Here is a 57,671-nt window from a genome sequence, read left to right on the forward strand (position 1 = left end):
AGTTGGTTAGAATACCGGCCTGTCACGCCGGGGGTCGCGGGTTCGAGTCCCGTCCACTCCGCCACTTATATTAAGCCTCAGTCGAAAGACTGAGGCTTTTTCGTTTTGGTTCCCCCGACTTACCTTAAATCCACTTTCATATTAAAACCTTGCATCTAGAGTTACACTACCCTCTTCACATGGTTTTAATATCGTCGTGAACGAGCTAGCATGTAACTCTGTGCCTTAGTCTTAGCCTTATTCCGATACCAAGCTCTAACCAAAGCTCCTTTTTATTCGATATTAGAAAATCTAGTTATGTGACAGAGTTTAATTGTTTGAGGTGTCGCTTGTTTCTAATTTGAAAACAGGACGACTTTGAATACAAGTTTAGTCTCACTGAGTTCAAGAGGGAGGGATTTAAACTTCCGTTAAGGCTTTGCTACCTGGGTGCCAGCTCAGTTTTATCTCGGTGAGGTTGCTAACCCGTTTGGGTTCTGAACGCAATCACCCTAAATGTCTCTTTCTCATAAAAATACAAACTCGCTCATTGCTAAGTATTGTGGAAGTTTAGCTTTGATGTTTGCGAGGAGCCTATATTGCCAAGGGAAGAGAAGTGATACAGATGAAAATGGGTAAATTAAAAGACTCGTCTATGAATACTATCTATCGGCAATAGTTAGTATCTATGAAAATGTAGCGTAGCGATTCTTCGTATATTTGATGGTATATCAAAGAATAAGGAGCCTTCGTCCTTGAAGGGGAGTCTGAAAATTAGTTATGAAAAAAGCAGCTAGGTAGCTGCTTTTTATTTATTAAGTTACGTGTCTTTAAGAGTCCACTGTCTCCGTATGTTCCGGAGTGGTTATTGCTTGGTTGTTCTCTTCCATCTTCTTCTCTTCTGCTTTTGCTTTTTCAATCATTGGAGTGATTGTTGAGCCTTGAATGAGGATAGAGAAAACAACGACGGAGTAGGTCATTACAAGAATAATCTCTTTTACATCGATTAACTTATCTTGAATCACCCAAATACCAGATGGAATGGAAAGTGCCATTGCCAATGCAAGGCCCCCGCGTAAGCCGCCCCACGTCAAAATACGTACTGACCACGGGTTATATTTTCTGTAACGCTTAAAGCCAATGTACGAGAGAAATACGCTTAAATAGCGAGCTGCTAGTACAAGAGGGACTGAAATAGCCATCATGATCCAGTCTTCTTTGTGGAATTCAAACAGCAGCATCGACATGCCGATCAGTAGGAATAACACGCCATTCAAGAACTCATCAACAAGCTCCCAAAAATGGTCAAGGTGATCTTCACTCTCTTTTGAAAAGCCAATAAAGCGTGTCCAGTTGCCAATCATAATACCGGATACAACCATTGCGAGTGGGCCTGATACATGGATGTATTCAGCAAATGCGTAACCTGCTGTTGGGACACCAATGGTAAGTAACAATTCCATTGAGTGATCATCGGTGGCACTGATCAAGTAGTGGAATAGCAAACCGAGGACGAAACCATATGTGATACCACCGATAGCTTCTTGGATGAAGAGTAAGGTGACACTACCTACAGTTGGTGCCTCAGTGCCAAATGCAATCGTAAATAGAGTGACGAAGATAACCAAACCGAAGCCATCATTGAAGAGCGATTCTCCTTCAATCTGAGTGGAGATACGTTTAGGAGCATCGAGTTTTTTCACAATAGCCAATACAGCGATTGGGTCAGTTGGCGATATTAGAGCACCAAATAGTAAGCAGTAGACCAAATCAAATTGGATGCCAATTAACTGACAAAACCCATACAGCGCAAATCCAATAAAGAACGTAGAAAACAGTGTAGCTCCAAGGGCTAAAACAGTGATCTCCCACTTTTGATCTTTAAGGTTCGGGAGTTTGATGCCTAGTCCACCAGCAAATAGTAAGAAGCCAAGAATGCCTTTGAGCAAGAAATCTTCGAAGTTAATCCTTGTGACCGTCTCCGTTGCAATTTCGGTGAGATGGAACCAGTTGTTTTGACCCGCAATTAAGATTAGAAGTGAAAGCACCATTGAACCTGCGGTAATCGCAATGGTGGTTTGCATCTTTCCTATCTTGCTGTTTACAAAAGCAATTAGCATCGCAGCTGCGGATAGAAAACATAAAGTATGATAGACCGACATAGAGCTCTCTATTTGTAACATTTTATGAATGGAATTCTCGGCTGATGCTGCTTAAATAGCAAACATTTTTTCGTGATTATTTTGCAAGTTAAGAAGGATATAAAATAATCATTAATTCTACGTTTAGACGTCTAGACTCCTGAAGTTTGTGTGATAGGATGGAAAGATAACTAAAGGAATGAGGCTGTACTGTGGGAAGTAACGTAATACAACAGATTGAAGCTCAATTGAAGCAACGTATTCTTTTGATTGATGGTGGTATGGGAACCATGATTCAAGGGTACAAACTTGAAGAGCAAGACTATCGAGGAACGCGCTTTGCGGATTGGCATTGTGATCTAAAAGGTAACAACGACCTGTTGGTTCTAAGTCAGCCTCAACTTATCAAGGAAATTCACGCTGCATATTTAGAAGCGGGTGCAGATATTCTCGAAACCAACACGTTTAACGCAACAACCATTGCGATGGCTGACTACGAGATGGAAAGCCTAAGTGAAGAAATTAACTTTGCTGCTGCCAAGCTTGCACGTGAAGTTGCAGACGAATGGACCGCAAAAACACCCGATAAACCGCGTTATGTCGCAGGGGTTTTAGGGCCGACGAACCGCACTTGTTCTATCTCTCCTGATGTAAACGACCCTGGATATCGAAATGTTTCTTTCGACGAGTTAGTTGAGGCTTACTCTGAATCGACTCGAGCGCTGATTAAAGGTGGTTCTGATCTTATTCTTATCGAGACCATCTTCGATACTCTTAACGCTAAGGCTTGTTCATTTGCTGTTGAAAGTGTGTTTGAAGAGATGGGTATTGAGTTACCTGTGATGATCTCGGGGACTATTACTGATGCTTCCGGTAGAACATTATCCGGTCAAACCACAGAAGCGTTTTACAACTCATTACGTCATGTTAAACCGATTTCGTTTGGTTTGAACTGTGCACTTGGCCCGGATGAACTGCGTCCTTATGTTGAAGAGCTCTCGCGTATATCAGAATCTTTTGTTTCCGCTCACCCAAATGCTGGGCTTCCGAATGCATTCGGCGAATACGATTTGTCGCCAGAAGATATGGCTAAGCATGTTAAAGAGTGGGCTCAAAGTGGCTTTTTAAACTTGATTGGTGGGTGTTGTGGTACAACTCCTGAGCACATTCGCCAAATGGCACTCGCGGTTGAAAATATCGCCCCTCGTCAATTACCTGAACTTCCCGTTGCTTGTCGCTTGTCTGGCCTAGAGCCACTCGCTATTGATAAAGACTCTTTATTTATCAATGTCGGTGAGCGTACGAATGTAACCGGTTCTGCGCGTTTTAAGCGCTTGATTAAAGAAGAGCTGTACGATGAAGCGCTCGATGTGGCTCGTCAACAAGTTGAAAATGGCGCTCAAATTATCGATATCAACATGGATGAAGGCATGTTGGATGCACAAGCTTGTATGGTTCGCTTTTTAAACCTTTGTGCGTCAGAACCTGAAATCTCAAAAGTACCAATCATGGTTGACTCTTCCAAGTGGGAGGTTATTGAAGCCGGTCTTAAGTGCATCCAAGGCAAAGGCATTGTTAACTCGATCTCTCTCAAAGAAGGCAAAGAGAAATTCGTTGAACAAGCTAAGTTGATCCGCCGTTACGGTGCGGCTGTGATTGTGATGGCGTTTGATGAGATTGGGCAAGCAGATACACGTGAGCGCAAAGTAGAAATTTGTACCAACGCTTACCGAATTCTTGTTGATGAAGTGGGCTTTCCACCAGAAGACATCATTTTTGACCCAAACATTTTTGCCATTGCTACGGGGATCGAGGAGCATAATAACTACGCGGTGGATTTCATTGAAGCCGTTGGCGATATCAAACGTGATTTACCACATGCGATGATCTCGGGTGGTGTTTCTAACGTCTCATTCTCTTTCCGTGGCAATAACTATGTACGTGAAGCGATTCACGCGGTGTTCCTCTACCACTGTTTTAAAAATGGTATGGATATGGGGATTGTGAATGCGGGTCAGTTAGAAATCTACGATAACGTGCCTGAAAAATTGCGTGAGGCTGTGGAAGATGTCGTTCTTAACCGTCGTGATGACGCCACTGAGAGATTGTTAGATATCGCGGCGGAATATGCAGGCAAAGGGGTAGGTAAAGAGGAGGATGCCTCTGCACTTGAGTGGAGAACTTGGCCTGTTGAAAAGCGCTTAGAGCACGCGTTAGTGAAAGGAATAACTGAGTTCATCGTTGATGATACCGAAGAGGCTCGTGTCAACGCTTCAAAGCCATTAGAGGTGATTGAAGGCCCATTAATGGATGGGATGAACGTCGTCGGAGACTTGTTTGGTGAAGGTAAAATGTTCCTTCCTCAGGTCGTAAAATCTGCACGAGTGATGAAGCAAGCAGTCGCGCATCTGGAGCCCTACATCAATGCAGAAAAGCAGGTGGGACAAACAAACGGTAAGATTTTGCTAGCGACGGTCAAAGGTGATGTACATGATATCGGGAAAAATATCGTTGGCGTTGTATTGCAGTGCAATAACTACGAAATTATCGATCTTGGTGTCATGGTTCCTTGCGAAAAGATCTTAAAAGTAGCGCAAGAAGAGAACGTCGATATTATTGGTTTATCAGGGTTGATCACACCTTCATTAGACGAAATGGTGCATGTTGCAAAAGAGATGGAGCGTCTCGACTTTAACTTACCTCTTCTCATCGGTGGCGCAACAACGTCAAAAGCCCATACAGCAGTTAAGATTGAGAAAAATTACAAGCATCCAGTGGTTTACGTGAACAACGCCTCACGTGCAGTGGGCGTATGTACTTCTCTTCTGTCTGATGAACGTCGCCCTGAATTTGTTGAAAAACTTGAAGCTGATTACGAACGAGTACGTGATCAACATAATCGAAAGAAACCGAGAACCAAACCAGTGACATTAGAAGCTGCTCGAGCGAATAAAGTTGCTATCGATTGGGAAGCTTATACTCCTCCAGTGCCTGTTAAGCCTGGCATTCATATCTTCGATGATTTTGATGTGGCTATATTACGTCAATACATCGATTGGACACCATTCTTTATGACTTGGTCACTTGTGGGTAAGTATCCAACAATTTTCCAACATGAAGAAGTTGGTGAAGAAGCAAAACGTTTATTCGAAGATGCCCACGAGATACTTGATCGAGTTGAGCGAGAAGGCCTGTTAAAAGCGCGTGGAATGTGTGGCTTATTCCCTGCTGCGAGCGTGGGGGACGACATTGAAGTTTATGCTGATGAAACTCGTACCGACGTTGTGAAAGTATTACGTAACTTGCGACAACAGACCGAGAAACCAAAAGGATTCAACTATTGTTTATCCGACTACATCGCACCTAAAGAGTCGGGTAAGCATGATTGGATAGGGGCATTTGCTGTCACTGGTGGTATTGGTGAACGAGAGCTTGCTGATGAATACAAAGCACAGGGAGATGATTACAACGCAATTATGATTCAAGCGGTGGCGGATCGCCTAGCCGAAGCGTTTGCTGAGTATTTGCATGAGCGTGTCCGTAAAGAAATTTGGGGTTATGCAGCTGATGAAGATTTATCTAACGATGATCTCATTCGTGAAAAATACCAAGGTATTCGCCCTGCGCCGGGTTATCCCGCGTGTCCTGAACATACTGAAAAAGGACCGCTTTGGGAGTTACTTAATGTGGAAGAGAACATTGGTATGACTCTAACCTCCAGCTATGCAATGTATCCGGGCGCGTCAGTCTCTGGTTGGTATTTCTCTCATCCTGACTCACGTTACTTTGCGATCGCACAGATCCAAGAAGATCAGTTAGAGAGTTACGCCGATCGTAAGGGGTGGGATAGGATCGAGGCTGAAAAATGGTTAGGGCCAAACATTAACGGTTAAATTGATGTTTACCTCGTCCAAATGTAACAACTAATGAAACGACAAAGGGCTGCAAATACGCAGCCCTTTGTTTTATTGAGTTGAACTTACTTCTCAAACAACTCAGTGTGGAGTTTTTGTATGGCTTGTTTCGATACCGATTCATGGAGCAAGAAGCATAAGTTGTGAGGGCTAGCGCCATAACAAATCATGCGTAGGTTAAAATCTTCTAGCGTGCCAAAAACCTGTTTCGCGTAGCCTTTACTCTCACTCATGTTGTTTCCAATGAGAGCAACGAGGCATAGGTCATGTTCAACTTCTACCTTACATAACTCTTCTAACTCTTCTCGTGCAGCTTGCGGCAGCTGTGGTGCTCCGCCAGAGGTATCAGTTTGATCAAGTGTTAACGATACACTGATTTCAGATGTCGTGATCAAATCGACAGAGATCTTATGCTTTGCAAGGATCTCAAAGACCTTTGCTAAAAAACCGTATGCGTGGAACATATTGGCGCTGCGTAGCGTTACCATGGTTTGGTTACAACGCAAAGCTAGCGCACGGAATAACGGTGAGCTTTCGACTTGGTGGCGAATCCAAGTTCCCCCTTTTTCTGGCTCTTTCGATGACCCTACAAATACCGGAATGTCGTGGCGCAATGCAGGTACTAGCGTAGAAGGGTGAAGGATTTTAGCGCCAAAGTTAGCCATTTCTGAAGCTTCACTAAAGCTGATCTCAGGAATTGGTGAGGCTTTTGGTGCAATTCGCGGGTCTGTTGTGTAGATTCCCGGAACATCAGTCCAGATTTCTAGCCCTGCCGCTTTAACGCTCTCAGCAATTAAGGCGGCGCTGTAATCGCTGCCCCCTCGACCTAATGTTGTTGTATTACCGGCTTCGTCAGATCCTATGAAGCCTTGAGTAACAACAACGGATTGTTGGCAAAGTGGTACGAGTTTATCTTGCGCAAGCGTCGAAATTGCTTCAATGTTTGGCTCCGCGCGACCAAAGTTGTCATCAGTACGCAACACATCGCGGATATCAAAGCGCACTGCTTGAATGCCTCGCTCACACATTAACTGAGTTAGAATGTGCGTCGACATGAGTTCACCACATGCGACTAAATGATCGGTTAACTTCGCACTAGCTTGGATAGATGCAGCCTCGGCCAGGCTGGTTACGGTATCTAATATGCCATACACCTCGGCAGCAGTTTTCGTGCTGTCTTCGAGCTGAGTTAAAATGGCGTCATGAATGTTGGCCAAATTTTGTAGCAGCTCAGTACGGTGCGTTTGATCCTGAACACCGTTGGCGAGTTCTACCAATAGGTTGGTGACGCCAGAGCAAGCGCTGCTCACGACCAGGCGAGTATTTGGATTGTTTTCGATAATGGTGGCGCAACGACTCATTGCCTCAAAGTTGGCAACACTGGTTCCACCGAATTTAGCTACGTTAAATGCGCTCACTGCGTTCTCCCACGGCTTCCTAAAAAATTGTACATCCAATGTTTAGTGAGAAAAGGAACAGAGCAAAAAGAGAGGTATTTAGAATGCTATTTGAAAAATTTACCCTCAGAAGCCCTTCATCAGACTGCGCTGATGACAGTTGATGGGATTCAGCCCAATTCAACCGACAAGTCAAATCCTGCAACTTTGACTTACCTCGGCACTACTCCCCCTCAATGATTGGTGTTGGAATTGCGGTTCCACAAATCATCTACCTGGGTAGCGCTCCTCTTCTACATAAAGCTCAAACATTGAACGGTTTTGAGGCCTTAATGTCAATCAATATTTCAACCTTTATGGTGTTTTTTATTAACGATTTTGTGACACTGGTTTGACCTCCATACTTACGGCTAATTGCTGATAGAGGAAAAATCTATTAGGGTGAAGAACCCTACACCTGAGCCATGTTATTGAATAGAACTTTTAGAATGCTCAGGATAAAAGATAATCAAGGAGCTGACATGTCGATCCAAAGCTTTATTCCGCCTCACCGTATTTTAATGGGACCTGGTCCTTCTGATATTTATCCTCAAGTGTTACAAGCACTAAGCCGTCCTACGGTAGGTCACCTTGATCCTCTGTTTATCGGTATGATGGATGAGCTCAAGCAGCTATTGAAGTATGCCTTTCAAACTGACAATGAGTTCACTATTGCGGTTTCAGCGCCAGGTAGTGCAGGGATGGAAACCTGCTTTGTAAACTTGATCGAGAAAGGCGATAAAGTGATCGTTTGCCGTAATGGTGTATTTGGTGAACGCATGCGCGAAAATGTCGTCCGTGCTGGTGGTGAAGTTGTTATCGTCGATGATGAATGGGGGACGCCTGTTTCCATTGATAAAGTCGAGCAAGCACTCGAACAGCACCCAGATACAAAAATTCTTGCTTTTGTGCATGCGGAAACCTCAACTGGTGCAGTCAGTGATGCTCAAGCATTGGGTAAGCTCGCGAAACAGCATAATGCATTATCTATTGTTGATGCGGTGACATCGCTTGGTGGTGTGCCGTTAAAAGTGGATGAATGGCAACTGGATGCGGTTTACTCTGGTAGTCAAAAATGTTTGTCATGTGTACCTGGACTCTCACCAGTGACGTTTTCTCCTGCCGCGATTGAAAAGATTCAAGCAAGAACAACACCAGTACAGAGTTGGTTCCTCGATCAGAGTTTAGTTTTGGGGTATTGGAGTGGAGAAGGCAAGCGTAGTTACCATCATACGGCGCCAGTTAATAGCTTGTATGCGCTTCATGAAGCTTTATTGATACTGAAAAATGAAGGATTAGAAAACGCTTGGGCTCGTCACCAACTGATGCATGAAAAACTCAAAAATGGCTTACAAAAGTTAGGATTTGAATTTGTTGTGGACGAAGCCCATCGGTTGCCACAATTAAATGCGATTTACGTGCCTGAAGGAATTGATGAAGCAAAAGTTCGTGCTCACTTGCTAGAAACCTATAACCTAGAAATTGGTGCAGGCCTTGGGGCATTAGCTGGTAAAGCGTGGCGTATTGGCTTAATGGGTTACGGCGCTCGATCTGAAAACGTTGCGCTGTGCTTAAAAGCGTTAGAAGAGTCACTCACTGAATAAAATCATACAGCAATGAGATAAAGAAAAGCGAAGGTCATCCCTTCGCTTTTTGGTACTTATTACTCTGCACCTGAAGTGGGGGCTGGTGAGGCAGAGATTGCTTGAGAAGGTGGTTGGTAATTGACGTCACTGAAATCAATCTTCGGGAACAAAAACTGCGCTTCAGCTCTAATTTGCTCCGCTTTACTTGAGTCATCTAAGCCTTGGTAGGCCAAAATCAAATTATTATAAAATGCAGGGCGAGGCTTATCTTTGATGATTTTTAGCGACCAATCGATATAAGGCTGAATCAAGGTTGCGTCTTGTTGGTACAGCCCAAGGTTTAAAAACGTGCTATAGACATCCCAATCAAACCTGTCTTTCCAAACCACAGGGTTACTGACTTGATTCAGAATATCAGGGTTAGTTGGTCTAGTGGTCTCAAACTTCGTCAATACATAGTTCGTATGTAATGCGCTTACCATGTAAAACGTAAACGCAACGGGAAGTACCAAACTAAAAACACGCAGCAAGCTTTTGGTCACATTACTAAAGCCGACTTGTCGATAACGAGAGACGCGCTGATCGACCCAGTACAGTAGGATAACGAAGATCAACCAATGCACGAGAGAGTGGTAGAAAGGGTATTCCAGTTGTGAGTGCAATACGATAGGTATAAACAAGGCCAGCAACGCAAGACGAGTTCCGCGTTTGGCTTGATAGATTCGATACAGTACCAGTGCCATCGCTAAGAAGATGCCGATTATTGGCAGCAAGCCACCTTCTACTCCCCAGTAAAGTAGCTCATTATGCGGATGATCCATGGCTGGCAAACCTGCTGGGTAATTCTCATTTAGGGCATGTTGACGAGCCGTATACAGCATGTACTCAGATTCAAACTTGCCATATCCATAACCAGTAAAAGGCTTTTCAATCACCATGTCTAATGTTTGCGGAAAAGTATACGCTCGAGGAGACTCCATATTTACTTTTTCTGCGGCTAACCTACCTCCATCAGGAAAGGCAAGATGCATGACAACGACAGAGAGTAAGAGCCCACTTACAAGTGACACAACCCAGCGGATAAAGCGCCCTTTGGTTGCAAAGCGGTACATGTATGGAATGACCAACAACACGGCGATGACCGAGGCTAACCAACCAGTGCGTGAAGCCAACGCCACAATTAGTGGTAAAGTTAAAACTGGTACGGCATAGAGAAGGTAAACATCGCTTAACTTACGATCGTATTTGTAGGGCTGACGTGCAAGTAAATAGCTGGCAATCACCAACCCTGTCGCAAGAAAACTGGCCATTACATTGGGCTGTTGGAAAATACCATAAGGACGATTGGCCACCGTGTCGTAACCAAACGGATTGCCTGGTTTGAGATACAGATATTGTGTCAGACCAAAAATGGCTTCGATAACAACCGCAAGGACAATGAACCATAATAGGCGTTGGCGATGTTTATTACTGAAATGAAATTGTTGTAAAACAATAAAGAACAGGACACCACACCACAGGCCTATGAGCTTATTGGCTGCCAAGCTGCTATTCGCATTTGGGTACAGAATGGGCACTGTCATGATAAGAGCACTAATGAACAAGCCGATGGTTAGTTTTGAGTAACGTAGCACTCGATTATTCGCTAGTTGGTAACACCCAATGCCTAATGCAAAGCTAAAAGCAATCCAAGTTGTCGCATTGAACGAAAGCGAAAGCCCCGAACCGCCGGGGTTGGGCATGAAAAAGTGCATTGCCAACACAAATAGTGTTGCCAAGGCAATGAGAAACTTGCGATTGAGGGGAACCTGTACTTTTTCGGGAGAAAGCTTTGTTCCACTTACATGTATAGTAGCCATAGTTATTGCGTTGTTTTGAATGAAAAAAGACCAGCACTTGCTGGTCTCGATACTTTACCTGTTTTTTCTACTTCAACATAGGCTTGAGGAAGTGAGCTGTGTGCGAACCCTCGATTTGCGACACATCTTCCGGAGTGCCTTGAGCGATTATCTCGCCGCCACCTTGACCCCCTTCAGGACCAAGATCGATAATCCAGTCCGCAGTCTTAATGACGTCCAGGTTATGCTCGATCACCACGACAGTGTTTCCGTGGTCGCGAAGTCTGTGCAGTACAGTGAGCAACTGCTGGATATCATGGAAGTGCAAGCCGGTTGTTGGTTCATCCAAAATGTACAAGGTTTTTCCTGTATCACGTTTGGATAGCTCTCGCGCCAGTTTCACACGCTGTGCTTCACCACCGGAGAGTGTTGTTGCCGCTTGACCCAATCGTATGTACGACAAACCCACATCCATCAGTGTTTGTAGTTTGCGAGCGATGGCAGGAACTGGATCGAAGAAGGTGCGTGCATCTTCGACCGTCATTTCTAGCACTTCATCAATAGTTTTACCTTTGTAACGTACTTCGAGCGTTTCACGGTTGTAGCGTTTACCTTTACACACATCACATGGCACATAAACATCTGGTAGGAAGTGCATTTCTACTTTGATAACACCGTCACCCTGACAGGCCTCACAACGACCACCGCGCACGTTAAAACTAAAACGGCCCGGTTTGTAACCGCGAGAACGCGACTCCTGTGTGCCTGCAAACAGTTCACGGATTGGTGTAAAGATCCCCGTATAGGTTGCAGGGTTAGAGCGAGGTGTACGGCCAATTGGGCTTTGATCGATATCGATGACTTTATCGAAGTGCTCTAGACCTTTAATCGATTTATAAGGTGAAGGCTGAGCCGTTGTCGCTCCGTTAAGTTGGGTATGCGCAATTTTAAAGAAAGTATCATTAATCAGCGTTGATTTACCTGAGCCAGATACTCCTGTAATACAGCTGAATAACCCAACAGGAATTGAAAGGTTAACGTTTTTAAGGTTATTACCTGTAGCGCCTAATAGCTCAACCGTTTTTTTCGGATCTCGCGGCGTGCGATCTTTCGGTACTGCGATTTCTTTAACACCACTTAAGTACTGACCTGTCAGAGAATTCGGATTCGCGACTATCTCTTCCATGGTGCCTTCCGCAACAACATTACCACCATGTACGCCAGCACCAGGACCAATATCTATGACATGATCTGCACAGCGAATCGCATCTTCATCGTGTTCTACCACAAGTACGGTATTACCTAAATCGCGCAAATGAGTGAGCGTTTTTAATAAGCGTTCATTATCACGCTGGTGGAGACCAATCGACGGTTCGTCCAGAACATACATCACACCAACAAGACCCGCCCCAATTTGGCTTGCTAAACGAATACGTTGAGCTTCACCGCCTGATAAGGTTTCTGCACTGCGTGATAAGTTTAGGTAGTTCAAACCGACGTTAACTAAGAATTGCAGGCGGTCGTTGATTTCCTTCATCACTTTTTCAGCGATTTGGGCGCGTTGACCTTCCAGTTTCAAGGAATGGAAGAATTCCAATGCATCAGCAATGCTGAGTTCAACAATCTCAGGTAGTGTCGTATCAGCAATAAACACGTTACGTGCTTCAAGGCGTAGACGAGTACCGCCACAGCTTGAACAAGATTTAGTGGAGATGTATTTTGCAAGCTCTTCACGGACAGAGTTGGATTCTGTATCACGATAGCGACGTTCTAGGGTATTCAGAATACCTTCGAATGGATGGCGTTTAACGCGAATATCGCCACGATCGTTGATGTATTTAAACTCAATCTCAGTACGACCTGAGCCCTTTAGAATGACATCTTGCGTTTTCTTTGGCAGAGAATTAAAAGGGGCATGGAGGTCAAAACCATAATGATCGGCCAATGAGATGAGCATTTGGAAGTAGTAGTAGTTCTTTTGATCCCAACCGCGAATTGCACCTTGTGCCAAGCTTAATGAATCATCTTGAATGACTCGGCTTGGATCGAAGTATTGTTGAACACCCAAGCCATCACAAGTGCCACATGCACCAGCAGGGTTGTTGAATGAGAAAAGTCGCGGCTCTAACTCTTGCATGCTGTAACCACATTGTGGACAAGCGAAGTTGGCGGAGAAAATAATCTCTTCACCGTCGCCATCCATTGGCGCGACAACTGCAATTCCGCCTGATAATTCGAGTGTTGTCTCGAAAGATTCGGCCAAGCGCTGTTGTAAGTCTGGACGAACTTTAAAGCGGTCTACCACAACTTCAATGGTGTGCTTTTTATGTAGTTCAAGGGTTGGAGGATCGGAAAGATCGCAAGTTTCTCCATCAATACGCGCACGAATAAAGCCTTGAGCCGCTAAGTTCTCAAGCGTTTTAACATGCTCACCTTTACGTTCTTTGACAATAGGCGCCAATAGCATCATTTTGCTGCCTTCCGGCATCTCTAGGACTTTGTCCACCATTTGGCTGATAGTTTGCGCAGCAAGAGGGGCATGGTGCGTTGGACAGCGGGGTTCGCCCACACGAGCATACAATAGACGTAAGTAGTCGTAGACTTCGGTAATTGTACCGACGGTTGAACGCGGGTTATGAGAAGTAGATTTCTGTTCAATAGAAATCGCAGGTGATAACCCTTCAATGTGGTCGACATCGGGTTTTTCCATCAGAGACAAAAACTGACGAGCGTAGGCAGAGAGAGACTCTACGTAGCGTCGTTGGCCTTCTGCATACAATGTATCGAAAGCGAGAGAGGATTTACCTGAGCCACTTAGTCCAGTAATGACAATCAGTTTATCGCGAGGGATTGTAAGATTAATGTCTTTAAGGTTATGGGTTCGGGCACCGCGAACTTCTATTTTATCCATCGTTTTTGCTCTATGTATAACCAAGTGGGGCAAGTATTACATAGTGTGAGAAATGTGCAAAGAAAATTACTGGATAAAAAAACAGTAAAGTAAAAAGCCCAGCGTTGTGCTGGGCTTTCGATACAGTAATTTCGTACTAAGACGATGCTTTATACTGCTTTTTGTGTTGCGTGCTTACCTAGCTCAGAGGTTTTTTCATCTTTTAGATACAGGTTTTCAAAACAATAGTTAGTTGCTTCGATGTAACCTTCAACGCTACCACAGTCAAAGCGTTTGCCCTTGAATTTGTAAGCCAATACACAGCCCGCTTTTGCTTGTTTTAGCAGCGCGTCAGTGATTTGAATTTCACCACCTTTACCAGGTTCGGTGTTTTCGATCAGTTCAAAAATATCGGGAGTCAGGATGTAGCGACCAATGATCGCAAGGTTGCTAGGTGCCGTGCCTTTCTCTGGTTTTTCTACCATGTCGTCTACGCGATAGATGTCGTCTTTGATCATTTCACCAGAGATAACGCCGTATTTGTGTGTTTCTTCGGCTGGTACTTCTTGTACTGCAACGATAGAACAGCGGAACTGCTTAAATAGTGCCACCATCTGAGCCAGTACGCCCTCTTGCTCGTTCACACAAAGGTCATCAGCAAGAACAACAGCAAATGGCTCATCGCCTACCAATTCTCGTCCAGTTAGAATCGCGTGGCCCAAGCCTTTCATTTCGCGTTGACGTATATAAGTGAAGTTTGCAGATTCAATGATTTCACGGATATCTACCAACAGCTCTTCTTTGTTGGTACCGCTAATCTGATGTTCCAGTTCGTAGTTCTTATCAAAGTGGTCCATGATCGAGTGCTTGCCACGACCTGTCACAATACACATGCCGTTCATACCAGCTTGGATTGCTTCTTCGACACCGTATTCAATAAGCGGTTTGTTCACGACTGGCATCATCTCTTTTGGCATAGATTTCGTTGCCGGTAGGAAGCGTGTGCCATAGCCTGCAGCAGGGAACAGACATTTTTTTATCATTGGGGGAATATCCTATCTCGTTTTTATCAAGAATCTGCGTATAACTTTAACACGAGAGGTATCAATGAATCATGAATAAAGTAGGAAAAAATGTGAGACTCGGTGCGGAAAAAAGATGAGCGACTTGTCATTTCAGTTATCAGAGCCGCTCACATTGCATCATGACATTAAGTTTTGGTCTGCCCAGGCGATTGCCTGTACTCGGTTCTTTACGGATAGCTTTTTGAATATCTGATACAAGTGCGATTTGATGGTGAATTCACTGACGAATAACTCCTCGGCCATCTGACTGTTCGAGGCGCCAGCTTGTAGGCAACGTAGTACTTGTAGCTCACGAATGGTTAGGTCTACCGTAGCTGGTGCAGTATGAGTATTAATGACATTGCGGTAATAGTGTAAAAGTTGACTGGTTACATTACGCGGCAGCCAGTTTTGACCGTTAACAATGCCTTTTAACCCTTCTCCAATTTGCTCTAGCGTATCTTCAGAATAAAACACACCTTTTAATTGACCAAATGAAAGAAGTTCATCCGTGGTTAGTCTTTTAGGCACGTTGAAGACAACGGTTTCAAAGTTTTTCCATACAAGAGGCAAGTTTTTGATCGATTGAACAAGTGATTTATGTTCACTGAAGTCGATCAGTAGAATTTTATTACGGTGTTGTGGCTTGGCTTCCATGAGTGCTGCGGTTGAAATCACCGGGATGCTCATATCAACGTACTTTTCGAGTGCCGCCACTTTTTTTTGCGCATTATCTTCCATACTGATCAGAAATAGCTTTCTTGCGTAAGCCGACTTTCTCACGTGTTCCAATCTCCCTGGGTTCAATAGAAGCCATAAACTGGCATTAAAGAGAGGCCATAACCATCGCTTTACTGAATAAATGCGTTCGAATTCAAAGCTTCACGAAACGATGTCTGCAACGCGAATCAAAAATGCTACACACGTAAGTTGAAATACGATTTGGGTTCTAGAGGGTGACTCAATAGATCACAATGGTATTAGACTTTAATCAAAACATTAAAGCGTGCTATTCTAATGCGCTAAAATTTTATATATCCAGAGTGAAACGGAGCACATCATGGCCAGCCGTGGAATTAACAAAGTTATTTTGGTGGGGAATCTAGGTAACGACCCTGAAATTCGTTACATGCCGAATGGCGGTGCAGTAGCAAACATTACTATTGCGACTTCTGATTCATGGCGTGATAAAGCGACTGGCGAACAGCGCGAAAAAACGGAATGGCACCGTGTTGTGTTGTTCGGCAAACTTGCGGAAGTAGCAGGTGAGTACTTGCGTAAAGGCTCTCAAGTTTACATTGAAGGGCAACTGCAAACTCGCAAATGGCAAGATCAAAGTGGCCAAGATCGCTACTCAACGGAAGTCGTTGTTCAAGGCTTCAATGGTGTGATGCAAATGCTTGGCGGTCGTGCTCAAGGTGGCGGCGCACCTATGGGCGGTCAACAGCAGCAACAAGGTGGATGGGGTCAGCCTCAACAGCCAGCTCAGCAGCAGTACAATGCGCCTCAGCAACAGCAACCACAACAACAGGCTCCGCAGCAATCACAGCAGCAGTACAATGAGCCACCAATGGATTTTGACGACGATATCCCGTTCTAAATTCTGCTTATGCTTGAATCGAAAAGGCCGCGAATATCGCGGCCTTTTTTATTGTCGCAATCTAATGATTTCACAGGCTTCTCTTGGCAAGGTTAGGCGTAACAATAAAACTTATCAATGAGTGTGATTTTCTTTATGCTCCAGCCTCTCACTATCAGACTAATCCGATTGTTTGATGAACTCTTATCAAGTATAAATATTTCAATAAGGTATATGATGAATAAAAAAGGAATTTGGTATTCATGAGGTATACCCCAACTCTTAAGTTAAGCACACGGCTGGTGGCCTTTGTCACCATGATCGTTATCTGCGCCATGTTTATCTTGTTTGTCGGTGGCACCCTCTCTTTTAAACGTCTTGGGCAGGAATATCTCACCCATTATTTAGAAGGGATCGTAGAGGTGGTCGACAAGGAGATGGAAGATCCTGACGCCGCTTATTCTATGCAGCGCTGGATGCCGAAGATGCTGCAGGCTTCCAATATTGTCGAAATGACGTTGTCGACCAACAACGCCGTTGTTTATCGCTTCAAAGATACTTCTCATCAAATGGAAGCGTCAGTCTTGTTTGAGGCTGAGTACCAGTTGACTCACAATCAAGATTACACAATTCACTTTAAAGCAATTCCCCCTTACTTAGGTTACAGCTACTCAATGCAGGCGCTTTGGTCGATCACGCTTGCCGTTATATTGATCATCTTCTGCTTAATGCGCGGCGTGGCATGGCTTAAGGAACAATTAGAAGGCTCCGAAATGCTCGAAGAGCGAGGCAGAATGATCCTGGCTGGTAGGGTGGAGCAGTATGCCAAAGGTGACAAAAAAGAATGGCCTTACACCGCCAGTGAAGCGCTCGATGTATTAATCGAAGAGTTACAAGATGCGCGTCAAGAGCGAAGCCGATTTGATACCTTTATTCGAACTCAAACCTTCCTTGATAAGCTAACCGGTACCGCTAACCGAGTGTTATTTGATAGCAAGTTGGAATCGGCGTTACTAGAAAGCGGGGCTCGCGGCGCCGTGTTGCTAGTTCGTATTCAAGACTGGAAACTGGTTGAAGAAGAGCAAGATAAGCAAATTACGGATGAGTTTATTGTTGAAGTTGGGAGTTTATTGTCCAATTTAGTTCAACGATACCCAGATGTTGTATTTTCCCGTTATTACGATGCTGATTTTGCGCTTTTTCTACCGCACCAAAGTGCGAAAGATGTGGCTAACCTTGCCTCGCAATGCATTCGCCAGTTAGAAAAGTTAATGCCGCCAGAGCCACTTGATCCAGACAACTGGTGCCATATTGGCATCACCACTTATAAAGAAGGTGAGCGACACAGCCAAATCATTGATGAAGCCGAGACTGCTTTGCGTAGTGCGCAACTACAAAATAACAATAATTGGAGTCGCTTCAAAAAATGGAACCACGATGAAGAAGCTCGCGGAAGTGTGAGGTGGAGAACGTTATTTGACACAGCACTTACACCTGAAAGTGTGATACTCTACGCACAATCTGTGCACCCAATAAGTGACGCGACGCATAAAAAATCATTATATGAAGAGTTAACATGTCGGATTCGCGATCCTGAGAATGGGATTGTTAAAGCATCTCGGTTCATTTCTGCGATCAGACAGGTTGGTTATGAAGCGCAAATGGATAAGTCGGTTATTAATAAATTCTTAAGAGAGTTTAAGGATAATTTTGATAACTCAAGATCGTATGCGCTCAATTTGAATGTAACGCCATTTTCTAACCGAGAGTACTTTAAATGGTTTCGTGATGAACTCTTACAGTTGTCACGTGAGCAGAGAAAGTGTCTCAGTTTTGAGTTTGTTGAAGCACAATTTGTAAGACACTTAGACTTTATGCGACCAGTCGCTAAAATGCTGGCCGGTTTAGGGTGCCACTTAATGGTTGGGCAGGCTGGGCGTACCATCGTCAGCACTCACTATTTAAAAGAAGTGGACATTCGTTACCTTAAACTTCATCGCAGTTTAGTAGCAAAAATCGACCAACGACATGAAAACCAGCTATTTGTCCGCAGTATGCTAGGTGCGGCGGCAAACAGTAAAACTAAAATTATAGCAGTGGGAATTGAGAATCAGAACGAGCTCAACACATTAATTGAGCTCGGGGTTTATGGTGGGCAAGGGCGTTACTTTTCTGCGGAGCAGCAGTTTCTTCCTCGTCCCCAAGCGTTGCCGAATTCTCAATCAGAATCCCAAGTTAAATTGGGAAGACGAAATCGCTGGCGGAAAAAATAAAGATAATAATCATGGATTTCAAAGCACTATTCGACAAGCTTAAGCGATCATCTAGTGGTGATCGCTCCTGCTTTTTGGTTATTCAGCCAGACGCCGTTTATTTATCATCTTCAATCAAAAGTAGTCGTCCATACCAATTTGATATTTCTGAGTCCAATTGGGAAAAAGCCGTTGAGCAAGCATTGAGCGTTGCAGCGAGTGCGTATGATTCATTAACGGTTATTCTTTCTCATAACTATTACCAGATGTACCAAATCGACAAACCGGTCATGCCGCGTCAAGAATGGCCAGCCGCATAACCGTTTTTGTTGAAAGAACTGATCTCTGAGCGCGCCATCGACATTATTGCCGATGCGGTCGAGTTACCGAATTCAACCAAAGTGCAAGCATACGTCTTATCGCGAAAAATATTGGATAAGATTGTGTTACTGGCCAGTCGAGCCCAGTTACCATTAGAAGCCATTCTTCCTGAAGACGATATTTGGGGAGAGACTGCTGGTGAACTAGGAAACTTCCTATTATTACAACGCAGTGTGCGTGGTCATTTCCGTATAAGCGCTTTTGTCGAAAATACTATTGCGTTCCACCGCTCTATTCGCAGTGTGACGCCACCGTTAACGGGGGTTCCGTCTAGCGATTTACAGATGGACAGTCTGTCGTTAGAACTGCAACGTTCGATTGACTATCTTTCATCTCAGTTACGCCACGTGCAATTACACCAATTGAAAGTGTGCTGTGATGAAGAGGATGAGAGCGAGCTTGTTCAGGCTCTGAACTACCGTTTAAGTACTAAGGTTTCACCGTTATTACCACCAGAACATGAGCTATCAGGGCATGTTTTGGCTGACACTGCGGCTACTTCAAATACTCGACGCGTCAACTTATATCCCGATTACTTAAAACCGAAAAAAGAGCTCCTGACGCTAAAAAATATCGCGTTATCTTGGGGCGTTGCGGCGGCTGCAATTCTATTTTCTTACGGTTATGTCACTTGGCAGAGCAGCGGTTTGGAAGATGAGATTGCTATTGTAAAAAGTAAAGGCGATATCATGAAGTCAGAGCTTGAACGTTATCAAGTCAAGCTACGTAAACATCAACCTGACAATAATAAGCTGGCAGCTAAAGCCCGCTTAGAGCGTGAAGTCAAGGCGAAGCGAGACTCGCTTAAAGCTGTCGGGAAATACGATGACTCGCAACGCACGGGTTACTCTGGCGTGATGCAATCATTAGCGAAGCTAGGAAACCAAGAAATTTCTTTGTCCGAAATTCGAATCAATACCCATACCTTAGATCTGAAGGGACTAGCGAAAAAACCGAGCTCAGTGCCAAATTGGGTCAGCCAATTTAAAAATGAAATTAGCTTGGTTGGCCGAACGTTTGACGACGTCAAAATAGGTCGAAATGATAAGGATATTGTGACGTTTGAACTAAAAACGCGCGAGGATAAAGAGAAATGAACGAATTCTGGCTCTCATTAGAAGGGCGCTTTGGCGAAATGAGTACGCGTGAAAAAGTGCTCACCGCATTGTGCGGTTTAGTTGTCGTGATCATGTTGCTCTTTACGCTGGTATTGGAGCCAAAGCTTAACGAGATCATCAGTAATGAGAGGCAACTAAGTAATTTAAAGCAAGCCAATCAAAAGATTGAAATCGATACGCTACGTATTCAGGCGCAACTTAAGAAAGATCCAAATGCTGAGATTGATCGCGCGATATCTAATCTGTTAGCTGAGAGTCAGCATCTTTCGATGCAATTAGCGGAGATCATCGAGCATCTTATTACACCTTCGCAAATGGCTGAGCTGCTTGAAAATGTGTTGGAGCAGCAAAGTGGCATTCACCTTTTGTCTCTGCAAACCTTGCCATCTGAGCCAATAACGGAAGATAAAGAAGCATCGCAATACTCTGGTTACTACGTGCATCCTGTTCGTATGGAACTGACTGGTGACTATTTTTCTATTGCTAATTATCTGAATAAATTGGAGAGCCTTCCTGCGAGTTATTACTGGCGCAGCTTTAGTTATAAAGTCGAAGAGTACCCGAAAGCGAAGCTTGTGTTAGAAGTCTACACACTAGGATCTAGAGAGGAGTTTATTGGTGGTTAACAAACTCATCATCTCATTGCTTGTTATGGCAGCGGCAGGAACCGCTTGGGCAAACCAAGACCCAACGGCCCCACTTGGTTGGGAAAAACCAGCGGTTGAAACGTCAGCGAAACCAAAAGTTAAACGGTACCGACTGCCTAAGCTCAACAGTATTGTGTGTAAGCCAAGTACTGATTGTATCGCGATTATGGATAACAAACTTGTCGAAAAAGGCGAGCTATTTAAGGGTTATCGCGTCGCGAGCATTAATAGTGAATTTGTAACTTTAAAGCGTGGTAACCGTCAGTGGGACCTAGAGCTTTTTGATTTAAACGTAAAACAATAATAACCAGAGCCCGATCAGATATGCGCAAATTAGTTGTAGGAATAACGATTGCTTCTTTAATGGGATGTTCAATGGGTCATCGGAATCCAGTGGAAGTTAAAGAAGCGCTCAATGAATCGATCAATCAAGCGAACAGCCGCACATTGGAAGAAATCCCTTCTTCTGTTGAGGCAGACTTGATGCCAAATTTAGACTCGAACGTTGCATCAGAGCAAGGCACCTCGAAGCGTTTTCGTATTCAAGCGAATGCGGTCGATGCAAGAAGCTTTTTCGCCTCGTTGGTGAAAGGCACAGAGTACAGCGTGGCGATTCACCCGTCGGTACAAGGTAATATCACTGTCAACTTGTCAGATGTGACATTGGATGAAGTTCTGAATGTTGTACAGAATATGTATGGCTATGACGTGGTGAAGTCTGGCAAAGTTATTCAAATCTACCCAGCAGGTATGCGTACTGTGACCATTCCAGTCGATTACCTGCAGTTCAAGCGTTCTGGTCGCTCATTAACCAGCATTGTTACGGGCTCTGTAACCTCGGCTGGTACGTCTAATTCTGGTGGTAGCTCAGACAGTTCTGACTCGTCAGACTCTAACAATGGAAACAACAACGATAGCTCGACCACATCTACGGGTGGTACACGCATCGAAACCATCACTGAAAGTGACTTCTGGCCTATGCTGCAGCAAGCTGTTGCGAATCTAATTGGTTCAGGCAAAGGGCAAAGTGTGGTTGTAACGCCACAAGCGGGAGTTATTACGGTTCGAGCATTTCCAGATGATATTCGCGAAGTACGCGAGTTCTTAGGTGTATCGCAGGAGCGCATGCAGCGCCAGGTCATTCTTGAAGCTAAAATCCTAGAAGTGACGTTGAATGATGGCTACCAACAAGGCATCAACTGGTCAAACTTATCGGCGTCAATTGGTAACTCGGGTAGTATCGTAGTCAACCGCCCTGCGTCGACATTACCACCATTGGATGCGATTGGCACGCTATTGGGCGGTCAAACTAACGTGACTATTTCGGATGGTAACTTCAATGCAGTGTTGAGCTTCATGTCTACGCAAGGTGACTTGAACGTCCTTTCGAGCCCTCGTATTACCGCTGCCAACAACCAAAAATCTGTCATCAAAGTGGGTACCGATGAGTACTTTGTTACCGAGCTATCGAGCAATGCAGGCAACGGTGAAAACTCAAATGCAGTTCCTGAAGTGGAACTGACGCCATTCTTCTCGGGTATTTCCCTCGATGTGACTCCGCAAATTGATAACAAAGGCAATGTGTTCCTGCATGTTCACCCCGCAGTTATTGAAGTCACGGAAGAAGTGAAGCAATTGAACTTGGGCGGAGATTTCCAAAACATCCAACTGCCATTAGCGAAAAGCTCTATTCGTGAATCAGACTCGGTTATTCGTGCTAAAGATGGCGATGTTGTGGTTATCGGCGGTTTGATGAAACAGCAAAATCGTGAGCTTGTTTCTAAAGTCCCATTTTTGGGCGATGTACCAGCACTGGGGCATTTGTTCCGCAACGTGAATAACGTAACTGAGAAAACAGAATTGGTCATCTTGCTAAAACCGACCGTAGTTGGCGTGAACTCTTGGCAGAAAGAGCTAGAGCGCTCTCGTGATCTGCTGCAAGAGTGGTTCCCAGATGCGCAATAAGCGCTGGGAAAGGTTCTGTTTTTCAATAGGTTTGTGATTCGAGTATGTACTTGTCACACTTTGGATTCCGAGTTCAGCCTTTTTCGTTAACCCCAAATACAGAAATGTTCTTGGGGTTAGCCCCTCACTATGAGGCGATCCAAACCATCCTAGCTGCCGTGCAAATGGGAGAAGGGGTGATTAAGGTGACGGGAGAAGTCGGCACTGGAAAAACCATGGTATGCCGTAAGCTGATCGAGCAGATTGAATCTGAAGTTGAGCTTATTTACTTACCCAATCCAGTGTTGAATGGGGAACAGTTGCAGTTTGCTGTCGCCAGAGAGTTGGGTATCGAGAACGATGATCCGCTGCGTATCGTTTCCCTCATTCAAGAGCACTTGATTCAAGTACATGCCTTGGGAAAGAAAACCGTCTTGATCGTTGATGAAGCGCAAGCTCTTTCCCCACAAGCTTTAGAAACATTGCGTCTATTTGGCAACCTAGAAACGGAACAAGATAAGCTCATTCAATTGGTGTTATTCGGACAACCAGAGTTGGATGAAAGATTGGCTAACCATGATCTAAGGCAATTTCGTCAACGCATTACGTTTAGTTGCCAGTTCCGTCCTCTCTCTATCGATGAAGGCGTGGCTTACATCAATAATCGTTTAGATAAAGCAGGCAATGGGGCACACATTTTTTCTATTGAACAGAAAAAAGCGATTTGGCGTTCATCCATGGGGATTCCGCGCTTGATAAACCAAATTAGCCACAAGTCGTTGCTTGCTGCATTTAATGATCGTTGCACACTATTGAAAAATCATCATGTTTACGCCGCTATGCACGATACGTTTGATGCCCGTAAACCTAAGTTTAAAACACCCGTATTTTGGGGATGGAGTCAACCTTGAGTGCCATCAATAAAGCATTATCAGAACTTGCTGAAAAAACATCGCCGTCAGAGCTTACTCGTGCAGAGATTCCAAGTGTCTCACGCAGTAAACCTTGGCTTTGGCTTGTCGCCGGTTTTTCGTTAAGCCTTGCGGTTGGCAGTTGGGCGGTCTCTCGCGGTCCTGTCCCTTCAGGCGAGCTATCACAGTTTCAAACCGACGCTATGCCACTGTCGTCTGTGAATGTCTCACCAATTGTTTCATCGGAGCGCACTCACTCACCAACGAGTAAAATGACGCCCGATACAACTCAAGTGGTTTACACCAAACCAGCCACACAGCCGGTTGCGCAACAGCCTCACATGCAAGAGACTGATAGGTTCACGCCAAGATCTGAGATAAATATCGCCTCTGATGATGCAGTTTTACTCGCGCAGTTAGCAACGATGCCGAGCGAGGAGCAATACGATCACGTAACCCACACAACATCAGAAAACAGTTCAATGCGCATTGAGCAGGTTGAGCTTACTCACCGCCAATTATCTCTTAAAGCGGTTAGCCGAGCGGAAAAAGCACTGGATGCTAACGATATGCAAACGGCGTTATCGGCTTATGCCGAGGCGTTGCGTTATGAGCCAATGAATGCAGACACGCGTCAAAAGTTATCAGCGTTGTACTTTGGTAAAGGTGACACGCGTAAAGCATATGAGATTATTCAAGAAGGCATCAACCTAGATACGAACAACCAAGTACTCCGCTTGGCCTTGTCTAAGTTGTTAGTGAAAGCTAATCAACCTGAAGCGGCGCTGAGCCCGCTTGTTCATTTGCCTCCAGTACCAAGTCGAGATTACTTGGCGATGCGTGCGGCATTGGCACAAAAACACAAGCAAAATGACATTGCGCTTGAGAGCTATCAACTCCTCACTCAGCGTGAGCCGGAAAACGCGCGCTGGTGGTTAGGTTTGGCTATTCAACAAGAGCGCGCCCTGGCTTTTACTGCCGCGATTAACTCTTACAACCAAGCTCTGGGTAAAGTTGGCATTTCGAATCAATCGCAAGCATTTATCCGTGACCGTTTGAGCATCTTGAAAGAGTTGGAGAGCGCACAATGAAAATTCAGTTGAGAAAACGCTTGGGCGATCTTCTGGTTGAGGAAGGTATCGTCTCTGAAGAACAAATCCAGCAAGCACTAAACGCACAACGCAGTACCGGGCAGAAGCTAGGGGATGCGTTAATTGACCTTGGCTTTATTACCGAAAAGCAAATGTTGGACTTCTTGTCTCAGCAGCTTGGTTTGCCACTGATCGATCTTGGTCGTGCGCCTGTGGATGCCGAAGCCGTGCAGATTCTACCTGAGGTACACGCACGTCGCTTACGTGCGATGGTCGTTGCTCGAAATGGGGACACACTGCGCGTTGCTATGAGTGACCCTGCGGACTTGTTCATCCAAGAATCATTGATGAACTTGTTGGGCCAATACAACCTTGAGTTCATTGTTGCTTCAGAGCGTCAGCTTATTTCAAGCTTTGACCGTTATTACCGCCGTACTAAAGAGATAGCCTCCTTTGCTGAACAGCTGCATGAAGAGCATAAAGATGTACAAAGCTTTGATTACGGTATTGATGAAGCCGATAGTGAAGAGGTTACCGTTGTAAAGCTGGTTAATTCCATGTTTGAAGATGCGGTACAGGTTGGAGCTTCGGATATTCATATTGAGCCAGACGATCAAGTATTGCGTTTGCGCCAGCGAATTGATGGCGTATTGCATGAAACGCTCTTAAATGAAGTGAATATTGCATCGGCTTTGGTTCTTCGACTGAAGTTGATGGCACACCTAGATATTTCTGAAAAGCGCTTGCCGCAAGATGGCCGATTCAATATCAAAGTTCGTGGCCAATCAATTGATATTCGTATGTCGACGTTACCAACGCAGTACGGAGAATCTGTGGTAATGCGTCTGCTTAACCAGTCCGCTGGTTTGCGTCCGTTAGAAGAGTCAGGCTTGCCGCCAGACTTGCTTGCTCGCTTACGTCGACAGTTGGCGCGTCCGCACGGCATGATTTTGGTTACCGGGCCGACAGGTTCCGGTAAAACCACCACGCTTTACGGCGCATTGAGTGAGCTCAACGAACCTGGGAAAAAGATCATTACAGCAGAGGACCCGGTTGAATATCGTCTGCCTCGCATCACTCAGGTACAGGTTAACAGCAAGATCGATCTAACTTTCTCGCGTGTTCTTAGAACCTTTTTACGTCAAGACCCAGACATAATTCTTGTTGGTGAGATGCGTGACCAAGAGACGGTAGAAATTGGTCTGAGAGCTGCACTAACGGGGCATTTAGTATTGAGCACTCTCCACACCAACGATGCTGTCGACAGTGCGTTACGCATGATCGATATGGGGGCGCCGGGGTACTTGGTTGCTAGTGCGGTTAGAGCCGTGGTGGCGCAGCGTCTTGTGCGCCGAGTTTGCCCAGATTGTAAAACAGAAGACCACTTAGATGAGTCTCGCCAGCAGTGGTTAGCTGGGCGTTTCCCAAATCAAGTTAGCACCATTTTTTATAAAGGCGCAGGTTGCCAAAACTGTAACTTGACTGGTTATCGAGGCCGAATCGGTGTGTTTGAAATGCTCGAACTTGAGCAAGAGATGATGGATAAATTGCGAGCCAATGATGCGGTTGGTTTTGCGCAAGCCGCGCGCCGCTCAGAAAACTATAAGCCACTGCTTGCTTCTGCAATGGAACTGGCGCTACAAGGCACCGTCAGTTTGGATGAAGTGATGACCCTAGGTGAGGGTGATGCTTCTGGTAAGACTGATCCCATTTTCATATAGGTAAGTGAATGCCAACTTTTCGTTATCAAGGCCGCACGCTAGACGGCTCATCCACTAACGGCAAAATCGAAGCAGTGAACTCAGAAGCTGCGGCGGAAGCATTGATGAACAAAGGGGTCATCCCGCTCAATGTACGGTTAGAGAAAGAGTCGGCAAAAAGCCAAGTGAGCTTGTCTAAGCTGTTTGTGCCTGCTATTCCGTTGGAAGTAATTATTCTTTTCTCTCGCCAGTTGTTTAGTTTGACTAAAGCTGGCGTACCTTTGCTGCGCTCTATGCGTGGCTTGTTGCAAAATTGCGAAAACAAACAGCTCAAAGAGGCGCTAGAAGATGTCGTTTCTGAACTGAGTAATGGCCGAGGTTTGTCTTCTGCGATGCAGCAACACAGTAAAGTATTCAGCCCACTGTTCGTTTCTATGATCAACGTCGGTGAGAATACGGGTCGGCTTGACCAAGCGCTATTGCAACTGGCGAATTACTACGAACAGGAACTTGAGACTCGCAAACGCATTAAAGCGGCGATGCGTTATCCGACGTTTGTTATTATCTTTATCACCATCGCCATGTTTGTATTGAATATCTTGGTGATCCCTGAGTTTGCATCGATGTTCACGCGCTTTGGGGTTGAGCTACCATTGCCGACGCGTATTTTGATCGCGACTTCTAATTTCTTTGTTAATTATTGGGTGTTGCTGGTTGTGGCAATGATTGGCGCGTTTACTGTATTCAGAGCGTGGGTGGCGACGGCTGATGGTCGGGAGAAGTTCGATAAGTTTCGGCTTCGGCTGCCAATTGTAGGCGATATCGTTAATCGTGCGCAGCTTTCTCGTTTTGCCAGAACCTTCTCGTTGATGCTGAAATCAGGGGTGCCACTTAACCAGTCTTTGGCTTTGGCCGGGGAAGCCTTAGGGAACCGTTTTTTAGAAAACCGAATTCTTGAGATGAAGTCTGCAATTGAAGCGGGTAGCACCATTTCAGTGACGGCCATCAACAGTAAAATATTCACCCCATTGGTGATTCAGATGATTGCAGTAGGTGAAGAAACTGGTCGTATTGATGAGTTGCTGCTGGAGGTGTCGGACTTTTACGATCGAGAAGTCGATTACGATCTAAAAACGCTGACCGCAAGAATAGAACCATTACTTTTGGTGATTGTCGCAGGCATGGTCATGGTGCTGGCATTGGGTATCTTCCTACCAATGTGGGGAATGCTCGACATTATCAAAGGCGGCTAATAGGTGGTTGAAAATCAAAGCCGAGCAACGCTTATTGTGTTTGGGGTTATTGCTACGATTATGGCGGTGGGTTTGGCGGTCAAATTACGTCCTGTGACCGAGCAAGCACAAGTGACTGGGGCTAAGTTGGCGAGAGTTTGGATGCAAGATAGTGTTCAGCGTTATCGTCAAGCTTGGCTAGTACAAGGCGAGCCAGAACATATGCTGATGGATGGTTTTAACCTTACTATGACTGAGGACGGGTTAGTGTCTCCCTTTACTCAGCAAGGTGTATTAGATTGTGGTTATTGGCTAGCGGTGCATTACCCCCAACGTAAAATAATGACCAACAAGTTAATAGATATCAGTGGAGCCATCAAAACTGATCGTTATGTCTGTCACTACACTTATGAAAATGGTCAGTCGATTGTAGTTATCTCAACTGCTAATCAACTGAAAATAGACGTCGAAATGTCGGCAGAGTGAATTTTTTGACACCTAATCACTATAATTGGTATTGAAAGTCGGTATAATGCAATCATTACCATAAGTAAGAAGCTGTAATAGAGGGTAAACAATAATGTGTTTTTCTCATTGCAGCATGAACTGAATAATGGCGAATCGTCATTCTGCTCAAGCGGTAGATACAGTATCCACTTCACGGTCAGTTTTAGTGAACGTTGCTGCCCCAAACCGTTTTGACAATATCCAAAATGGTCGCGTGACCTAAACAAAACTTTGCAGTTGTACTGCATGCTTACATAGAGAGAGTAAACAATGAAAAGACAAGGTGGTTTCACCCTTATCGAATTGGTAGTGGTAATTGTAATCCTAGGTATTCTAGCGGTCACTGCAGCACCACGTTTCCTTAACCTGCAGGACGATGCTCGCAAAGCAGTTAACCAGGGCCTGAAAGGCGCAATGGATGGCGCTGCGGGTATTGTTTACGGCAAAGCAGCGGTTGAAGGGAAAGAAACCAAAACAGCTGCAGATACCAAAGTTGAAGACATTACGATTTATTTGGGTTACCCAACAGCAAATGAGGCTGGTATCGGTAAAGCGGTACAGGGCCTTAGTGATACAAATGACTGGACGTTGATTAAAACAGAAACGCGTACAGCTCAAGCTGGCACTACAGATGGAGTTCCAGGTAAAGTCACTTACGCATCAGAAAGTGGTGTGGACCAGTGTGTTCAGTATGCTGAAGCATATAAAAATAAAGATGGCGATGTTTTGCCAGCTAAAGCATCATTAGTGACTGAATGTACTAAAGTTGCATCTGGCTCATAGAGTTTAGGGGCGAAAGCCCCTTTTAATTTTTTAGGGACTGAGCAGTGAAAAGCATCAGAGGATTAAGCACTACTGAATTTATCGTGCTGCTGACTTTTCTCGCCGTCGCTGGCTACGTGCTATTGCCTCGGTATATCAGTTTTGGACCAGAAACATACGAAGCAAAATGGGAGCAAACCAAGCAAACCGCGGAGCACGTTTCTGAGACGCTAAGCAATAAAGAAACTTACGATCGAATTGAAGAAGAGATTAGTCGTTCAAAGGGGAGAAATAACTAGACATTGGCTATTTGTTCGTCTGTTCACATTTCGAATCGAAAAATTATAAACCTATCATTAATCTCATAATTTCATCGTATACTTATCTCGCTTGTTCTAAGCCTAAGGTTGGGTTATGAAAATTCGCAGCTCTGCATTAGGGTTTACGTTAATGGAGTTAATCCTCGTGATTGTTCTCCTCTCTATCCTTTCACTTTTTGCAGCCAGCCGTTTTATGGGCTCTGGCAGTTTCTCTGCATATGCATTACAAGAACGCGTGATTTCTGTTATTCGCCAAGTGCAGGTGAATCGTATGCAGTCGAATTTTGAAAAAAAAACTGATAATAACTTTCGTTTACAAGTTTCTAGCTCATGCATTGGTTCAGTTGCTGCCTGCACACTAACAGGCAGTGCACAAGATGCTCGTAGTGACGTAGTTATTGATAAATCCGCAAAGTTTTCACTGACCAATGCCGTAACTAATCCAATCGAGTTTAATTTGTTGGGTAATCCTATAAATTCTGCGAGTGGTGGAGTTTCAATCCTGATTGAAGATAAACATGGTCGAAGCCGCTGCCAAGTTGAAATTAATACTCAAGGTTATGTTTCAAAAGGTACATGCTCATGAAGAAATCTAGTGGCATTACGTTAATAGAAATGATCATCGCGATTGTTTTAATGGGCATTGCGATGGTGGCGTTTACTTCTTTTCTTGTCCCTCAAATTCGAGACTCAGCTATACCTCATTATCAAACTCGTGCCGCTGCATTAGGCCAAGGTTTTATGTCTCAGATATTGTCGCGAGGCTTCGATGAAAACAGCGACTTTGATGGTGGCACCGTTCGGTGTGGTGAGAATGGAGTGAGCTGCACTGACGTAAATAAATTAGGTGCGGATAAAAAACTAGACGGTTCCTTGGAAACAACGCCTAGTGATTTCAATGATGTCGATGACTATATCGGGTGTTGGAGCACATCTACAACGGCTTCTCAGTGTGATGGTGTCCCTAGAGGGAATATTAGTGATGTACTTGGTGCGGACAGTACTGAGCAGTACAAAAACTTTAGATTAGAAATTAGCGTTGCCTATGATGATCTGACGGATAAAGCTCCCGATGAAATAACCGAATACAAAAAAGTAACATTAAGGATTTTTGCGGGGAACACGCAGCCCCTTACTTTAACAGCTATTAAGGGGAACTACTGATGAAAGATCGTGGTTTCACCTTAATGGAAATGATAGTTACGATTGTGGTCGGCAGCTTCATCATGTTGGGGATAGCTGGGTATGTCCAGTTAGGAATGAAAGGTTACGCTGATACTATCGATCGCCAACGAATACAAACACAGGCTCAGTTTGTTTTAGAAAAGATGACCCGAGAAATCCGCCATGCTGTACCTAATAGTTTTCATGTGCCAAAAGGAACAACTAATTGTCTAGAGTTTGTGCCGATTGAATATTCTGGTTTTTACACGTTTAAGAATAATGATTTAGAGTTTTTGCTAGGTAATGACTCAACGCTTAATCCTATTCCTGCGAATCGCAGGATGGTGATAAATCCGAGCCGATATGAAGATTTACAATCAACTTCTTCGCGAAATATAGCCATTGGTGGTTTAGCTAAAACAGGTAAGGTTTTTGTTGTTAGTGGGGGGGCAAGTACGATTACGGGATCCTCTGTTTCTAGCCGTCTTTATATTTATCAAGAGAAGTCGGAGGTTCGCTACTGTTTTGATACCAAGCGAGTTACGCGAAATGGTATTACGGTTGCGGATAGTGTCGATTCGTCCGTAAGTGGTATGCGTTATCTAGAGCCAACTCTGCAACGAGGTGGTTTAGTTCATATCAATTTAGAGTTTGAGCAGGATGGTGAACGTAGTGTGTATCAACAAGATGTGCAGGTGCTCAATGTCCCATAGAAGAAACTCCAGCGGAAATGTACTAATCATCGTGTTGTTCGTCATTATTGTAATGGGATATTTGGCTTCCTCTTTAATGAAAGTGACATGGTCGAATCAAAGCGGATTAACAAGAGAGTTTTTGGGAACAAAAGCTTGGTTTGTTGCTCAGTCTGCAAATGAGTGGGCATTGACAAGGTTATATCCCATCAATGGTACGAGTGATAGCGTCGCGACAATCTGCACAAATACGGTAAGCGGTGCAATGCCTAATGTCACACAAGGGACCGGATGTAGGCTTAGCCCAATGAGTTGTGTAGATTTAGGCACTTTAAACTTAGGAACACCATGAGCGCCAGCAAGAGATTTGGGTTCGGGAGTAATAACAAGAATGAAAAAACTGATTTGCTTAGCCTTGATATGTATGATGAGTACGGCGAACGTTCTCGCTAAGGTTCACGATATTACGCCAAGTTGGGACTGGGTGAGGTGGGTCCCTGAAGGTGCAAGCGATTTGTGTGATAACGGTAGTTACCAAGATCGATTTAATTTTTTTGTTAGGCCTACAACCTACGTATGCCCGAACGGACTCACGTTGAATAACGGCGATACTATTGTGTCTGATAGTAAAATGACGATTCGTGTACGAGGTACTATTCAACTCGCTGGCAACAACCAGATCGGTAAATCTAATGCTCATATTGACCTTATTAACGAGACCAGCGATGTTATCGGAGATAACGGTGGCTATGATATTTATGGTGATATTGAGTCGCACGGTAAAATTCAACTTAAGAACCGATCGCATGTTTATGGTTCGATCTTGTCCACGCATGGGGAGGTTATTCTTTCTCAAGCGGTTATTGAAGGAAATGTTACGAGTAAAACGAGCACGATAAAAACCGAACAAAGCGACAATATCATTCGCGGTAACGTTGAAGCTGCTGGAACGGTTACGTTGAAGCAAACCCATGTCGAAGGTAGCGTGACAAGTATCGGTGGTGAGGTGAAAACTGAGCAAAGCGGGAATGAAATTCAAGGTGATATTTCTGCATCAAGCCGGGTTACATTAAATGAAACAAAAGTTACGGGTGACGTTACCAGTAAGGGCTTAGAGGTTATTTTAGAAGCCAATAACCAAGTACACGGAAATATTCTCGCTCTACATAAAGTCGATATTAAAAACTCATTGGTTTGTGGCCGGGTAGAATCAACAGGTAGCGAAGTATCGTTGACTAACTCTAAACTCGATCAAAATCGAGGTGTTTATACTCTTAGTGAAGCGATTCAGTCCCACGGGAAAGCCACAGTAAAAAGCTCGACCGTCTGTGGTTCTGTTAACTCAAAATCACATTCTTACGAGTACAATGATAGTGACATTTATTGTGGTGTAGATGATCCCAACTGTCAGCCCCCCCAGACCGGAGAGTGCCCAATAGAGGCTGTAGCCTCACTTTGTCCTGAATTAGTTCCTGTTATTCCGCCAACACAGCAATGTTCACTATTACCAGAAGAAAACTTCAATTCAGGTTCATTGTCAAACTGGTCGGTGATGGGCTTTGGTACCAGTGACGAGCCCCATATCTCTGATGGACGTTTCATCTTAAACTCAAATAAACCAGAGCAGGCAACAGCCTCTGCATATAACTATATTTTTCCGTCAGATCAGAACTATTTAGAGATTGATTTTGATCACAATGCATATGGTGGGAATGGTGCTGACGGTGTTGCGCTGGTGATTTCTGATGCGAGTGTCCCTCCTCAAACCGGGGCATTTGGTGGTCCGCTTGGTTACGGGATGAAGCTTCTAAAGAATCACTACCCTGAAGTCTCCAAAGATGTAGAAGGCTTTGCTGGTGGTTGGCTAGGTATTGGTATTGATGAGTTTGGTAACTACATTCGTGAAGGGAGCGAGAAAATCGTTTCAAATAGTGTTGCTGATAATGTTGGGGTGCGTGGACAGGGCGTCCAAGATGCGAATGGTAAGTGGCTGAAAGGTTATCCGTATATCACTGGCAAAAAATACAGCAGCTCGTTGGATAATCGAAAAGGTAAAGAGAAACTGCATCGTTATAAAGTAGTTTTAAATTCGCGTAACACCGATACGATAACGCTGGCTGTATTTCGAAAAGTCGGAAAAAATGGCGGATGGGATCCTGTTATCGAAGAGTTTAACGTTTTGGAAAAAGGTGGTTTTAACTATATTCCAGATAACTTCCGTCTGTCGGTAACGGCATCCACAGGTATGCTTACCAATACGCATGATATTGATAACTTCCGAGTCTGTGCGGACAAGTACTCGCGATTAACAGATGGTATTCATCATTTCGAGTTTGACTACTCAGGCTCAGGCAGTACGTGTCAGGCTTCTGATGTGACACTTAGAGCTTGTATGAATGAAAGTTGTTCTGAGCAATATCCTAGAGATGCATACGATGATGGCAGCTTAACGCCTCTCTCTGTCACTTTACTTCCATCTACTGGCAATAATGTTGCCAACTGGGTTGGTGGTACAAATGTACAGTTTGAGAATGAAACTCAGCTTGAGCTGCAAGGTTCAAGAGCTGGCGATATTACTTTGGGTATCGATCAAAGTTCCGTACCACAGTTTGGCTTTGAAGGGGCACGATGTCGAATTAATGGCGGGCCACTATCTGCTAACAACTGTAATGTAACCTTCGCTTCAAATGTGCTTGCGGTGAATGTTAATGATGTAGTTGCTAGTCGCGAAACTACGGGGGAGGACTACCTATCGTTTTGTTCAACTCGAACTGAAGACGGCGGAGAATCTCGCGGTGTTAATATGTCGATTGATTATGAAGTGGCACCGATCGATAGCTCTCAACCTGTCGTGATTTCTTACAAGAAAAAAGTGAAAGATCAGGCTGTGGAATGGAGTTCAAATGTCGAGCTAACCAGAGCTAATAAATACCTGCCTAATGTTTATTTTGATGATGAAGGCAAGGCATTCTTTAAGTTGAGATACTCTGAAGCTGGAAAGGTCAAACTTAAAGCCAGTGTTGAAGGTGTTGATGACTCGGATGGATTCGGCAGCTTCGTTAGTTTTCCTTCAAAACTGAAAGTTACTGCAAAGAGTGGTGATAAGAGCGGAGAGTGCACCAACAGTGAAAATGGCTGTTCTTCGGGGTTTGTTGCTGCTGGTGAAGTTTTTGAGTTAACCATCTCGGCATTGCAAGATGATGATACGGTTGCTGAGAACTATCAAGAGAAGACTATTACGGTTAGTAATAAAGTGAAGTACCCGTCTAATGGTTCATTAGCCAAACTTCTAAATGAGAAGCTACCAGAATCAAGTAAATGGTCTCGTGGTAGTGTGACGTTTGATCAATCGGTTTCAGAAGTCGGTGTTTTCGAGCTTATTGCTGAGGCACCAGTTGCTAAAGATGAAAATGGCGATGATATTGGCACATCTCTATATCTTGGTAGTAATGCATTTAAAATAGCCGATGGTAAGTTAACCATTGGGCGCTTCTATCCGGATTACTTTAAAGTCACCGGGACAGAGTGGACCTACCCTGATAATCAGAATCAATCTGTATATATGGGACAGAATTTTGAATCGGTTAAGTTTGAAGTCACAGCATATAACGCTAACGGTTACACAACTCAAAATTATGGTGGTTTTGCCAATTCTTTAAAAGCAGATTTGTATTTGGCTGGTGGTTACTCAGATAGACTTAGCATTTTGGATTCCGATTTGACTAGTGATAACTGGTCGGGAGCTGTGTGGAGCAAAACTTGGGATAACTCAGTTTATTGGCGTAAAGATTTATCTTTGCCGAGTCCCGATGGTCCATTTAATTCAAAACTACCGGCAGACAAGGATAGTTCCATCGAAACGTCTATTTCGCTTTCACTTAATAATAATGGAACTAAAGTATCTGGCTATGTTGATCCTACGATGTTCTTAAAAGAAGGGCAAAATAGCACTGAAGATAGAATGGTTTCGCAACAGCTACTATCGCAACCTGATGTCAGGTTTGGTCGCATAGCTCTGGATGATGTGGGAGTGAATCAGGGTAAATCTGTTAATATCCCCCTTAGAGTGGAGTATTGGAGAGATACCCGATTCGTTTTAAACAGTAAGGATAACGGGACAACAGTGTCCCCAACTCTAAAAAGCCAGGAGCCAGTTTGGCCTGATGATGGCTCCGACTGCGACATTTTACTTGAAGGCGTCAGAACGACGGTTAACGATGGTGCCATGCGTGAACTTATTGCTAAGCAAGAGCGCGCAGACTGTGGACGTCAACAAGCTGAAGTTTGGCTTAATCTCGACCCTAGTGGTAACAACCTCCCTTGGCTCAAATACGACTGGGACAATGATGGCTCCGAAGAAAACCCATCCTCCGTCGTCACCTTTGGTATTCATCGAGGTAACGATCGCGTGATTTACCGTGGTGAGCCAGGGTTAACCGGACAGTAACAACTTAGGTTTTTGCCCTTAAGTTAGGAAACTGCAAGAAATTGAGGCTTTCTGCTCATGTTTGTGTACCAATACCTTGCTGTGACAGCGAGGCATTGGTACATTTAGAGCAATTTTTGTCTTCTATATTTTTGCAGGATGAGCGAAGAGTATGTTTAAGAAACTTCGTGGCATGTTTTCTAACGATCTATCTATCGATTTAGGTACAGCCAACACTCTAATTTACGTAAAAGGGCAAGGAATTGTCCTTGATGAACCTTCTGTAGTTGCTATTCGTCAAGATCGTGTAGGTTCTGCAAAAAGCGTTGCTGCAGTCGGTCACGCAGCAAAACAGATGCTTGGTCGTACACCTGGCAACATTTCCGCTATTCGCCCAATGAAAGACGGCGTAATCGCTGACTTCTACGTAACCGAAAAAATGCTTCAGCACTTTATCAAGCAAGTGCACGATAACAGCATCCTAAAGCCAAGCCCACGTGTTCTTGTTTGTGTTCCTTGTGGTTCTACCCAAGTTGAGCGTCGCGCAATTCGTGAATCAGCACTTGGTGCTGGTGCGCGTGAAGTTTACCTAATCGACGAGCCAATGGCGGCGGCAATTGGTGCTGGTTTACGCGTATCTGAGCCGACAGGTTCAATGGTGGTCGATATCGGTGGTGGTACAACTGAAGTTGCCGTTATCTCTCTAAACGGTGTGGTTTACTCATCGTCTGTACGTATCGGTGGTGACCGCTTTGATGAAGCTGTGATCAACTACGTACGTCGTAACTACGGCAGCTTGATTGGTGAAGCAACGGCTGAAAAGATCAAACACGAAATCGGTTCTGCTTACCCTGGTGATGAAGTTCAAGAGATTGAAGTTCGCGGTCGTAACCTTGCAGAGGGTGTGCCACGCAGCTTTAGCTTGAACTCAAACGAGATCCTAGAAGCGCTTCAAGAGCCGCTATCTGGCATCGTATCAGCAGTCATGGTTGCACTAGAACAGTGTCCACCAGAGCTTGCTTCAGACATTTCTGAAAACGGTATGGTACTAACCGGTGGTGGTGCACTACTTAAAGACCTAGACCGTCTACTAATGGAAGAAACTGGTATTCCTGTGGTTATCGCGGAAGATCCACTAACGTGTGTTGCGCGTGGTGGCGGTAAAGCACTAGAAATGATCGACATGCACGGTGGCGATCTGTTCTCTGAAGAATAAAGGTTTAGGTGAAGCTCATGTCGGGCTTCACCTTCATTTCTGCTCTCTCTGTAATTCAAACATGCTCCATACCTAAAAGTATTTAGTTAAGTATTTTTAGGTTGCCAAGTAAGGCTCAATAATCATGGAAGCAATCAGGTCAAAAACAAGATGAAACCGATTTTCGGCAGAGGTCCGTCTCTGCAATTACGTCTGTTTTTTGCTGTCATCGTGTCGGCGAGCTTAATGCTGGCCGATAGTCGTCTAGATACGTTTTCCAACGTTCGATACCTACTAAACAGTATGGTTGCACCGATTCAGTACGCAGCGAATTTACCTCGTAGTATGTTCGATGGCGTATTTGAACGTTTTAATTCTCATCAGGCATTGGTTGAAGGCAATCGCAGCTTAAAGCGAGAAGTGCTACGCCTGAAAAGCGAGCTTATCTTGCTCGACCAGTATAAAGAAGAAAACCAACGCTTACGTAAGTTGTTAGGATCTTCATTTGTCCGTGATGAAAAGAAAGTCGTGACAGAAGTAATGGCGGTTGATACTTCACCTTATCGTCATCAAGTGGTGATCGATAAAGGCCGTATTGATGGTGTTTACGTTGGTCAGCCTGTTATCAATGAGAAAGGCATCGTTGGTCAGGTCACGTTTGTCGCAGCGCACAACGCACGTGTTCTGCTGCTAACGGACGCGAAAAATGCAATTCCTGTCCAGGTGATCCGCAATGATATCCGAGTGATCGCATCGGGCAATGGTGAAATGGATGAAATCCAACTGGAGCACATTCCAACCAGCACAGATATTCAGGTTGGTGATTTATTGGTGACATCCGGTTTAGGTGGTATTTACCCTGAAGGATATCCAGTCGCGACGGTTACCAATGTGGATCACGATACGCGTCAAGAGTTCGCCTCAATCAAGGCTGAGCCGGTTGTGGAATTTGATCGCTTACGCTACCTACTGCTGATTTGGCCGAATGAAGACCGTCAACACAAAGTACTACGGTCCAATGTAGATGAAGGGTTAGAGCAAGAACAAGAGGTAACCGATGGCCAATAATGTATTGAGTAGCCGAATGGTGATTGGTGTCAGTTTCTTCGTTGCGCTGGTACTGCAAACCATTCCATGGCCAGGTGTGTTAGATGTGTTACGTCCGTCATGGTTGTTCCTTGTCACGTGTTATTGGGTGTTGGCACTACCGCACCGAGTGAACGTCGGAACTGCGCTAGTGTTGGGCTTATTGTGGGATATCTTGATCGGCTCAACGCTTGGAATTCGTGGCATGATGATGTCGATCGTTATCTACCTTGTGGCGCTGAATTTCCTGTTGATTCGCAACATGGCATTGTGGCAACAGTCGATTTTAATTGCCTTTTTTACTGCGTTATTGGAAGTTTTGATATTCTGTGGGGAATATTTGAACCAGGACGTAGTATTTAATCCATTATCTCTGTGGACGGCGGCAATAAACTGTATACTTTGGCCATGGATGTTTTTATTAATGCGACGAGTTCGTCGTGCATGGCACGTAAGGTAAAGCGGTGAAGAAAAGCTTATCTCTCGTTCTCGCATCGGGTTCTCCGAGAAGAAAAGAGCTGCTTGCTCAACTGGGTTATGATTTTGAGATCGTATTGCCTGATATTGAGGAAGCCAAACAGGCTCATGAGCAAGCACGAGATTACGTGTTGCGTCTTTCTTTGGAAAAAGCTCAGGCAGGCTTAGCGTTGGCTAAGCCTGATTCCGTTGTATTGGGCTCTGATACGGTCGTAGTATGCGATGACCGTGTGCTAGAAAAACCAAAAAGCTTTGAAGATTCAAAGCGTATGCTTACTGACTTATCCGGTCGTCGTCATCAAGTGATGACTGCGGTGAGCGTTGTATCATCGGAACAACAACATTCAGTGGTCGTTACCACTGACGTGTGGTTCAAACCACTGACTCACGAAGAAATCGAACAATATTGGCAGTCAGGAGAGCCATGCGATAAAGCTGGAAGTTATGGTATTCAGGGACTCGGAGGGCGATTTGTCACCCGAATCGAAGGCAGTTATCACGCTGTAGTAGGCTTACCTTTGTTCGAAACCGATCAGCTAATTCAAGAATTTTTATAATTGTTTTGAGGTGTGCACATGAGTGCAGAATTGCTGCTTAACGTGACCCCGAGTGAAACTCGTGTGGCCATGATTGAAGGTGGAGTACTACAAGAAATACATATCGAGCGCGAATCGCGTCGCGGTATTGTGGGCAATATATACAAAGGCAAAGTAAGTCGAGTGTTACCAGGTATGCAGGCGGCTTTCGTCGACATTGGTTTAGATAAAGCGGCGTTTTTACATGCGTCAGATATTGTTCCTCATACCGAATGTGTGGCAGAAAACGAAAAACAGCAGTTTCAAGTCCGTGATATCTCTGAACTGGTACGCCAGGGACAAGACATTGTTGTGCAAGTGGTCAAAGATCCGCTCGGCACGAAAGGTGCGCGTTTAACGACGGATATCACCTTACCTTCGCGTTATCTTGTTTTTATGCCGGGGGCCAGCCATGTCGGTGTTTCGCAGCGTATTGAAAGTGAAAAAGAGCGCGAGCGTTTGAAAAAGGTGGTGAACCATTACTGCGATGAGCACGGTGGTTTTATCATTCGTACCGCGGCAGAAGGCGCTGATGAAAAAGAGCTCTCTCAAGATGCGGCATTTTTAAAGCGTTTGTGGTTAAAAGTCATGGAGCGTCGCTCAAAATACAAAACGCGTTCAACACTTTACGGTGAACTCGGCTTAGCTCAACGCATTCTGCGTGACTTTGTTGGCACAGAGCTCGATAAGATCATGGTCGACTCCCGCCTTGAATATGAAAACCTGAAAGAATTCACTTCTGAGTATGTACCGGAGTTAACAGATAAGCTTGAGCTTTACGAAGGTGACAAGCCAATCTTTGACATGTACGACACCGAAAACGAAATTCAGCGTTCTTTAGAGCGCAAGGTCGAGCTAAAATCGGGCGGCTATTTGATCATCGATCAAACCGAAGCCATGACCACCATCGATATCAACACGGGTGCATTTGTTGGTCGTCGTAATCTCGAAGAGACTATCTTCAATACCAATATAGAGGCAACGCAAGCTATTGCGCGTCAGCTACGTTTACGTAACCTCGGCGGTATCATCATTATTGATTTTATCGATATGGCATCCGAAGAGCATCGTCAGCGAGTACTTACCTCACTGGAAACGGCGCTGGCGAAAGACCGAGTAAAAACCAACATCAACGGCTTTACCCAGCTTGGCTTAGTTGAAATGACGCGTAAGCGCACGCGAGAAAGTATTGAACATATCTTGTGTTCTGGCTGTCCTACTTGTGAAGGCCGTGGCAGCGTGAAAACGGTCGAAACCGTATGCTTTGAGATATTACGCGAGATTACTCGTGTGAACCGTGCTTACGACGCCGATAATTTTGTCGTGTACGCATCGCCGTTTGTTGCTGAAGCGCTATTGGGCGATGAGTCTCATGCGTTGGCTGAGCTCGAAGTATTTATTGGCAAGCAAGTGCGAGTTCAGGCTGAACCCCTGTACATTCAGGAACAGTTTGACGTCGTAATGATGTAATTTGGAACATTTGTGAATTCTGGTGTTAACCGTTTTGGGCGTTTTTGTGCGTGGAGTTTAGTTACTGTATTAGTGTTATTAGCCATATTAGTAACCACGCTTCGCGTCACACTGCCGCAACTTAACCACTTCCAAGATGAGATCAAAACCTGGGTCAAACAAGGCACAGGTTTTGACGTTTCTATTGCCAATGTCGCAGGGACGTGGCGCAATAATCATCCCTCAATCGCGTTACTGGGTTTAGAGGCAAATCTACCAAACGTGCAAGATGCACGCTTCGCTGTTGAAGAAGTCCAAATTGAGTTCGACCTTATTCAATCTCTTTTTCAACTTAAACCTGTAGTTGCAGACCTTACCATTCATAACCTCGCTTTAGACATTCACACGGTAGACATTCTGCCGACTTCTCATCGTCAAGATCCGAAGCCTGAAGTGGATAAGAGCGAAGTGAAACTCATTGACCAACTCGACTCACTTCTTTTACGTCAGTTCGAAGACTTCACTATTAGCGATTCACGGATTTGGTATAAGTCGGTGTCTGGTGAAACTCGCCGTTTAGATATTGAGCAGCTTCGTTGGAGCAATCAAGGGAAACGTCACGTAGCCGAAGGCACGGTTAGCATTGCCGATGTTCGCCTGAACTCATTGTTAGTAAGCGCTAACTTTAAAGATCATGGCTCGTTGCGTGATGTATCTGGTGAGTTTTACGTGAGTGCTCAAGATGTCTCGGTCACACCTTGGCTGACCACTTACATGCAAGAAGAGTCAGGAGCAGAGTCGGGTAAAGTCAGCTTAAATACTTGGCTAACGCTCAAACATAGCCAACCGCATGATGCTTATGTTGAATTGCTGCCTTCCGAGTTGGTGTGGAATGAAGATGGACATCATGAGCTGTTTATTGAGTCTGGAATTTTCAATCTTCGACCAGATAAACAAGGCTGGAAAGTAAATGGCCACTCACTTCAGATCAGAACCGATAATACCCCTTGGCCAGAGCTAGACGTCGCGTTTGATTGGCAACCAAACGGCTGGATGCTTAATCTCTCTCAACTCGACATCGAAGCACTCATTCCGCTCATCAAGCTGGCTCCGGAGTCAGAGTCGACCAGCGACCTTATTAACAAACTAGCACCGAAAGGTCGGGTCGAAGATGTCCGATTGTCAATGAACGGTGGTTTAGACACCTTACGCTACTCGGCTGAACTGGATGAACTCGCGATGACACAATGGGAGCTCCTACCCGGGTTTCATCACGTACAGGGCAGCGTATCGGGGGATGTGAATCAAGCTAAAGCAAAAGTCACCGTCATTGATGATGTCTTTCCGTACGGCGATGTATTCCAAGCTCCGCTGAATATCAAACAAGGTGAAGTCGATATTATCTGGCAGCAAGATGATGCGGGTTGGCGTTTGTGGTCGGATAAAGTGACGGCAGCAACGCCTGATCTTCAAGTTTTGGGGGCATTTCGTCTTGATTTCCCAAAAGAACAAAGCCCATTTTTATCGTTCTATGCCGAAGCGGATCTCTACAACGCGGGTGAAACATGGCGCTATCTACCGACTCTGGCACTTGGACAAGACTTGACCGACTATCTTTCGACCGCGATTCAGGGCGGAAAAGTGAATACAGCGAAATTGTTGTGGTATGGCGAGTTAGGTGATTTTCCTTACAAAGAACATAATGGCATGTTCCAAGCTTGGGTTGGATTAAAAGACGCGAAATTTAGCTTTGATACGGCATGGCCAACCATCACGGATTTGCAGCTAGACTTGCTGTTTGAAAATGATGCCATGTATTTGGATTCAAAATCAGCCACACTAAATGGCGTTCATGCCAAGCGTATCACTGGGCGAATCCCTGAGTTGGCAGAAGGTGGACACATCGAGATTGAAGCGAAAGCAAGCGCGCCGGGTAATGAAGTCCGTGACTACATGATGGCGACGCCATTAGTGGATTCAGTCGGTGCCGCATTGACAGCGCTGCAAGTGAGTGGTCCCGTTTACTCTGAGTTTCAACTCAATATACCGTTTGATTTTGAGAAAGAGTCTCGCGCTTGGGGTTATGCCGATTTAACAGAAAATCGTGTTGATATTGAAGCGCCGCCAATGACGCTTGAAAACGCCACAGGGCGTATCACCTTCGACAATGATGTGGTTACCACATCGGGTTTGTCGGCCGAATTATTACAACAGCCTATCTCTCTTGATTTCCATGGGGAGAGTGCGGAGCAAGGCTACAACGTGACAATTAATACACTAGGAGATTGGGATGTCGAGCCTCTCAAACCCTATGTCGGTGAGCGTTGGTTAAACCTTGTTTCTGGCCATGCGCCGTGGCAAATGGACATTGACTTGCAACTCAATGATGTTGGTTTCACTTATCAGCTTGAAGTGCTGGCGCAGCTAAATCGTCTGGCTAGTCAATATCCTTATCCTTTAGCGAAAAAAATTGGTGAGTCTGGGCAAGCGAAACTGCAAGCATCCGGTAACCAAGAGAGTATTTCAGCAAGACTACAGATCCCAAATGTGAAGTATCAAACTGAGATAGATATCGCTGGCGATGTCCCGGTTCTGACTGCGACTCATTTAATGGTTGGCAAAGGTGGCTTCCGGATTAGTCCTATTGTCGGGCACGATGCTTCGGTGCGTGTCGAAGAACTGAATTTAGACCAATGGGCGGAGCTTGCGCAGGTCTCTGAGAGCAAGCCGTCATCGTCTGTTTTGGCAAGCATGAAAACGCCGACCATTCCATTGCCGACACGCATTGAAGTTGAAACGCCAAACTTACAGCTCGGTGGGATTGAGTTTCATGATGTGGATTTTTCAGCAAGCAAGAAAAATTTGAGTTGGCAACTCGATGTGGACAGTCAAGAGGTTAAAGGGAAAGCTAACTATCTGAAACCCTATGATCTATCGGTCTCTTTAGAGCACTTGCATCTGTACATTCCAGGGTTTGAAGAGATGACCAAAGAGCGCAGCTCAATCTTTGCGAGTGAAGATCAAAACGCACCTTTGATTACCAATTTTGACCGCAAGTTTCACGCAGAGATGCCAAACTTAACTTTGAACATTGATGATTTTTGGCTGCAAGGCTACAAAGTGGGCAAAGTGAATGTTGATTTGCAGCGTCGCCAGAACCGTTTGGAGTGGAAAAATATCACCTTTAGTAGCGGCAAAAACCGCATTGATATGAGTGGTTGGTGGGACCTGACGAAAGAGAGTAGCCATTCCAACTTAACCATGAAAATGAAAGGTGATAACAACACCGATCTTATGGAGCGCTTTGGTATTACATCAGGCATTCAACAAGCACCATTTGAGATCAATGCCAATATGGAATGGGACGGCGCACCTTGGTCAATGAAGACACAAACCTTGCAAGGAAACGTCTCAACGGAATTTGGTAAAGGCGTGATCAGTGAAGTTAGTGGTGCGGCACGCTTGTTAGGCTTGTTTAGCTTGGATTCTATCATCCGTAAGATGCAGCTCGACTTTACCGACGTATTCGATAAAGGCATGGCATTCAACTCGATCACGGGAACGGGCAAAATCCAAGACGGTGTGTTTATCACCAATGATATCGTAATGGATGCGTTAGCAGGGGAAATGCAAATCCGCGGCATCGCTAATATGAACAGCAGAATGGTTGATGCGGAAGTGAAATTCACACCAGACATCACATCAGGCCTACCAATGCTGACCGCGTTTGCCGTTGCGCCTCAAACTGCTTTGTATGTCTTGGCCATCTCTACGGTGATATCTCCGGTGGTTGAGGTCTTCACTCAAGTCAATTATGAAGTGAAAGGCCCACTAGATTCACCAACGGTGAAAGAAATTTCGCGAAGTAAAGGTGAATACAAGCTGCCAGAAAAACTGCGTGAACAGGCCAAATAACTCACCGAATATAATGGAATAGGGAGGAAACACATGGAGCGTGTTGGCATTATTCAAATGACTTCGGGTCCGGATATTAACGCGAATTTGGACTTCATTGAAAAACAGTGTGCTTTAGCGAGCAAGCAAGGTGCCAAACTTGTTCTTACTCCTGAAAATACAGTGCTATTTTCCAGTCGCGAAGCTTATCATCAACATGCAGAGCCACTTGGCAGTGGCATGATTCAACAGCGGCTCTGTGAAATCGCTAGAAAGAACCAGTTAACGCTAATTGTCGGAAGCATGCCCATTCAAACCGCAAAAGGTGTCACCACCACAACACTTGTATTTCCGCCGCACGGTAAATGCATTGCTCACTATGACAAACTGCATATGTTTGATGTCGACGTAGCCGATGGTTATGGTAGTTATCGTGAGTCGGATACGTTTATGGCGGGTAATCAAATAGTCGTTGCGGAAACTGATATCGGCAGTGTTGGATTGAGTATTTGTTATGATTTACGTTTCCCAGAACTTTATAAAGTATTGCGTCAAGAAGGGGCGGATATCATTGTGGTGCCCGCTGCGTTTACCGCTGTGACGGGGCAAGCTCACTGGGAAGTATTATTGCGAGCTAGAGCGATTGAGACACAATGTTGGATTTTGGCAAGCGGACAAACTGGAACGCATCCATGTGGACGAAAAACATGGGGACACTCAATGGTCGTTGACCCTTGGGGACGTATCCATAAACAGCTTCAGGATGAAGTAGGCTTATTGGTGACAGAGATAGATTTGTCACAAAGCCAACAAGTAAGGCAGAATATGCCGCTGACTCAACACAGTCGCTTTCAAAATGAATTGAGACGGAAATAAAAGAGCTAACTATGAGCACAAACCAAATAGAACAGGCACTCCTTGCCCCAAATGGTCTGACAGAACAAGACATTGCTGACACGCTTGCCAGCATTGCGACGCGCCAGATCGATTATGCGGACATTTACTTTCAGTCCAGCTGGCATGAGTCTCTGGTTCTAGAAGATAGCATCATCAAAGATGGCTCTTTTAACATTGATTGTGGTGTTGGTGTCCGTGCAGTAACTGGCGAGAAAACAGGCTTTGCCTACTCTGATCAAATCCAGCCTGAAGGCCTGAAGCAGAGTGCAATGGCGGCGCGCGGTATTGCTCAGCAAGGGCAAAATGGCAAAGTCCAAGCGTTTAAACGCACCGAAAACCAAGCGTACTACGCCGCTGTGAATCCACTAGCTGAATGGGAAAAGCAGCAAAAAACAGAATTGCTCAAATCTCTAGATGCTTACATCCGCACTAAAGAACCATTGATTAAAGAAGTCTCGATCAGCATCAGCGGTGTGCATGAGCAGATGCTTGTTGCGGCAACAGACGGTACTTATGCAGGCGATATTCGTCCTTTGGTGCGTTTGTCTATTAGCGTGCTCGCACAAAAAGGTGAACGACGTGAACGCGGTAGTGCTGGTGGCGGCGGCCGTTTCGGTTACGATTTCTTTTTAACGGAAAGCAATGGTGTGAAACAAGCTTTTCATTACGCAGACGAAGCGATTCGCATGGCGTTAATCAACCTTGAAGCAGAAGCCGCACCAGCTGGCATGATGCCAGTGGTATTGGGTTCTGGCTGGCCTGGCGTGTTGCTACACGAAGCGGTAGGTCATGGCCTAGAAGGTGACTTTAACCGGAAGGAATCTTCGGTTTTCTCTGGCAAAATGGGTCAACAAGTGACGTCTTCGTTGTGTACCATCGTCGATGATGGCACGTTAAAAGACCTTCGTGGTTCACTGAATGTGGATGATGAAGGGGTAAACGGTCAGTACAACACGCTTATCGAGAATGGTGTGCTGAAAGGCTATATGCAAGACAAGCTAAACGCGCGGCTAATGGGTGTAAATCCAACGGGTAACGGTCGTCGTGAATCGTATGCACACTTGCCAATGCCTCGTATGACCAACACTTACATGCTTCCAGGTGAACATACGCCAGAAGAAATTATCTCGACGGTCGAGAAAGGGTTGTATGCGCCAAACTTTGGTGGCGGCCAGGTGGACATTACTTCGGGTAAGTTTGTGTTCTCTGCATCGGAAGCGTACTTGATTGAAAACGGTAAAATTACGCGCCCTGTTAAAGGTGCGACGTTGATTGGCTCAGGTATCGAAGCAATGCAGCAAGTGTCTATGGTCGGTAACGACCTAAGTATCGACAAGGGCGTTGGCGTATGTGGTAAAGCAGGTCAAAGTGTGCCAGTTGGTGTTGGTCAGCCGACCTTGAAGCTGGACTCACTGACAGTGGGTGGCACGGAGTAACTCAGTCGAATCGTTATAAAAAGAGCGCTCATTAGAGCGCTCTTTTGCTTTGTGAGTCGGTGTCAATTACAGGTTTTCTTCAGCAAATTCCGCCAAGCGGCTACGAACCACGCCGTTGAGGTGAATATTTGCGCTGCCTTCAAAGTTCTTGAAGCGCTCAACCATGTACGTCAATCCTGATGTCACTGGGGTGAGGTAATGAGAGTCAATCTGCGCCAAGTTACCGGAGCAGACGATTTTGGTTCCTTCGCCACAGCGGGTAATGATGGTTTTGATTTGTGATGCAGTGAGGTTTTGACACTCATCAAGCAGTACAAACGCATTTTGAATCGAACGGCCACGCATAAAGTTGATCGATTTAAATTGAATGTTGGCTTTATCGCAGATGTACTTCAATGAGCCTTCAGTGCAGTGATCGTGTTTATGTAGTGCTTCCAAGGTATCGGTCACCGCCGCTAACCACGGCATCATTTTCTCCTCTTCGGAGCCGGGTAAGAAGCCGATGGATTCACCGATATCTGGCGTGTTACGTGTTACGATAATTTTATCGAACATGCTTTTTTCAATGGTTTGCTCCAATGCTGCTGCCATTGCCAGTAATGTCTTACCACTACCCGCCGCACCCGTTAGAATCACCAAGTCAATTTCTGGATCGAGTAAAGCATCTAACGCCATTCCCTGGTAGATATTTTTAGGTGTGATGTCCCAAGCCTTACGATGCATTAGACGTTCGCGGCTCAGGTCGAGAAGCGTTAGCTTGTCTTCATTGATGGTTTCTACGCGACCAGCAAAGTCACTGTCTTCATCAATAACGTATTGGTTGATAAAGGTTGGGTCGAAGGGTTCGCGACTGAGTTTGTGGTAAGTTTTTCCGCCCAGAGCATAGCTTTCTACTTCCTCAATACCGCTCCAGAAATCACCTTCACGCAATTGAAAGCCTTTGGTTAGGTATTGAATGTCGTCAATCAGTTGGTCGGTTCTATAGTCCTCAACAAAGCGTACACCAGCCCCTTTGGCTCGCAGACGCATGTTGATGTCTTTCGTGATCAGTACCACTTCACGTGGTGCACGTTTATTTTGCAGATAAAGCACCGCGTTGAGAATACGGTTGTCACCGGCTTTGTCGGCGAAGGCTTTGACAGTTTCCTGCAGTTCAAAATCCGCCAAAATGGAAATAGTACCTTGGTCGGGGTTGTCTTTAGAAACAGGAATGCCTTCAGAGATTTCATCTGGCGTTGCTTCTTTAAACAAATCTTCCAAGGTGCGAATAGCCACGCGCGCATCTCTTGCAACGTCGCGCTTACTGTCTTTGATTCGGTCGAGTTCTTCCAACACGGTCATGGGGATAACGACATCGTGTTCTTGGAAAGAGAAGATGGCAAAGGGTTCATGAAGAAGAATGTTGGTATCGAGTACAAACAGTTTCCGATCGGTATCGCCCATAGCGTCTCCTTGCCGTAGTACGGCTCTGCATGCGAGTTGTTAGGTCGTTTCCAAATAGGTGTGAAGTGACCTAACTCTGATTGCTTGCAATAGAGGTTGTCGGGCTGATGTCGGCTAGTGTGCAACCGAGTAGCAAGACAACTTACTGCAAACCCGTGTTGATCCTAATCGTGTACTAACGCGCTTAAATCATATGCAATGGTTTTAAACGCCCCTCATTAGAAGTATACGTAATATTTACGTTCTACAACTTAATAATTGGCATGAGTATTTTACAATTTGATTGCATTTAGAGTTTGGGAAAAAAAGTTTCTGCTTGGTGCGGTTTCGGCGTGACCTAAATCACAGCTTCAAGTAAGATTAGCGACCTTTTTCTGCGTATAGGCTACGTCCGATTTATCATGTTGAGCTGGCTTAAAAAATACTCAGTTCATACTGGAATGACGAATGCTATCGGCATAGCAGAAGCCAGAATCAGATCTAAACTATTATCCGTGCCTACGGGCATGAGTAGACCAACAAGAAATACGAATCAAGAACTAATAACGAGGTAGTCAATTCATGACATTTGCTTTGGGGCAGCGCTGGATTAGCGATACGGAAAGCGATTTAGGTTTAGGTACCGTTGTAGCAATGGATGCTCGTACTGTGACATTGATGTTTGCAGCGTCAGAGGAAAACCGAGTTTACGCACGTAACGATGCACCTGTTACCCGAGTCACCTTTAATGTTGGGGATGTCATCGATTGCCAAGAAGGTTGGTCTCTAAAAGTAGAAGAAGTACTGGAAGATGAAGGTCTTTACACCTATTTCGGTACTCGTGAAGACACGCAAGAAACCGCTGTTGTTCTGCGTGAGATTTTCCTTAGCAACCAAATTCGTTTTAACAAACCTCAAGATAAGTTGTACGCCGGTCAAATCGACCGTATGGACAACTTTGTTCTGCGTTACCGTGCGCTAACCAACCAGTTTGAGCAGCATAAGAGCCCAATGCGTGGCCTATGCGGTATGCGTGCAGGTTTGATCCCTCATCAGCTTTACATCGCGCACGAAGTTGGCCGTCGTCACGCGCCACGCGTCTTGTTGGCGGATGAGGTAGGTTTGGGTAAAACCATTGAAGCGGGTATGATCATCCACCAACAAGTTCTGTCTGGTCGTGCCGAACGCATTTTGATTGTGGTGCCTGAAACACTGCAGCATCAATGGCTGGTTGAGATGATGCGTCGTTTCAATCTGCATTTCTCTATCTTTGACGAAGAGCGCTGTATCGAAGCTTTTGCGGATGCAGAAAACCCATTTGATACTCAGCAATATGTGCTGTGTTCTTTGGATTTCCTACGCAAGAGCCGCAAGCGTTTTGAACAAGCACTGGAAGGTGAATGGGACCTACTGGTTGTCGATGAAGCGCATCACCTTGAATGGAGCCAAGATAAACCGAGCCGTGAATACCAAGTGGTAGAAGGCTTGGCTGAACGTACTCCAGGTGTGTTGCTACTGACTGCAACGCCAGAGCAGCTTGGTCGTGAGAGTCACTTTGCTCGTCTGCGTTTGTTGGATCCAGACCGCTTCTATGATTACGAAGCATTCGTTGAGGAAGAAGAGCAATACGCGCCCGTAGCAGATGCGATTACTTCACTCTTTTCCGGTGAAAAGCTACCTAATGAAGCAAAAAACCAGATCACTGAGTTGTTGTCTGAACAAGACGTAGAACCACTTTTCCGTATTATTGAAAGTGAAGCGGACGAAGAAGCTAAAGCGTCGGCACGCCAAGAGCTGATCGATAACTTGATGGATCGTCATGGTACAGGGCGTGTTTTGTTCCGTAACACGCGCGCGGCCATCAAAGGCTTCCCTACGCGTAACGTGCATCTGATGCCAATGGATATTCCACCGCAATACACTACATCAATGCGTGTTGCTGGAATGATTGGCGGTAAGATGAGTTCTGAAGCACGTGCGATGAAGAACCTTTACCCGGAAGAAATTTTCCAAGAATTTGAAGGCGATGACGCGAGCTGGTGGCAGTTTGACTCGCGTGTGAATTGGTTGCTTGAAAAAGTAAAAGAGAAGCGCAGCGAGAAAATCCTCGTGATTGCTTCTCGTGCGAGTACCGCACTGCAATTGGAGCAAGCACTGCGTGAGCGTGAAGGTATCCGCGCCACCGTTTTCCACGAAGGTATGTCGATTCTTGAACGTGACAAAGCGGCGGCTTACTTTGCGCAAGAAGAAGGTGGAGCACAAGTTCTTATCTGTAGCGAAATCGGCTCTGAAGGTCGTAACTTCCAGTTTGCCAACCAACTTGTCATGTTTGACTTGCCATTCAACCCAGACTTGCTTGAGCAACGTATTGGTCGTTTGGACCGTATCGGTCAAAATCGCGATATCGACATTCATGTTCCTTACCTGAAAGGCACATCGCAAGCGATCCTAGCACGTTGGTTCGATGAAGGCCTGAACGCTTTTGCGGAAACCTGCCCAACAGGCCGTGCTGTTTACGATAAGTACTCCGATGATCTGATTGAAATTCTTGCCTCTGGTGATACCAGCACGCTAGATGAGATCATTGAAGCGTCAGCAAAAATGAATAAAGAGCTGAAATCCCAATTGGAGCAAGGCCGTGATCGCCTATTAGAAATGCATTCAAATGGCGGGGAAAAAGCACAACAAATCGTTGAGAAAATTGAATCAACCGACGGCGATACCAATCTGGTCACCTTCGCACTTTCTCTTTTTGACACGATTGGCTTGAATCAAGACGATAAAGGTGAAAACGCCCTGATTGTGACCCCATCTGAGCACATGATGGTGCCAAGCTACCCAGGTCTGCCATACGAAGGAGCGACGATCACGTTTGATCGTGATACAGCGTTATCTCGTGAAGATATGCACTTTATCAGTTGGGAACACCCAATGATCCAGGGTGGTATCGATCTTCTTATGAGTGAAGGGGTGGGGACGTCTGCGGTATCTCTATTGAAAAACAAAGCGTTACCAGTCGGGACTATTCTTCTTGAGTTGATTTACGCGGTAGATGCGCAAGCGCCAAAACGCAGTGGTATCGCGCGCTTCTTACCGAAAACGCCAATCCGTTTAATGATGGACTCGCGTGGTAATGATTTGTCTGCTCAAGTGGAGTTTGAAAGCTTTAACCGCCAGCTCAGCCCTGTAAACCGTCACTTAGGTAGCAAGTTGGTTACGTCGGTACAGAAAGACGTACACCGCTTAATTGAAGCTGGTGATGTTCTTATTGAAGAGAAGGTCGAAGAAGTACGCAAGCAAGCTCATCAAGATATGCAGCACAGTTTGAATGCAGAGCTTGAGCGTTTGCAAGCACTGAAAGCGGTGAACCCAAATATTCGTGACGAAGAAATTGAAGCTATCGACGCACAAATTAAAGAGCTCACTGGTTACATCAACCAAGCTCAGGTTCAGCTCGACTCGCTGCGTTTGATTGTGGTGAGCCACAACTAAGTAAGTATTTATTGCTCATTAAAAAAGGTCTTCAGTTGAAGACCTTTTTCTTTATTTACGGTTTAGTTTCTTTATGCGGAATGCATTAATCACTGATAGCTATCTCATTTACATCAACCACTTCCACCAAATAAACACAGCCAAGAAGCCAAACAAGTAAATCAGGCCTGCAATCGACAACCACTTTAGTTTAGGTCCAACAGCCAAAGGCTCAGGTAACTTGGTTTTGCTCACTAATGTGTAATTTAGCAGAGCAAAGAATGGCGTGGTCATAAAGGCGAGGATCATCGCAAAGTTCAGCATAGGCAATAACGCAGAAGCCCAGAAAACCACAATACCCAATGCAAGTAAGGAGACTACCAGCATGATCGCTGAAGTGGTTTTAGGGTTAGTGTCTGGTTGCGAGCGCAGTAAGCGTTGAGAATCCGAAATAACGCGCGAATAGCCATCAATAACGGTAATCGTGCTGCCAAAGATACAGAAAAACGCAATTACCGCGATTAAGTAACGAGACCATTCGCCAATCGTTGCCGCATATAAGCCAACCAATTGGTGGGAGAAGCCAACGCCAGAGCTTTCAAGCGCAACGCCAGAACCATAAAGCATCAAAGAGCCTAGCGATACAAAGATAATGGCAAGAAACGCCGTGCCAATATAACCGACATTAAAGTCAAATAGAGCAGAGCGGTATGTTACTTCTTGCTGGCTTGATTGGCGTTTTAGCCACGCTGAGGTTAAACAGGAGATCTCAATCGGTGCAGGCATCCACCCCATTGTCACAACGATAAAACCAATAGCCGCAATAGACCAAGGTGACGGCGGCTCGAAGTTGGCCACTTGTTCAACAGGGTTACCAAAGGCGATAGAAACAGCGAGTAAAGTCGCGATGGTTAACACCGACATGATCACCTTAGATAGCGTATCGAGCGCTTTGTAATGGCCAGCAAATAATATGATCAGGCAGGTGACAATCACAATGATGCTGAGTGATGCCATTGATAGTGAAAACGGAATGAAGTAGCCCAGCAAGCTAGCGCTAAACATCAACAAAGCGGCGGTATTGATGACGGCCGATACCACGCTAAGAAATAGAAATAGCCATAGATAAGGCCGACCTAATTTCGCGTAGCCCTCAACCAAGGTGAGCCCTGTCCCCATGGTGTACTGTACGCCCGCTCGGAAAAAAGGGTATTTAAACAGGTTTACGAGCAGAATCAGTGCAGCCAATTGCCAACCATAAATCGCACCAGCCTTGGTTGATGCCACGAGGTGAGAGCCACCGACCGCAGCAGATGCCATTAATATGCCGGGGCCTAGCGAACGAAAAAATAAGGAAAGTTTGGATTGGGGTTTATCTATAACGGCGGAGTCCATTGCTTATTGTCCTTTTTATCTTATGTATCTTTCTAAAGAGATACATACCGCAGTACATGACAAGCTGAGCGATCGCCCTATACTGCGCAACGGTAATGTCTTTTAAATGCTGTGTTTTGGTGTATTTATTTTAAGTATTCTTTGCGAATATCATGCTGTGTGCATCTAGCACTCTATTCAGTTATGCGTCTTGTTGTCAAACTAAATTTACAACGTGCTATTTTTAGTTTTTATGCTAAAGGATTGACTTTGTTTTATTGGGTTGAACTTTTCTTCAGAATCCTGCATCTGGGTGCTATTTGGGTATATAATCGCGGCGTTTTTATTTTGTAGAGATCTCCCATGGCAATGCTTGAATATACCCCTCCCACCGACCCTTGGGTTGACATCGTTTTTGAGGATGACGACATTCTGGCAGTGAATAAGCCATCAGGGCTGCTGTCTGTCCCTGGTCGCCTTGCAGAGCATTACGACAGCATGTGGATCCGCCTCAAAGAGTTGCATCCAGAAATTCAAGTTGTGCATCGCTTGGATATGTCGACATCAGGGTTGATGTTGCTGGCGAAAAACAAACCCGCGGAGCGAGCATTAAAAAAGCAGTTCCAATATCGCCTCACTCACAAGGTGTATTACGCACGTGTTTGGGGGCATGTTGAGCCGCAAGAAGGGAATATTGATCTTCCATTAATTTGTGATTGGCCAAATCGTCCACGACAAAAAGTATGTTTTGACGACGGCAAACCATCTCAAACTTTATTCCAAGTAGTGAAGCGTGAAGTGCACCCTGATGGCACCCATACGACCGTTGTGCGACTACTGCCCATTACTGGTCGATCGCATCAGTTACGCGTGCATTTGATGGCGATTGGTCATGCGATTGTGGGTGATGAGTTTTATGCAAGCGAAGAGGCGTATCAGTTTTCAGAACGTTTAGAGTTGCACGCTGCGGAGCTAAGTTTTTATCATCCAGCTACGGATCAGCTGAGCAGTATTTTTGTACCCTGTGACTTTTATTCTGAAGCCGAGGCGATGATCTTTAACTATTTTTCGCCAGAGCGTACATTGCCTGATTATAAAACGTTGCCACACCCTTAATGCCAATTGCACTCAACAACGGTTCTTTCTAGTTCGCTATTTTTGGCTATTTCGTTACTGTGGTTGATGTATCCTGTCTTTCAGCCGTGAACAAGGAGTTGTTATGTCTTTGCCAAGCATCGTATTTTTAGACCGAGCGACCATCCCAGAACATATTGAGATCCCACGACCTGGCTTTCCGCACCACTGGCGTGAGTACGACCTAACTGCGCCTGGGCAGGTAATAGAAAGGTTAGCAGATGCCGATATCGTGATTAGCAATAAAGTCGTGCTTGACCAACATGTATTAGAGCAACTACCAAAATTACGGATGATCGCGGTTGCCGCAACTGGTTTTAACAACGTCGATGTGAACTACTGTGCTAATAATGGTATTGCGGTTGCTAATGTACGTGGTTACGCGACGCGTTCGGTGCCCGAGCACGTGATGGCAATGTTATTCGCTTTAAGACGAAATTTATTTGGGTACCACCAAGATATTGCCGCAGGTGAGTGGCAGCGTAACCAGCAGTTTTGTTTTTTTACTCACCCAATCGGGGATATTGGTGGTAGCACGTTAGGTGTTGTTGGTAGTGGGGCACTAGGGCAAGCGACGGCGAATCTGGCTCAAGCGTTAGGAATGACCGTGTTGTTTTCTGAGCGTAAAGGGGCGGCAGAATGTAGACCAGGTTATGTGTCGTTTGAGGAAGTATTAAAACGCTCCGATGCGCTGACTTTGCATTGCCCGCTCAACGATCATACTCAGAATTTAATTGGTCAAGCAGAGTTGAAACAAATGAAGTCCAACGCCATTTTGATTAATACAGGGCGTGGAGGTTTGGTGGATGAGAGCGCACTGGTGGATGCCTTAAAACAGCAAGAAATTGCAGCGGCTGGTTTTGATGTTTTTACACAAGAACCGGCTGATGAGAGCAATCCGCTGATTGCCAATATGAGTTTACCTAATTTGTTACTGACACCGCATGTTGCATGGGGCAGCGACTCATCTATCCAACGTTTAGCGGAAATCCTGATTGATAACATTAACGCTTTCGATCGCGGAGACCGCGTTAATCGCTTAGTGTAACGCTGACTGTAAAACCAAAGATAAAAAAAGCAGACATTGACGTCTGCTTTTTGCGTTTAAATCGAATGCTCATTGCGTGAGCCCTCGAATTAAAACTCTTCTTCGTTTAGACCTTTAAGGATCTGAAAGATTTCGCGGTACGCTTTTGCTGGTTTCCCAGCTTTTCTCTCTTTCGCTGCTTGGCGAGCAAGTTGGCGTAGACGCTGACGATCCGCTTCTGGGTACATTTCCATTACGTCATCAATGGCTTTGTCACCTTCTTCCACTACGCGATCACGCAACGCTTCAAGTTTGTGGAATACCGCCGTTAATTGAGAGTGCTTATTACGAATTTTATCCAGTGCGGCTTGGATTGGCTCTGGATCTTCGTAACGCATCAATTTACCAATACGTTGTAATTGGCGACGACGCGCTTCATTTTTAAAGCGTTGCGCGTCAGCAATTGCTTCTCGCAAATCTTCGCTCAATGGAAACTTTTCTAGAACTGAAGGTTTGAGGCCGACAAGCTCCTCACCTAGCTTTTGCAGTTCTTCCATGTCTCGCTTCATCTCGGATTTACTTACCCAGATGATCTCTTCTTCTGGTTCCCATGGCGCTTTTTGATTCTTACGTGCCATTTCAGTTGCCTGTGTTTTGATTAATATTATGACTATTTTAACAAGAATCATGGGGAGAAAGCGAAATTCTTGTTATCCTATTGTTCATCAAAGACAAGATGTGAAAGACAATGGATATTAAACAGCAGGTTGCTGAGCAACGTACCGAGCTAGAGCAAGCCGTCGCAAGAGCCTTAAAGCTTGCATCGGCAAAATCTGACGCCGCCGAAGTCGCAATTACTAAAAGCACTGGTTTAAGTGTTTCAACTCGTATGGGTGAAGTAGAAAATGTCGAGTTCAACAGCGATGGTGCGCTGGGCATTACCGTTTACCGAGGTCAACGCAAAGGCAGTGCTTCCACGTCTGATTTAAGTGAAGCTGCAATCGAGCAAACCGTTATAGCGGCGCTAGATATTGCACATTACACATCTGAAGACCCATTTGCAGGCCCTGCAGCGAAAGAATACATGGTGCAAGAGATCCCTGAGCTTGATCTTTTCCACCCTGACGCACCCGATCCAGACTATGCTGCCGATGTGGCGATTGCCGCTGAGAAAGAAGCGCTAAGTTATAACAGTGCAATCAAGCAAAGTGATGGCGCGAGTTATGATAGTCATTACGGCGTGAAAGTGTATGGCAATAGCCATGGCTTATTAGCTAGTTATGCGTCTAGCCGCCATAGTACTAGCTGTTGTGTAATTGGCGTTGGTCAAAACGGCGAGATGGAACGTGATTACAGCTACACCGTGGCACGTCATCGTGATGACTTATGGACCCCAGAAACGGTGGGTCGTAAGGCGGCAGAGAATACGGTTAACCGCTTAGATGCGCAGCGTCTAAAAACAGGTCAATACCCAATCATGTTTGCGGCTGATGTTGCGACAGGCTTGATTGGCCATCTCGTTATGGCGATCAGCGGTGGTAACCTGTACCGAAAATCTTCTTTCTTACTTGACCATCTAGGCAAACAAGTGCTTCCTGAATGGTTCAATATCTCAGAACGTCCGCATGTATTGCGTGGTTTGGCATCAAGTCCATTCGATAGTGAAGGTGTGTACACTCAAGACCGTGAGATCATTACCGACGGTGTGCTAGCAACTTATCTGTTAACCAGTTATGCCGCACGTAAAATGAAGATGACGCCGACAGGTCACGCTGGTGGGATTCATAACTGGTACGTGAAGTCGACAGGCCAAAACTTCGAACAAATGCTTAAAGAGCTCGGTACTGGTCTTCTAGTGACAGAGGTTATGGGACAAGGTGTGAACGTGGTAACGGGTGATTACTCTCGCGGTGCCGCAGGCTTCTGGGTTGAGAACGGCGAGATCCAATACCCAGTATCAGAAATTACCATCGCAGGTAATCTAAAAGACATGTTCACCAAGATTGTAGCGGTTGGTAGTGATATTGAAACGCGCTCACAAATCCAAACGGGCTCTATCCTACTGGATACCATGAAAGTGGCGGGTGAATAAGCTTTTCTAGCAATTCAGAATCAAAAAAGCCTGATGTGTTCATCAGGCTTTTTCGTTTTTGCTGTTAGGTAATCAGTATTGTGGCAAGCCCTAAGAAGACAGATAAACCAATCACATCCGTCACTGTTGTTAATGCCATACCACCAGCTAAAGCGGGATCGATGTTCATTTTTTTCAATAGGATTGGAATCGTTACTCCGGCAATACCTGCGACCAATAAGTTGGTCAGCATGGCGGCGGAAATGATTCCTCCGAGCATCCAGTTACCTTTCCAAGCAACAACAATACCACCAATAATTAGCGCCCACATGATGCCGTTAAGTAAGCCGATCGAGGCTTCTTTCATTAACAGTTCGCGTTTGTTTGAGTCTCCGATATGACCAAGAGCAAGACCACGAATCACTAGTGCGACGGTTTGGTTACCAGCGACACCACCCATGGACGGAACAATCGTCATCAATACCGCAATGGCGGCCATTTGGTCTAATGTGGCCTCAAACATGTTAGAAACGGAAGCAGCAGCAAGGGCGGCTAATACGTTAGCGCCAAGCCAGATACTGCGTTTGCG

40 protein-coding genes, 2 pseudogenes and 1 riboswitch (1 of these 43 running past the window's edge) are annotated in these 57,671 nt (G+C 45.2%); of the genes and pseudogenes, 32 read left to right on the top strand and 10 right to left on the bottom strand.

Features of this window, described 5'->3' with window-relative positions:
* Positions 1-809: 809 nt before the first annotated feature.
* Positions 810-2,141 (bottom strand): cation:proton antiporter, encoded by a 1,332-nt coding sequence (locus R8N49_RS16385; RefSeq protein WP_064354335.1) that lies wholly within the window; start codon positions 2,139-2,141, stop codon positions 810-812.
* Positions 2,142-2,332: 191 nt separating this feature from the next.
* On the opposite strand from R8N49_RS16385, the gene metH reads away from it, so the two are divergent.
* Positions 2,333-6,013, top strand: a complete 3,681-nt coding sequence (gene metH, locus R8N49_RS16390) for a methionine synthase (protein WP_186584630.1) — start codon at positions 2,333-2,335, stop codon at positions 6,011-6,013.
* 86 nt (positions 6,014-6,099) lie between these two features.
* On the opposite strand, the gene lysC is transcribed toward metH, so the two are convergent.
* Positions 6,100-7,452 carry a lysine-sensitive aspartokinase 3 gene (gene lysC, locus R8N49_RS16395; protein ID WP_017821324.1) on the bottom strand — a complete coding sequence of 451 codons (1,353 nt, stop codon included), beginning with the start codon at positions 7,450-7,452 and terminating at the stop codon, positions 6,100-6,102.
* A gap of 101 nt (positions 7,453-7,553) precedes the next feature.
* Positions 7,554-7,732: riboswitch (Lysine riboswitch) on the bottom strand.
* A gap of 220 nt (positions 7,733-7,952) precedes the next feature.
* On the opposite strand from lysC, the gene R8N49_RS16400 reads away from it, so the two are divergent.
* Positions 7,953-9,074 carry a pyridoxal-phosphate-dependent aminotransferase family protein gene (locus R8N49_RS16400; protein WP_017821323.1) on the top strand — a complete coding sequence of 374 codons (1,122 nt, stop codon included), beginning with the start codon at positions 7,953-7,955 and terminating at the stop codon, positions 9,072-9,074.
* A 59-nt stretch (positions 9,075-9,133) separates the two neighbouring features.
* Here R8N49_RS16400 and R8N49_RS16405 read toward each other — a convergent pair whose 3' ends face one another.
* The 4 genes from R8N49_RS16405 to R8N49_RS16420 all read right to left on the bottom strand — a co-directional run bounded on the left by R8N49_RS16405 (position 9,134) and on the right by R8N49_RS16420 (position 15,631).
* Positions 9,134-10,915 carry a PglL family O-oligosaccharyltransferase gene (locus R8N49_RS16405; protein WP_132937242.1) on the bottom strand — a complete coding sequence of 594 codons (1,782 nt, stop codon included), beginning with the start codon at positions 10,913-10,915 and terminating at the stop codon, positions 9,134-9,136.
* Positions 10,916-10,982: 67 nt separating this feature from the next.
* Positions 10,983-13,805: an excinuclease ABC subunit UvrA gene (gene uvrA, locus R8N49_RS16410; RefSeq protein ID WP_170897625.1), complete on the bottom strand. Its 2,823-nt coding sequence runs from the start codon at positions 13,803-13,805 to the stop codon at positions 10,983-10,985.
* Between the two features lie 149 nt (positions 13,806-13,954).
* A complete protein-coding gene (gene galU, locus R8N49_RS16415) occupies positions 13,955-14,827 on the bottom strand; it encodes a UTP--glucose-1-phosphate uridylyltransferase GalU (RefSeq protein WP_005381239.1) in 873 nt (290 codons plus the stop codon).
* Positions 14,828-14,986: 159 nt separating this feature from the next.
* Entirely contained in the window at positions 14,987-15,631 is a 645-nt protein-coding gene (locus tag R8N49_RS16420) for a LuxR C-terminal-related transcriptional regulator (RefSeq protein WP_005381237.1), read from the bottom strand.
* Between the two features lie 277 nt (positions 15,632-15,908).
* Between R8N49_RS16420 and R8N49_RS16425 the strand changes: the two genes are divergently transcribed.
* The 26 genes and pseudogenes from R8N49_RS16425 to tldD all read left to right on the top strand — a co-directional run bounded on the left by R8N49_RS16425 (position 15,909) and on the right by tldD (position 46,583).
* Complete coding sequence (locus tag R8N49_RS16425) at positions 15,909-16,448, top strand: single-stranded DNA-binding protein (RefSeq protein ID WP_005381235.1); 540 nt, start codon at positions 15,909-15,911, stop codon at positions 16,446-16,448.
* Positions 16,449-16,690: 242 nt separating this feature from the next.
* Positions 16,691-18,700 carry an RNase E specificity factor CsrD gene (gene csrD, locus R8N49_RS16430; protein ID WP_005381201.1) on the top strand — a complete coding sequence of 670 codons (2,010 nt, stop codon included), beginning with the start codon at positions 16,691-16,693 and terminating at the stop codon, positions 18,698-18,700.
* 11 nt (positions 18,701-18,711) lie between these two features.
* Positions 18,712-20,157: pseudogene (locus R8N49_RS16435) on the top strand (MSHA biogenesis protein MshI).
* The gene (gene gspM / locus R8N49_RS16440) at positions 20,154-20,804 is read left to right on the top strand and encodes a type II secretion system protein GspM (protein WP_005381197.1); all 651 of its coding nucleotides are present in this window, start codon (positions 20,154-20,156) and stop codon (positions 20,802-20,804) included. The pseudogene R8N49_RS16435 and the gene gspM overlap by 4 nt, the downstream one beginning before the upstream one ends.
* Positions 20,797-21,129, top strand: coding sequence for a hypothetical protein (locus tag R8N49_RS16445; protein ID WP_005381196.1), 333 nt, complete (start codon positions 20,797-20,799; stop codon positions 21,127-21,129). The genes gspM and R8N49_RS16445 overlap by 8 nt, the downstream gene beginning before the upstream one ends.
* Positions 21,130-21,149: 20 nt before the next feature.
* The gene (mshL, locus tag R8N49_RS16450; RefSeq protein WP_005388471.1) at positions 21,150-22,790 is read left to right on the top strand and encodes a pilus (MSHA type) biogenesis protein MshL; all 1,641 of its coding nucleotides are present in this window, start codon (positions 21,150-21,152) and stop codon (positions 22,788-22,790) included.
* Between the two features lie 44 nt (positions 22,791-22,834).
* Positions 22,835-23,680 carry an ExeA family protein gene (locus R8N49_RS16455; RefSeq protein WP_186584631.1) on the top strand — a complete coding sequence of 282 codons (846 nt, stop codon included), beginning with the start codon at positions 22,835-22,837 and terminating at the stop codon, positions 23,678-23,680.
* Positions 23,677-24,771: a tetratricopeptide repeat protein gene (locus R8N49_RS16460; protein ID WP_186584632.1), complete on the top strand. Its 1,095-nt coding sequence runs from the start codon at positions 23,677-23,679 to the stop codon at positions 24,769-24,771. Before R8N49_RS16455 ends, R8N49_RS16460 begins: the two co-directional genes overlap by 4 nt.
* Positions 24,768-26,492 carry a GspE/PulE family protein gene (locus tag R8N49_RS16465; protein ID WP_005381188.1) on the top strand — a complete coding sequence of 575 codons (1,725 nt, stop codon included), beginning with the start codon at positions 24,768-24,770 and terminating at the stop codon, positions 26,490-26,492. Before R8N49_RS16460 ends, R8N49_RS16465 begins: the two co-directional genes overlap by 4 nt.
* An 8-nt stretch (positions 26,493-26,500) precedes the next feature.
* Positions 26,501-27,724, top strand: a complete 1,224-nt coding sequence (locus tag R8N49_RS16470) for a type II secretion system F family protein (RefSeq protein WP_005381186.1) — start codon at positions 26,501-26,503, stop codon at positions 27,722-27,724.
* A 3-nt stretch (positions 27,725-27,727) separates the two neighbouring features.
* Entirely contained in the window at positions 27,728-28,189 is a 462-nt protein-coding gene (locus R8N49_RS16475) for a hypothetical protein (RefSeq protein ID WP_031781206.1), read from the top strand.
* A gap of 291 nt (positions 28,190-28,480) precedes the next feature.
* Complete coding sequence (locus R8N49_RS16480) at positions 28,481-28,993, top strand: type II secretion system protein (protein WP_132937238.1); 513 nt, start codon at positions 28,481-28,483, stop codon at positions 28,991-28,993.
* Between the two features lie 44 nt (positions 28,994-29,037).
* A complete protein-coding gene (locus R8N49_RS16485; RefSeq protein ID WP_132937237.1) occupies positions 29,038-29,271 on the top strand; it encodes an MSHA biogenesis protein MshA in 234 nt (77 codons plus the stop codon).
* Positions 29,272-29,386: 115 nt separating this feature from the next.
* On the top strand, positions 29,387-29,878 hold the full coding sequence (locus R8N49_RS16490; RefSeq protein ID WP_132937236.1) for a type II secretion system protein: 492 nt from the start codon (positions 29,387-29,389) through the stop codon (positions 29,876-29,878).
* Entirely contained in the window at positions 29,875-30,456 is a 582-nt protein-coding gene (locus R8N49_RS16495) for a prepilin-type N-terminal cleavage/methylation domain-containing protein (protein ID WP_132937235.1), read from the top strand. The genes R8N49_RS16490 and R8N49_RS16495 overlap by 4 nt, the downstream gene beginning before the upstream one ends.
* Positions 30,456-31,169, top strand: coding sequence for a PilW family protein (locus R8N49_RS16500; protein WP_104979757.1), 714 nt, complete (start codon positions 30,456-30,458; stop codon positions 31,167-31,169). The genes R8N49_RS16495 and R8N49_RS16500 overlap by 1 nt, the downstream gene beginning before the upstream one ends.
* Positions 31,159-31,531, top strand: a pseudogene (locus tag R8N49_RS16505) (MSHA biogenesis protein MshP). Before R8N49_RS16500 ends, R8N49_RS16505 begins: the two are co-directional and overlap by 11 nt.
* Positions 31,532-31,539: 8 nt before the next feature.
* On the top strand, positions 31,540-35,595 hold the full coding sequence (locus tag R8N49_RS16510) for a DUF6701 domain-containing protein (protein WP_186584634.1): 4,056 nt from the start codon (positions 31,540-31,542) through the stop codon (positions 35,593-35,595).
* Positions 35,596-35,746: 151 nt separating this feature from the next.
* Complete coding sequence (locus R8N49_RS16515) at positions 35,747-36,790, top strand: rod shape-determining protein (protein ID WP_005381144.1); 1,044 nt, start codon at positions 35,747-35,749, stop codon at positions 36,788-36,790.
* A gap of 150 nt (positions 36,791-36,940) precedes the next feature.
* The gene (gene mreC / locus R8N49_RS16520) at positions 36,941-37,837 is read left to right on the top strand and encodes a rod shape-determining protein MreC (RefSeq protein WP_005381142.1); all 897 of its coding nucleotides are present in this window, start codon (positions 36,941-36,943) and stop codon (positions 37,835-37,837) included.
* Positions 37,827-38,315 carry a rod shape-determining protein MreD gene (mreD, locus tag R8N49_RS16525; protein ID WP_005381141.1) on the top strand — a complete coding sequence of 163 codons (489 nt, stop codon included), beginning with the start codon at positions 37,827-37,829 and terminating at the stop codon, positions 38,313-38,315. The genes mreC and mreD overlap by 11 nt, the downstream gene beginning before the upstream one ends.
* A gap of 4 nt (positions 38,316-38,319) precedes the next feature.
* The gene (locus tag R8N49_RS16530; protein ID WP_005381139.1) at positions 38,320-38,889 is read left to right on the top strand and encodes a Maf family protein; all 570 of its coding nucleotides are present in this window, start codon (positions 38,320-38,322) and stop codon (positions 38,887-38,889) included.
* An 18-nt stretch (positions 38,890-38,907) separates the two neighbouring features.
* On the top strand, positions 38,908-40,377 hold the full coding sequence (rng, locus tag R8N49_RS16535; RefSeq protein ID WP_005381138.1) for a ribonuclease G: 1,470 nt from the start codon (positions 38,908-38,910) through the stop codon (positions 40,375-40,377).
* 12 nt (positions 40,378-40,389) lie between these two features.
* Entirely contained in the window at positions 40,390-44,271 is a 3,882-nt protein-coding gene (locus R8N49_RS16540) for a YhdP family protein (RefSeq protein ID WP_186584635.1), read from the top strand.
* 33 nt (positions 44,272-44,304) lie between these two features.
* The gene (locus R8N49_RS16545; RefSeq protein WP_005381136.1) at positions 44,305-45,126 is read left to right on the top strand and encodes a carbon-nitrogen hydrolase family protein; all 822 of its coding nucleotides are present in this window, start codon (positions 44,305-44,307) and stop codon (positions 45,124-45,126) included.
* A gap of 11 nt (positions 45,127-45,137) precedes the next feature.
* On the top strand, positions 45,138-46,583 hold the full coding sequence (tldD, locus tag R8N49_RS16550) for a metalloprotease TldD (protein WP_005381134.1): 1,446 nt from the start codon (positions 45,138-45,140) through the stop codon (positions 46,581-46,583).
* A gap of 66 nt (positions 46,584-46,649) precedes the next feature.
* Here tldD and R8N49_RS16555 read toward each other — a convergent pair whose 3' ends face one another.
* On the bottom strand, positions 46,650-48,026 hold the full coding sequence (locus R8N49_RS16555) for a PhoH family protein (protein WP_005381133.1): 1,377 nt from the start codon (positions 48,024-48,026) through the stop codon (positions 46,650-46,652).
* A gap of 561 nt (positions 48,027-48,587) precedes the next feature.
* On the opposite strand from R8N49_RS16555, the gene rapA reads away from it, so the two are divergent.
* Positions 48,588-51,497 carry an RNA polymerase-associated protein RapA gene (rapA, locus tag R8N49_RS16560; RefSeq protein ID WP_005388434.1) on the top strand — a complete coding sequence of 970 codons (2,910 nt, stop codon included), beginning with the start codon at positions 48,588-48,590 and terminating at the stop codon, positions 51,495-51,497.
* Positions 51,498-51,605: 108 nt separating this feature from the next.
* Here rapA and R8N49_RS16565 read toward each other — a convergent pair whose 3' ends face one another.
* Positions 51,606-52,871 carry an NRAMP family divalent metal transporter gene (locus tag R8N49_RS16565; RefSeq protein WP_085570017.1) on the bottom strand — a complete coding sequence of 422 codons (1,266 nt, stop codon included), beginning with the start codon at positions 52,869-52,871 and terminating at the stop codon, positions 51,606-51,608.
* Positions 52,872-53,213: 342 nt separating this feature from the next.
* Here R8N49_RS16565 and R8N49_RS16570 point away from each other — a divergent pair, with 342 nt between their 5' ends.
* Together R8N49_RS16570 and R8N49_RS16575 are read left to right on the top strand one after the other, a co-directional pair.
* A complete protein-coding gene (locus R8N49_RS16570) occupies positions 53,214-53,966 on the top strand; it encodes a pseudouridine synthase (protein WP_085570018.1) in 753 nt (250 codons plus the stop codon).
* 103 nt (positions 53,967-54,069) lie between these two features.
* Positions 54,070-55,032 (top strand): D-2-hydroxyacid dehydrogenase, encoded by a 963-nt coding sequence (locus R8N49_RS16575; RefSeq protein WP_025767613.1) that lies wholly within the window; start codon positions 54,070-54,072, stop codon positions 55,030-55,032.
* A gap of 89 nt (positions 55,033-55,121) precedes the next feature.
* On the opposite strand, the gene yjgA is transcribed toward R8N49_RS16575, so the two are convergent.
* Entirely contained in the window at positions 55,122-55,649 is a 528-nt protein-coding gene (gene yjgA / locus R8N49_RS16580) for a ribosome biogenesis factor YjgA (RefSeq protein WP_025767614.1), read from the bottom strand.
* 110 nt (positions 55,650-55,759) lie between these two features.
* Here yjgA and pmbA point away from each other — a divergent pair, with 110 nt between their 5' ends.
* A complete protein-coding gene (gene pmbA / locus R8N49_RS16585) occupies positions 55,760-57,103 on the top strand; it encodes a metalloprotease PmbA (RefSeq protein ID WP_085570019.1) in 1,344 nt (447 codons plus the stop codon).
* Positions 57,104-57,167: 64 nt separating this feature from the next.
* On the opposite strand, the gene mgtE is transcribed toward pmbA, so the two are convergent.
* Positions 57,168-57,671, bottom strand: partial view of a magnesium transporter gene (mgtE, locus tag R8N49_RS16590; protein WP_005381121.1) — the end only. The gene runs 855 nt beyond the window's last position; the window shows 504 of its 1,359 coding nt (coding positions 856-1,359); its start codon lies beyond the right edge, outside the window; its stop codon occupies positions 57,168-57,170.

The sequence above is a fragment of the Vibrio sp. 1978 genome (assembly GCF_033344345.1).

Coding starts and splice junctions, on each gene's coding strand:
- R8N49_RS16385 (WP_064354335.1), bottom strand. CDS start 2,141: ATGTCGGTCTATCATACTTTATGTTTTCTATCCGCAGCTGCGATGCTA.
- R8N49_RS16400 (WP_017821323.1), top strand. CDS start 7,953: ATGTCGATCCAAAGCTTTATTCCGCCTCACCGTATTTTAATGGGACCT.
- R8N49_RS16405 (WP_132937242.1), bottom strand. CDS start 10,915: ATGGCTACTATACATGTAAGTGGAACAAAGCTTTCTCCCGAAAAAGTA.
- uvrA (WP_170897625.1), bottom strand. CDS start 13,805: ATGGATAAAATAGAAGTTCGCGGTGCCCGAACCCATAACCTTAAAGAC.
- galU (WP_005381239.1), bottom strand. CDS start 14,827: ATGATAAAAAAATGTCTGTTCCCTGCTGCAGGCTATGGCACACGCTTC.
- R8N49_RS16425 (WP_005381235.1), top strand. CDS start 15,909: ATGGCCAGCCGTGGAATTAACAAAGTTATTTTGGTGGGGAATCTAGGT.
- csrD (WP_005381201.1), top strand. CDS start 16,691: ATGAGGTATACCCCAACTCTTAAGTTAAGCACACGGCTGGTGGCCTTT.
- gspM (WP_005381197.1), top strand. CDS start 20,154: ATGAACGAATTCTGGCTCTCATTAGAAGGGCGCTTTGGCGAAATGAGT.
- mshL (WP_005388471.1), top strand. CDS start 21,150: ATGCGCAAATTAGTTGTAGGAATAACGATTGCTTCTTTAATGGGATGT.
- R8N49_RS16455 (WP_186584631.1), top strand. CDS start 22,835: ATGTACTTGTCACACTTTGGATTCCGAGTTCAGCCTTTTTCGTTAACC.
- R8N49_RS16465 (WP_005381188.1), top strand. CDS start 24,768: ATGAAAATTCAGTTGAGAAAACGCTTGGGCGATCTTCTGGTTGAGGAA.
- R8N49_RS16470 (WP_005381186.1), top strand. CDS start 26,501: ATGCCAACTTTTCGTTATCAAGGCCGCACGCTAGACGGCTCATCCACT.
- R8N49_RS16480 (WP_132937238.1), top strand. CDS start 28,481: ATGAAAAGACAAGGTGGTTTCACCCTTATCGAATTGGTAGTGGTAATT.
- R8N49_RS16490 (WP_132937236.1), top strand. CDS start 29,387: ATGAAAATTCGCAGCTCTGCATTAGGGTTTACGTTAATGGAGTTAATC.
- R8N49_RS16495 (WP_132937235.1), top strand. CDS start 29,875: ATGAAGAAATCTAGTGGCATTACGTTAATAGAAATGATCATCGCGATT.
- R8N49_RS16500 (WP_104979757.1), top strand. CDS start 30,456: ATGAAAGATCGTGGTTTCACCTTAATGGAAATGATAGTTACGATTGTG.
- R8N49_RS16510 (WP_186584634.1), top strand. CDS start 31,540: ATGAAAAAACTGATTTGCTTAGCCTTGATATGTATGATGAGTACGGCG.
- R8N49_RS16515 (WP_005381144.1), top strand. CDS start 35,747: ATGTTTAAGAAACTTCGTGGCATGTTTTCTAACGATCTATCTATCGAT.
- mreC (WP_005381142.1), top strand. CDS start 36,941: ATGAAACCGATTTTCGGCAGAGGTCCGTCTCTGCAATTACGTCTGTTT.
- mreD (WP_005381141.1), top strand. CDS start 37,827: ATGGCCAATAATGTATTGAGTAGCCGAATGGTGATTGGTGTCAGTTTC.
- rng (WP_005381138.1), top strand. CDS start 38,908: ATGAGTGCAGAATTGCTGCTTAACGTGACCCCGAGTGAAACTCGTGTG.
- R8N49_RS16545 (WP_005381136.1), top strand. CDS start 44,305: ATGGAGCGTGTTGGCATTATTCAAATGACTTCGGGTCCGGATATTAAC.
- tldD (WP_005381134.1), top strand. CDS start 45,138: ATGAGCACAAACCAAATAGAACAGGCACTCCTTGCCCCAAATGGTCTG.
- R8N49_RS16555 (WP_005381133.1), bottom strand. CDS start 48,026: ATGGGCGATACCGATCGGAAACTGTTTGTACTCGATACCAACATTCTT.
- rapA (WP_005388434.1), top strand. CDS start 48,588: ATGACATTTGCTTTGGGGCAGCGCTGGATTAGCGATACGGAAAGCGAT.
- R8N49_RS16565 (WP_085570017.1), bottom strand. CDS start 52,871: ATGGACTCCGCCGTTATAGATAAACCCCAATCCAAACTTTCCTTATTT.
- R8N49_RS16570 (WP_085570018.1), top strand. CDS start 53,214: ATGGCAATGCTTGAATATACCCCTCCCACCGACCCTTGGGTTGACATC.
- R8N49_RS16575 (WP_025767613.1), top strand. CDS start 54,070: ATGTCTTTGCCAAGCATCGTATTTTTAGACCGAGCGACCATCCCAGAA.
- yjgA (WP_025767614.1), bottom strand. CDS start 55,649: ATGGCACGTAAGAATCAAAAAGCGCCATGGGAACCAGAAGAAGAGATC.
- pmbA (WP_085570019.1), top strand. CDS start 55,760: ATGGATATTAAACAGCAGGTTGCTGAGCAACGTACCGAGCTAGAGCAA.